Origin of the sequence: Burkholderia sp. Bp9140 (assembly GCF_003853425.1) — a bacterium.
GTDB lineage: Bacteria > Pseudomonadota > Gammaproteobacteria > Burkholderiales > Burkholderiaceae > Burkholderia.
In genome coordinates, this window is record NZ_QTPQ01000045.1 from 1 (window position 1) to 56496 (window position 56496).

The following is a 56496-nucleotide window of genomic DNA, read 5'->3' on the forward strand; positions in this document are numbered from 1 at the left end:
GCGCTCACGGGCCTGCTCGTGACGACGTTCGCGTTCCTCGGCGTCAACATGTTCCTGTCCGGGCTGCACAGCTACGGCAAGCTGTAAGATTTCCGACGCTGGTCCGACAAAAGACCGCCGGCGCACTGCGTGCCCGGCGGTTTTCTTTTGTAACGGGCGGGCGGTCCGGGCGTCGAACGGCGCATGGTGGGCCGGGTCGAACGCTCATGAAGCGTGCGCGCCGCGCATGCAGGAGGAGCAGCACGATGTGGATCAAACCCCCTTTGCGCACCGTACTGACCGGCGGTGATATCGCGCAGAGCCAGATTACGCCGCGCGCGGTGTTCGAGAACCGGCGGCGCGCATTGCAGGCGGCCGGCCTCGCGGCGGCGGGCGGCTTGTTCGGCGGCAGCGGCGCGGCGTTCGCCGCGTATGCGTCGCCCGACGCGCGGGCCGCGAAGCTCGCGGCGAAAACCAACCCGAAGTTCGTCGCGGCCGACAAGGTGACGCCGTTCAAGGACATCACGTCCTACAACAACTTCTACGAATTCGGCACGGACAAGGGCGACCCGGCGCAGAACGCGGGCACGTTGCGGCCGCACCCGTGGCGCGTGAGCGTCGAGGGCGAGGTGCTGCACCCGAAGGTGTTCGATCTCGACGAGCTGCTGAAGCTCGCGCCGCTCGAGGAGCGCGTGTACCGGCTGCGCTGCGTCGAGGGCTGGTCGATGGTGATTCCATGGATCGGCGTGCCGCTTTCCGAGCTGATCAGGCGCGTACAGCCGACCGGTAACGCGAAATACGTGCAGTTCGTCACGCTGGCCGATCCGTCGCAGATGCCGGGGCTGTCGACGCCGGTGCTCGACTGGCCATACTCGGAAGGGCTGCGGATGGACGAGGCGATGAATCCGCTGACGCTGCTGACGATGGGCGTCTACGGCCAGGTGCTGCCGAACCAGAACGGCGCGCCGGTGCGGATCGTCGTGCCGTGGAAGTACGGCTTCAAGAGCGCGAAGTCGCTCGTGAAGATCCGCTTCGTCGACAAGCAGCCGAAGACGAGCTGGAACATGTATGCGTCGAACGAATACGGTTTCTATTCGAACGTGAACCCGAACGTCGATCACCCGCGCTGGAGCCAGGCGACCGAGCGCCGGATCGGCGAGGACGGCTTCTTCACGCCGAAGCGCAAGACGCTGATGTTCAACGGCTACGGCGATCTCGTCGCGTCGATGTATCAGGGCATGGACCTGAAAAAGAACTTCTGAGTGCGACGGTGAGAAACGACATGCCTCCTTCGACGCTGACGCCGATGCGCGCGTCCGGCGCACGCACGGCCGCCGCCGCGGGCACTTCCCGGACCAGTGCGGTGCGTACCGCGTCGCCGCGCTGGCTTGCGCCCGCCAAGGTGCTGGTTTTCGCGGCCGGCCTCTATCCGCTCGCGCGTCTCGTGCTGTTCGGGCTGACCGACCGGCTCGGCGCGAACCCGATCGAATTCATCACGCGTTCGACGGGCCTCTGGACGCTGGTGATGCTCTGCATCACGCTCGCCATCACGCCGCTTCGGCGCGTGACGGGCGTTCCCGCGTTGCTGCGCTTTCGCCGGATGATCGGCCTGTTCGCGTTCTTTTACGCGACGCTGCATTTCACGACGTATCTGTGGTTCGACAAGTGGTTCGACGTGCTCGCGATCCTGAAGGACGTCGGCAAGCGCCCGTTCATCACGGTCGGCTTCGCCGCGTTCGTGCTGCTGATTCCGCTGGCCGCGACATCGCCGCGTGCGATGGTGCGCCGGCTCGGCCGTCACTGGGCGGCGCTGCATCGCGCGATCTATGTGATCGCGCTGTTCGGCGTGCTGCATTTCTGGTGGATGCGGGCCGGCAAGCACGATCTCGCGCAGCCGACGCTCTACGCGACGGTCGTCGCGGTGCTGCTCGGCTGGCGGCTGCTTGGATGGGGCTGGCGGCGCATCCGTGCGTGACGTTGCGGGCCCGAAAAAACAAAGGGCGATGACGGGAAGTCATCGCCCTTGTCGCGACAGACACTGCGCGAGCGGCGGCGCGCGATTACTGCGCGGAGGCCGGGCCTGATGCCGGTGTGGCGGCCTTCGATGCGCCGCTCGACAGCTCGGGCGACAGCGTGAGCGGCGTGCCGGAAGAGTCGGGAATGCTGTCGGACGACGCATTTTCATCGGTCGGCGCGACGTCCGACGGCGGCGTGTCCTGCTGCTGGATGGGCTTCGCCGGCAACGGGGGCACGGTAGGCAGATAGAGCGGACCGCGTTGGCCGCAGCCGGCAAGAATCGCCAAAGCCGCTACAATCGCGCTCATCCGGAAAACGACTCGCATGATCGTCCCTGAACAATTTAACCGATAGAGTTTAGCATGTCCGATACTGAATACCTGGCCCGTGCCGAGGCCGTGCTGGCGGCCGTCGAGCGTACCGTGGATGCCGCGAACGACGGTGATCACGACATCGATCTGGAGCGCAACGGCAGCGTGCTGACGCTGACGTTCGAGAACGGCTCGAAGATCATCATCAACCTCCAGCCGCCGATGAAGGAACTGTGGATCGCCGCGAAGGCGGGTGGATTCCATTACCGCTTCGTGGACGGCGAATGGCGCGATACACGCACCGGCACCGAGTTCTTCTCGGCGCTCACCGGCTACGCGACGCAGCAGGCCGGCCTGCCGATCACGTTCGGCGCGTAACGACGGGCGCTCGCCGGGCCGGGTGCCGATACGTCGGATCAACGCACAAGGAAAAAGCGCCCCGCGGGGCGCTTTTTTCATGCATGGGCCGTTCGTCAGTGGCCGCGGAACAGGTTCATGATGTCCTGCTTTTCCTGCTCGTCGACGTGCGGCGCCGCTTCTTCGGTGTTCTCGACCGCCGGCGCCTGCGGCACGCCGACCGTCGACACGAAGCCGTGCCCCGGCGTGAACTCGGTGAAGTACAGTTCGCCGCCGAGCGACTGGACGTCGTCCGGCATTGCCGGCTTGAACTCCGGCACGCCCTTCAGCGCCGCGCCCATGTATTCGATCCAGACCGGCAGCGACAGGCCGCCGCCGGTTTCGCGATCGCCGAGGCTGCGCGGGTTGTCGTAGCCGATCCACGCGATCGCCGCGAGCGTGTGCTGGTAGCCTGCGAACCACGCATCGTGCGAGTCGTTCGTCGTGCCGGTCTTGCCCGCGAGGTCGGTGCGCTTCAGTACATTGGTCCGTGCGCCCGTGCCGCGCTGCGCGACGCTCTGCAGCAGGCTGTTCGTCACGTACGCGTTGCGTGCGTCGATCGCGCGCGGCGCGTTCTGCTCGGCGATGAGCGGCTGCGCGCGGGCGACGATCGCGCCGTTCGGATCGGTCACTTCGGCGATCAGGTACGGATTCACGCGGAAGCCGCCGTTCGCGAAGACCGAGTACGCGCCGGCCATCTGCAGCGGCGTGACCTGGCCCGCGCCGAGCGCCATCGGCAGGTAGGCCGGATGGCGGTCGGCGTCGAAGCCGAAGCGCGTGATGTACTGCTGCGTGTACTTCGTGCCGATGTGGTTCAGGATCCGGATCGACACGAGGTTGCGCGAACGCTGCAGCGCGGTGCGCATCGACATCGGGCCTTCGAAGCCGCCGCCGTAGTTCTTCGGTTCCCACGGCTGGCCGCCGGTTTCCGCGGCGCTGAAATACAGCGGGCCGTCGTTGATCACCGTGGCCGGCCCGAGGCCCTTGTCGAGCGACGCCGAGTAGATGAACGGCTTGAACGACGAACCCGGTTGCCGCCACGCCTGCGTGACGTGGTTGAACTTGTTCTTGTTGTAGTCGAAGCCGCCGACGAGCGAGCGGATCGCGCCGTCCTGCGGGATGATCGAGATGAACGCGCCTTCGACCTGCGGCAACTGCGTGATCGACCATTTGCCGGCGTCGTTCTTCACGACCCGGACGATCGCGCCCGGGCGGATGCGGCGGTTCGGCTGCGCGCTGGCCGACAGCGCGCCCGACGCGAAGCGCAGGTTGTCGCCTTCGATCGTCGCGCTGCTGCCGTCGATGAAGGCGACCGTGATCTGGCGCGGGGTTGCCGCGGTGACCACCGCCGCGACCAGTTCGCCGTTGTCGGGGTGCTCGAGCAGCGCGTCGTCGATCGCCTGCTCGCGGTCGTCCGCGCCGGCCGGCAGCTCGATGAAGCCTTCCGGCCCGCGATAGCCGTGGCGGCGCTCGTAATCCATGATGCCCTTGCGCAGCGCGGTGTACGCGACCTGCTGGTCGGCGGAGTCGATCGTCGTGACGACGTTGAAGCCGCGCGTGTAGGTTTCCTCGCGATACTGCGCGTACATCATCTGCCGGACCATTTCCGCGACGTACTCGGCGTGCACGCTGAACTCGCGGCCCGCGCCCTTGACGACGAGCGGCTGCGCGACGGCTTCGTCGTACTGCTCGCGGGTGATGAAGTTCAGCTCGAGCATCCGCTGCAGGATGTATTCCTGGCGGACCTTCGCGCGCTTCGGATTGACCACCGGGTTATACGCGGACGGCGCCTTCGGCAGCCCCGCGAGCATCGCCGCTTCGGCGAGCGTGATGTCCTTCAGATCCTTGCCGAAATACACGCGCGCGGCGCTCGCGAAGCCGTACGCACGCTGGCCGAGATAGATCTGATTCATGTAGACCTCGAGAATCTGATCCTTCGTCAGTGCGCGCTCGATCCGGTACGCGAGCAGAATCTCGTAGATCTTGCGCGTGTAGGTCTTTTCGCTCGACAGGAAGAAGTTGCGCGCGACCTGCATCGTGATCGTGCTCGCGCCCTGCGACGCATGGCCGTTCGTCAGCGCGACGAAGCCGGCGCGGGCGATGCCGGTGAGGTCGACGCCGCCGTGATCGTAGAAGCGCGCGTCCTCGATCGCGAGGATCGCCTTCTTGAGCGAGTCCGGCACGTCCTTGAAATGGACGATGTCGCGGCGTTCCTCGCCGAATTCGCCGATCAGCACGTGATCGGACGTATAGATGCGCAGCGGAACCTTCGGACGATAGTCGGTCAGCGCGTCGAGCGACGGCATGTTCGGCCACGCGACGACGAGCGCGTAGCCGAGCACGAGGCCGCCGGCCACGACGAGGGCCACGCACATCGCGGCGACGCCGATCAGGGCTTTCTGCCACCAGGGCCGTTTCTTCGGCTCGGGCGCGGGAGGCGGGGACGTAGGAGACGTGGATTGCATAGGCATACCGGAAAACAGTCCCGCGATTATAGCTGCCCGGTAAGACCGGTCCTGACGCGGGGGCGTCCGCCGGAAATCCGGCGGATCGCGGTGCCGCCAGCATAGCGTCCGCGCGGCTGTTCCGTGCCGTGGCTGGCCGTCCGGCCGACTGTCGCGCGCACGCGCCGCTTTGCAGAATCAGGCCTCGGAAACGCGGCGTGGGCCGCAACGATCGCGGGAGGCTGGGATGACAGGACGATGGGCGGCGCGGTTCGCGCCGGGCAGGCACCGTTCGACGGGCGTCGACGTCGGTGCGGACGAGGTGAGGGTGGCCGTGCTGAGCCGGCGCGGCCGCGTCGCGGATGTGCGGGTCGAAGGGCTCGAGCGGGAGCCGGTGGGACTGGCGGGCGGGCCGGAGGACGCGCGCTGGGCCGCGGTCGCGCGCGCGTTGGCGGCAGCCGTGTCGCGGTTGTCGGCCGCGGGCGTGCGCTGCGACGCGCGCGGCGTGATGGCGCTGCGCGACGACGAGATGCGGACCGCGACGCTCGATCTGGCCGGGCGCGACGACGTCGCCCACGCCGCCCGCCAGGCGGCCGAACGCATCTCGGGGCTGGCGCCGGACAGCCTCGCATTCGACTGGCGGCAGGACGACGGCGCGTGTCCGGGCGAGATTGCGGTCGCCGTGGCACCGCAGGCATTGCTCGAACGGCGGATCGACGTGGCCGCGCAGGCCGGCATCGACCTGACGGCCGTAGACGGCGAGTCGGCCGCCGCGTTGCGCGCGTTGCGCTATGCCGCGCAGTTCGAACCCGACGCGCACGGTCCGTACGCCGCATTCTGGTTCTGCGACACGGGCGTGCGCGGCTGGCGGGTCGACGGCGCGGTCGCCGCGCCGGTGTTCGCGGTGTCCGGCGACGTGCCGGCGGCGCTGCCCGACGCATTGCGCCAGTGCGTATTCGAGCCGGTGCGCTGCGTGCTCGTGGCTGGCGACGCGCGCTGCATCGCCCGCTGCGGCACGTCGGTCGCCGATATCGGCGATGCGCTCGGCGTGGCCGCGGTGCCGTTCGACTGCACGGGATGGAACGGGTTGCCGGGCGAGCCCTCCGGTGTGCCGGGAGGTCCGGCATTTGCCCTCGCGGTCGGACTGGCGCTGCGCGGGGTGTGGGAATGATGGCCGATACGGGGTTCGGGCGGCCTGTCGTCGGCCACGCCGCGCTCGGTGGCTTCAATCTGCTGCCATACCGTGAGCGGCTGGCGCAGGCGTTGCGGCGGCGTCGTGCCATGCAGTGCGGGGCAGCGATCGTGCTCGGCATATTCGGGGCCTGCGTCTGGACGGGGGCGCAGACAGTGTGGAGATGGCGCGTGGATGCCGAGCGTACGCGTGTGGAGGCGCAACTGCGGCAATTGCAGCCACAGGTCGATGCCGCACGGCGTGCCGCCGGTGCGGCCGCCGACCTCGCGCAGCGCGATGCGCGGTCGGTCGTGCTTGCCGCGCCTTACCGGCGCGCCACCGGGCTGCTCGCAACGCTGGCGCAGGTGCGCGACGACACCGTCCGGCTCGACGCATTGCGCACGACTTCGTCCGGCGCCGTGCTCGACGCGCGCGCGACGAGCTATCGGGCGGCCGCGCGGTGGCTCGCGCGGATCGCAGCCGAGCGGCGCGACTGGCGCTTCGATATCGGTGCGCTGACACCGGCTTCGGCCACGCCGGTCACGGGGGCAGCCGTGCCGTTCCGGTTTTCCGTACAGGTGCGCTGGCACGACGCGTCGCCGCGGCAGGGCGCAGCAGGAGGTGGCGCATGACGGCGATCGTGCCTCTGTCCATGCGAGGCGTTGCCGGGTCGCTCGGCCACGCGACGCGGGTGTCGCCGGCCGCGGCACACGCCGTCGGCTGCGTGGCGGCATTCGCGTCCGTGATGGTGGGCGCCATTCATCTGACGGATGCCGTCGACTGGAGCGGACTTGCACGCAGTCGCGCGTTGCTGGCAATGGCACAGGTGCGTGCCGCCGACACACAGCGGATGCTCGCGGCCGCCGCGCAGCAGCGGCGCGACACGGTCCCGGCTGCCGGGCGCAATGTCAGCTCGCCGCGTGCGCCGGCGTGGCCCGCGCTGTTGCTGGAGCTGGCCGACCTGGCCGGAGCGAGCGGTTTGCGGATCGTGTCGATCGAGCCGCGGCGCGCGGACGATGCGGCGCCGGACGGCCGGCGCACGGTGCGGATCGTTGCCGACGGCGGCTTTCCGGCGCTGCTGCGGCTGATGGGAGGGTTGGCGGGCTTCCCCGCGCTGGTGGTGCCCTCGGTGCTGCATATCGAGCGAAAACCGCCCGCGTCGCGGGTCGACATGACGATCGACGTGTTTCCGTCGCTGTCGGCAGCCCGTTTTCCGGGTGGCGCGGTGCCCGCGCTTGCCGGTGCACCGGGCGGCGATCCATTCGGCGGCGCGGGTTCGCCCATGGTGGCCGAAGATGCGGCGCCGCGTCTGGCCGGCACGATCCGCGATGCGCACGCCGGACTTGCGTTGTTCGATGCAGGTGACGGCGTGTTCGCGGCCGTCGCGCCGGGCGAAGCACTCGGGGCCTCGCGCGTGATGCGCGTCGATGCCGGTGCCGTGACGCTTGCGACGGCCGATGGCGCGCGCCGGTTCGTCATGGACGAAGGAGATCGTCCATGACGATATACGGATGGTGGGCGATCGCATTCTGGGCCGGATCATGCGTGGCCACGGCGCGCGCGGCGCTGCCGCCCCTGCCTCCCTTGCCGCCGGCCGGCTGGCCGATCGCATCGATGCAGGTGCCCGCTTCGGACACACCGCTGCCGCAGGGCGCGCCCGGTGGCGCGGTCGGCATGAACGGTGCAGCCTCGGCGCAGGACGACCCACTGCCGTTCGATCAGGCCGCACGTGCAGCGCATCAGGCGGGCACAACCGCACCCGTGCCGCTGCTGGAAGGGCCGCCGATCCCATTGCCGCCGCCGACGCGCATGAGCGACGCCGCGGCGCGGCACCCCGGCGATCCGGACGACGCGCGGCAGATCTCGCTGAATCTGCAAGGCGCCGGGCTCGCGGCCGCGTTCGACGCGCTCGCGCGCTTCACCGGGCTCAACATCATCGTCGGCGAGCAGGTGCGCGGCACCGTGACGTTACGTCTGAACAATGTCCGCTGGCGCGATGCGTTCGATACGTTGCTCGACACGCACGGGCTGGCGATGTCCCGGCGCGGCAACGTGATCTGGGTCACGCCCGCGGCAGAACTCGCCGCGCGGGAGCGAGCGCGCTTCGAAACGCACGCACGCGCGGCCGAACTGGAGCCGCTCGCGAGCCGGACCTTCGCGCTGCACTATCCGCGCGCGCTGGACGTGCAGCGGCTGCTGGCCGGTGCGACCGGCCAGCGCCTGCTGTCGAAACGCGGCGCGGCGGCGGCCGATCCGCGCACGAACCTGCTGTTCGTCACCGATCTTGCGCCGCGCATCGCGCAGATCGCGGGCCTGATCGGCGCGATCGACCGGCCGTCGCGGCAGGTCCGGATCGAGGCGCGCATCGTCGAAGGCGAACAGGGCTTCTCGCGCAACCTCGGTGCACGCGTCGCGCTGCGCGCGCAGGGACGGGCGCCCGCGGCCGACGGCGCGGCATTCGCGGCGGACACGCGCAACGCGCTCGACCTGGCCGCGCGACCGCTCGGCGGGTTCGAGGCGGCGACGGCCGGCTTCACGCTGTTCGCCGCGCCGCTCAGCCGCGTGCTCGACGTCGAGTTGAGCGCGCTCGAGGCACAGGGGCGGGGCCAGATCGTCTCCAGCCCGCGCGTGGTGACGGCCGACCGCGTGAAGGCAATCGTCGAACAGGGCTCGGAGCTGCCGTACCAGGCCAAGGTCGGCAACGGCGTGAGCGGCGTGCAGTTCCGCCGTGCGACACTGAAGCTCGAGGTCGAGCCGCAGATCACGCCTGACGGGCGCGTCGTGCTCGACCTGGACGTGACGAAGGACAGCATCGGCGAGCCGACCGCGGCCGGCCCGGCGATTCATACGAAGCACGTCCAGACGCGCGTGGAGGTCGAGGACGGCGGGACGGTCGCGATCGGCGGGATTTACGAGCAGTTGAACCGGGACGATGTGACGCGGGTGCCGCTCTTGGGCAAAATACCGGTTCTGGGCGCGCTTTTCCGGCACCGCGCGCGGCGCGATCAGCGCAACGAACTGGTCGTCTTCATCACGCCGACGGTCGTCGGCGCGCGTTGCGAGACGGCCGGCGCGGGCGACGCGGATGCGGGAGAAACGGGGCCGGAAGCCGGTGGCGCAGGCTCGACAAGGCAGCCGCTTTGCCAGTAAGCTGCGCCACACACCAGCAAGATTCAAGCAGAGGAAGCCGTTGCAAGCGCGGGACCCACACGCAAACGTATTTTTCGTCGGCCTTATGGGAGCGGGTAAGACCACCGTGGGCCGTGCGGTCGCGCGCCGGCTCGACAGGACGTTCTTCGACTCCGACCACGAAATCGAGGCCCGCACGGGGGCGCGCATTCCGGTGATCTTCGAGATGGAGGGCGAGGCCGGGTTTCGCGACCGCGAATCGCAGGTGATCGCCGATCTCACGCAGCGCGAGAACATCGTGCTCGCGACGGGCGGCGGCGCGGTGCTGCGCCCCGAAAATCGCGATTGCCTGAAAGGCAACGGCATCGTCATCTATCTGCGCGCCAACCCGCACGATCTGTGGCTGCGCACCCGCAAGGACAAGAACCGCCCGCTGTTGCAGACCGACGATCCGAAGGCGCGTCTCGAAGCGCTCTACGAAGTGCGCGACCCGCTGTACCGCGAATGCGCGGACTTCATCATCGAGACCGGCCGTCCGTCGGTCAACGGCCTCGTCAACATGGTGCTGATGCAACTCGAACTGGCAGGCGTCATCGCCAAGCCGCTACAAGCATGATTACCGTCAACGTCGACCTGGGCGACCGCGCCTACCCGATTCACATTGGTGCCGCCTTGATCGGCCGCACCGAGCTGTTCGCTCCTCATATCACCGGTTCCTCGGTCACGATCGTCACGAACACGACGGTCGATCCGCTCTACGGCGACGCGCTGCGCGCCGCGCTCGCGCCGCTCGGCAAGCGCGTATCGACGGTCGTGCTGCCGGACGGCGAGGCCTACAAGAACTGGGAAACGCTGAACCTGATCTTCGACGGCCTGCTGACCGAGCGTGCCGACCGCAAGACGACGCTCGTCGCACTCGGCGGCGGCGTGATCGGCGACATGACCGGCTTTGCCGCCGCGTGCTACATGCGCGGCGTGCCGTTCATCCAGGTACCGACGACGCTGCTGTCGCAGGTCGATTCGTCGGTTGGCGGCAAGACCGGCATCAACCACCCGCTCGGCAAGAACATGATCGGCGCGTTCTACCAGCCGCAGGCCGTGATCGCCGATATCGGCGCGCTGACCACGCTGCCCGATCGCGAGCTGGCGGCCGGCATGGCCGAGGTCATCAAGACGGGCGCGATCGCCGATGCGGAATTCTTCGACTGGATCGAGGCGAACGTCGATGCGCTGAACCGCCGCGAGCCGGCCGCGCTCGCGCACGCGGTGAAGCGCTCGTGCGAGATCAAGGCGAGCGTGGTCGCGGCCGACGAACGCGAAGGCGGCCTGCGTGCGATCCTGAACTTCGGCCATACGTTCGGCCATGCGATCGAGGCCGGGCTCGGCTACGGCGAGTGGCTGCACGGCGAAGCGGTCGGCTGCGGGATGGTGATGGCGGGCGACCTGTCGGTGCGGCTCGGCCTCTTCGACGAAGCTTCGCGGCGGCGGCTGGATGCGGTGATCGCCGCCGCGCACCTGCCGGTCCGCGGGCCGGCACTCGGCGATGCGCGCTACATGGACCTGATGCGCGTCGACAAGAAGGCCGAAGCCGGTGCGATCAAGTTCATCCTGCTGAAGCGATTCGGCGATACGCTGATCACCCAGGCGCCCGACGAAGCCGTGTTCGCTACACTGGCGCAGACAACCCGGTAACGGCGCCCCGGATGCCCCGGCGCCCCTGACGTGGAGGAGACGTGAGCGAGACATCCAGCAGCACACTGCCCGAGGCCGGCCGCGCATCCGTCGCGGCGCCGGTCGAGCCGCCGACGCTGGCGGCGCTGGAAGCCCATCTCGCTCCGTATGCCGCTCACGCGTCGCAGTCGCGCGGCCGCCGTCATCAGGAAACGCCGCCGGCGGCGCGTACCGAATTCCAGCGCGACCGCGACCGCATCGTTCATTCGACCGCGTTCCGCCGGCTCGAATACAAGACGCAGGTCTTCGTCAATCACGAAGGCGACCTGTTCCGCACCCGCCTCACGCACAGCCTCGAAGTCGCGCAGATCGCGCGCTCGGTCGCGCGCAACCTGCGCCTGAACGAGGATCTCGTCGAAGCGATCTCGCTTGCGCACGATCTCGGTCATACGCCGTTCGGCCATGCCGGGCAGGACGCGCTGAACGCGTGCATGCGCGAGCACGGCGGCTTCGAGCACAACCTGCAGAGCCTGGCCGTCGTCGACGAGCTCGAGGAGCACTACGGCGCGTTCAACGGCCTGAACCTGTGCTTCGAGACGCGCGAAGGCATCCTCAAGCACTGCTCGCGCGAGAACGCCCGCAAGCTCGGCGCGCTCGGCGAGCGCTTCCTGCAAGGGCGCCAGCCGTCGCTGGAAGCGCAGCTCGCGAACATCGCGGACGAGATCGCATACAACAACCATGACGTCGACGACGGCCTGCGCTCCGGCCTGATCACGATCGAGCAGCTCGCCGAAGTCGAGCTGTGGCAGCGCCACTACGACGCGGCGCTCGCCGAATTTCCGCATCTCGAAGGCCGCCGCCTTGTGCACGAGACGGTGCGCCGCATCATCAACACGCTGATCGTCGACCTGATCGACGAGACCACGCGCAATCTCGCACGTGTCGTGCCCGCGTCGCTCGACGACGTGCGCGCGGCGCCGCCGCTCGTCGCGCACAGCGAAGCGATCGCCGCGCAGGCGGCCGCCCTCAAGCGTTTCCTGTTCAAGAACCTGTACCGCCACTACAAGGTGATGCGCATGGCGAACAAGGCGCAGCGGGTCGTCACCGGGCTGTTCGACGCGTTCATCGACGATCCGCGGCTGCTGCCGCCGCCTTACCAGTCGGACGACGACGCGCAGCAGCCGCGCCTTGTCGCGCACTACATCGCCGGCATGACCGACCGCTTCGCGCTGAAGGAATACCAGCGCCTGTTCGTCGTCAACGACAACTGACTGTCACAAACGATCACTAGACTTCGCCGGTTCAATGGCGACGGGAATGTTGCACACGCTGTTGGTAACGTTTTCATAGGAGAGAGGTCGATGAAGAAGAAGCCTGCGGGGACCATGGTTCGCTCGATCGCGCTGGGCGGCGCGCTGATGTTCGGTGTGCAGCATGCGGCGTTCGCCGTGACGGAGATCCAGTTCTGGCATGCGATGGAGTCGGCGCTCGGCGAGCGCGTAAACGAGCTCGCCGCGCAGTTCAACGCATCGCAAAGCGACTACAGGATCGTGCCGGTCTTCAAGGGCACCTACGACCAGGCGCTCGCGGCGGGCATCGCCGCCTATCGCAGCGGCAACGCGCCGGCGATCCTCCAGGTCTATGAAGTCGGCACCGCGACGATGATGCAGGCGAAGAAGGCCGTCGTGCCGGTCTACGACGTGTTCAAGCAGGCCGGCGTGCCGCTCGACGAAAAGGCCTTCGTGCCGACCATCGCGAGCTACTACAGCGACGCGAAGACGGGCCATCTCGTGTCGATGCCGTTCAACAGCTCGACGCCGGTGCTGTACTACAACAAGGACGCGTTCAAGAAGGCCGGGCTCGATCCGAACCAGCCGCCGAAGACGTGGGCCGACGTGCAGGCGGACGCCGAGAAGCTGCGCAAGTCCGGGATGACCTGTGGCTTCACGACCGGCTGGCAGGGCTGGATCCAGCTAGAGAACTACAGTGCGTGGCATGCGCTGCCGTTCGCGAGCCGCAACAACGGCTTCGACGGCGCCGACGCGGTGCTCGAATTCAACAAGCCGCAGCAGGTCGCGCACATCGCGTTCCTGCAGCAGATGCAGAAGGACGGCACGTTCTCGTACGCGGGCCGCAAGGACGAAGCGTCGGCGAAGTTCTACAGCGGCGACTGCGGGATCCTGACGACGTCGTCGGGCGCGCTCGCGAACGTGCAGAAGTTCGCGAAGTTCAGCTACGGCACCGGCATGATGCCGTACGACGCGAACGTGAAGGGCGCGCCGCAGAACGCGATCATCGGCGGCGCGAGCCTGTGGGTGCTGGCCGGCAAGGATCCGGCGACCTACAAGGGCGTCGCGAATTTCCTCGCGTTCCTGGCCTCGCCGCCGATCGCCGCGAAGTGGCACCAGGAAACGGGCTACCTGCCGGTCACGACGGCCGCGTACGATCTCACGCGCCAGCAGGGCTTCTACGCGAAGAACCCGAGCGCGGAAACCGCGATCAAGCAGATGATGAACAAGCCGCCGCTGCCCTACACGAAGGGGCTGCGTCTCGGCAACATGCCGCAGATCCGCACGGTCGTCGACGAAGAGCTGGAGCAGGTCTGGGCGCAGAAGAAGTCGCCGAAGGACGCGCTCGATTCGGCGGCGTCGCGCGGCGACGAGCTGCTGCGCCGCTTCGAGAAGTCGGGCGGCTGAGCCCGCATCGCGTTCGTGCCGCCGGCCGCCGCGTCGCGCATGCGCGCGTGCGGGCCGGCGGCGCGGTTCCCTTTCCGTTTCGCCTGACCGGATGCCCGCGATGCAATCCCGTTCCCGCTTCGGCGCGAGCCTGCTGCCGTACCTGCTGATCGCGCCGCAGCTCGCGATCACCGCCGTGTTCTTCCTGTGGCCGGCCGGCGTCGCGCTGTGGCAGTCGACGCAAATGCAGGATGCGTTCGGCACGTCGAGCGAGTTCGTCGGCCTCGCGAACTTCACGCACCTGTTCGCCGATCCGCTGTACCTCGACTCGCTCCGCACGACGCTGGTGTTCAGCTCGCTCGTCACGGTGAGCGGGCTCGTCGTGTCGCTGCTGCTCGCCGCGTGCGCCGACCGCGTGATCCGCGGCGCGCGCGTGTACCGCACGCTGCTGATCTGGCCGTACGCGGTCGCGCCGACGATCGCGGCCGTGCTGTGGGCGTTCCTGTTCAACCCGAGCATCGGCCTCGTCACCTATGCGCTCGCGAAGGGCGGCATCGTGTGGAATCACGCGCTGAACGGCGGCCAGGCGATGTTCCTCGTCGTGCTCGCGTCGGTATGGAAGCAGGTGAGCTACAACTTCCTGTTCTTCTACGCGGGGCTGCAGGCGATTCCGCGCTCGCTGATCGAGGCGGCGGCGATCGACGGTGCCGGGCCGGTGCGGCGCTTCTTCAACATCGTGCTGCCGCTGCTGTCGCCGACGAGCTTCTTCCTGCTCGTCGTGAACCTGGTCTATGCGTTCTTCGACACGTTCCCGGTGATCGACGCGGCCACCGCGGGCGGCCCCGCACAAAGCACGAAGACGCTGATCTACAAGATCTTCACGGAAGGCTTCCAGGGGCTCGACATCGGCAGTTCGGGCGCGCAGTCGGTCGTGCTGATGATCATCGTCGTCGGGCTCACGGTGATCCAGTTCCGCTTCGTCGAACGCAGGGTGCAATACGCATGATCGAAAATCGCAAGGGCTTCGACCTGTTCTGCCACGCGGTGCTGATCGCGGGCATCGTGCTGATCGTGTTCCCCGTCTACGTCGCGTTCTGCGCGGCGACGATGAACGCGCGGGAGGTATTCACGATCCCGCTGTCGCTGGTGCCGAGCACGCACCTGCTGGAGAACATCGCGTACATCTGGGGGCACGGCAGCGGTGGCACGACGGCGCCGTTCGGCCGGCTGCTCGTCAACAGCTTCGTGATGGCGCTCGGGATCGCGGTCGGCAAGATCGCGGTGTCGATCCTGTCCGCGTACGCGATCGTCTATTTCCGCTTCCCGTTCCGCAACACGGCGTTCTGGCTGATCTTCGTCACGCTGATGCTGCCGGTCGAGGTGCGGATCTTCCCGACCGTGCAGGTCGTGTCGACGCTGCACCTGACGAACACCTACGCCGGGCTCTCGCTGCCGCTGATCGCATCGGCGACCGCGACGTTCCTGTTCCGCCAGTTCTTCATGACGCTGCCCGACGAGCTGATGGACGCCGCGCGCATCGACGGCGCGGGGCCGCTGCGCTTTTTCCGGGACGTCGTGCTGCCGCTGTCGAAGACGAGCATCGCGGCGCTGTTCGTGATCACGTTCATCTACGGCTGGAACCAGTATCTGTGGCCGATCCTGATCACGACGGAGGCGTCGCTGTCGACGGCGGTGGTGGGCATCAAGACGATGATCGCGAGCGGCGACGCCGCGACCGAATGGCAATACGTGATGGCGGCGACGCTGCTGGCGATGATTCCGCCGCTCGTCGTCGTGCTGGCGATGCAGCGCTGGTTCGTGCGCGGCCTCGTCGATTCCGAGAAATAAACGACGGACGGCAACCGGGAGAAGGACCAAGTATGGCTGCGCTGAGCTTGAAGGGCGTCAGGAAATCCTACGACGGCAAGCAGCACGTGCTGCACGGCATCGACGTGGAGATCGCCGACGGCGAATTCATCGTGCTGGTCGGCCCGTCGGGCTGCGGCAAGTCGACGCTGCTGCGGATGATCGCGGGGCTCGAGACGGTGACGGACGGCGAGATCGCGATCGGCGAGCGCATGGTCAACGCGCTGGAGCCGAAGGATCGCGACATCGCGATGGTGTTCCAGAACTACGCGCTGTATCCGCACATGACGGTCGCGCAGAACATGGGCTACGGGCTGAAGATCCGCGGCATCGAGCGCGCGACGATCGACGCGCGGGTGGCCGCGGCCGCGAAGATCCTCGAACTCGAGCCGCTGCTCGCGCGGCGGCCGCGCGAACTGTCGGGCGGCCAGCGGCAGCGCGTCGCGATGGGGCGTGCGATCGTGCGTGAGCCGTCGGTGTTCCTGTTCGACGAGCCGCTGTCGAACCTCGACGCGAAGCTGCGCGTGCAAATGCGGCTCGAGATCCAGCGGCTGCATGCGCGGCTCGCGACGACGAGCGTGTACGTGACGCATGACCAGATCGAGGCGATGACGCTCGCGCAGCGCGTGATCGTGATGAACCGCGGCTATGCGGAGCAGATCGGCGCGCCGGTCGACGTGTACGAGAAGCCGGCGACGGTGTTCGTCGCGGGCTTCATCGGCTCGCCGGCGATGAACCTGATGCACGGCCGGCTGTCGGAGGACGGCGCGACATTTACGGTCGCGGGCGGCGGTCCGGCGCTGCCGGTTGCCGGCGCGCCCGGCATCGGTACCGCGATCGCCACCGGGCGCGACTGGGTGCTCGGCGTGCGGCCGGAGCACATGACGCCGCAGCCGGGTGTCGCGCAGGCGACGCTGCCGGTCGACTCGTGCGAGCTGCTCGGCGCGGACAACCTCGCGCACGGCCGCTGGGGCAACCACGACGTCGCGGTGCGCTTGCCGCACGCGGATCGTCCCGCGCGCGGCACGGCGCTGGGCGCCTCGCTGCCCGCGCACCGGCTGCATTTCTTCGATCCCGAGACCGGCAAGCGTGCCGGCTGACCCTGACGAACCTGCCGCGAGGCGCACGATGACTTCCCGTACCGACTGGCCCTATCCGCGCGTCGTCGCCCATCGCGGCGGCGGCACGCTCGCGCCGGAGAACACGCTCGCCGCGCTCGACGAGGGCGCGCGGCGCGGTCACCGGATGGTCGAGTTCGACGCGAAGCTGTCGGCCGACGACGTGACGTTCCTGCTGCATGACGACACGGTCGACCGCACGTCGAACGGCAGCGGGCCTGCGGCGGGCATGCGTTATGCCGCGCTGGCCGAACTCGACGCGGGCGCCTGGTTCGACGTGCGCTTCGCGGGCGAGCGGATGCCGACGTTCGAGGCGGCGGCGGCGCGTTGCGTCGCGCACGGGCTGGCCGCGAACGTCGAGATCAAGCCGTGCCCCGGCCGCGAGCGCGAGACCGGGTCGCGGGTGGCCGCCGATGCGGCAGCATACTGGCACGGTGCGCCCGTGGCGCCGCTCCTGTCGTCGTTCTCGTTCGACGCGCTGCAACAGGCGCGCGCGCGCGCACCGGCCCTGCCGCGCGGGATGCTGTACGAGGCGGTGCCGGACGACTGGCGTGCGCAGGTCGTCGGCGCGCTCGGCTGCGTATCGTTGCATGCAGACCACAGCAGGCTGAACGAACCGCTCGTGCGCGCGATCAGGGCGGCCGGGCTGCGCATCCTGGCTTACACGGTCAACGACCTCGCCCGGGCGCGCGAACTCGTGCGCTGGGGTGTCGATGCGGTCTGCACGGACCGCATCGACCTGATCGGCCCGACGGCACTCGACGACATCGTGTAACGCCGCGCCCATCCGGCAAAACCCTGCACGGGAACGTGCCTGACGCGAAAAAACGACGCCCCGGCGGGATTCCGACCGGGGCGTTTCGCATCTCGGGCCCGTTACTCAAGGAAAATTCCGCTACAAATTGCAGCGGGATTAACCATTCCCCAAATATTCGACTACGCTTAGAAGCGGTAGCCGACGTTCAGGTACGTGACGATCGGATTGAGCGCGATGTGGGCCTTCGACGTCTCGGTCAGCGTGCCGACCGGCGTGCGGCGGGCCGTCGTGAAGGTCGCGGTGACGCTTACCGGCACGTAGGAGATCGACAGGCCGGCGAACCAGTGCTTCGTGAAGTTGTACGTGAAGCCGGCGTTGAAGACGGGCGCCCACTGGTTGCTCGTGGTCGCGCTGGTCGGGCCGCCGAGCACGCCGTTCTCGAACGCGCTGTTCGTGATCTTCGCGCCCGTGAACCAGACGTACGACGCACCGATGCCGACATACGGGCGGAACTTCGCGTTGGCGTCGTTGAAGTGGTAGCGAAGCAACACGGCGGGGCTCCACTGGTACGCACGGCCGAGTATGCCGAACTTTTCGAACTGACCCTTGCCGGTAATGTCGAACTTTGGCGGTATCCCCATGACGAGCTCGGTGGAGATGTGGTCAGTGATGAAGTAGCCGGTTGCGAGGCCGAGGGTATCGGCGTCGTTGATGCCGGCGCCGGTGTTGGCAATGGACTTGTTGATGGGCGTGCCGCCTACGCCGTACACGTAGAGCGGGTCGCTGCTGTCCTGCGGGGACAGGTGGAACCAGCCCGTGCTGACATAGAAGTCGCCTGCAGATTGTGCGTGTGCCGTACCGCCCGCAAATGCGAAAGCGAGCGCTGCGGCCCCCGTAATGGCCAGTTTTCGATTCATTGTGTCTCCTCCGATCAAAGGCGTGCTCATTATGACGACTGCGTTTAAAACCAAACAAGCTCGCAAGTTAGAGCTTTCTCCCTAGCATTCGCACGACCGTACGCTTCCGCGCCCCGCAGGGACAGGCATTCTACGCAGGTGCGCAATTTCGGACCTCCGGGTATTTCCTAACGCGTTCAAACGGACATTCAGCATGGCACGGTTAGCACGACTCTACGTTCCCGACCAGCCGCAGCACGTGATACTGCGCGGCCTGGATCAGCAACCCGCGTTCGTCGACGACCAGGACTACGAACTCTTCATCGATTGTCTGAAGGCCGCGGCACGCGATCACCATCTTTCGGTGCATGCCTACGTGCTGCTCCCGCGTCAGGTGCAGCTCCTCGTGACGCCGAGCGACGAGGCGAGCCTGCCGAAGGCGATGCAGGCGGTCGGCCGCCGCTACGTCGCGCATTTCAACCGGCGCTATTCGCGCCGCGGCACCCTGTGGGAAGGCCGCTATCGCGCGACCGTGATCGAAGGCGAGCGCTATTTCCTGCTCGCGAGCCGCGTGGTCGAGATGAGCCCGGTGCGCTCGCAGCTGGTCGCGACGCCCGACGCCTATCGCTGGTCGAGCTACCGGCACCACGTCGGGCTCACCGTCGACAGCCTGATCACCGACCATCCGCTCTACTGGGCGCTCGGCAACACGCCGTTCGACCGCCAGCGCGCGTACAAGGAGCTGTGCGAGCAGCCGCTCGACGAGCGGCAGGCCGACCAGCTCCAGCAGGCGACGCTGAAGGGCTGGGTGCTCGGCGGCGAGAACTACCGCGAGTGGGCGGCGCGCACCGCGAACCGCCGTGTGTCGCCGCTGCCGCGCGGACGCCCCAGAAAGGTGCGTGAAAACACGCCGCCGATCCAGCAGTAACGCGGGGAAGGCGGATCACGAGGCGGCGCTGCGGGCGCCGTCTCTTTTTGCACCAAATCGATACAGCCCCAATAAAATAGCACCAGATCCGAGCATGCCTTTAATTGGGGTTCGATCAAGCGGTTTTTGTTGCTATTCCTTTGATTCGTCGCGTATATTCCGAATTCCGGTGGCCCGGGCGAAGCTTGCCCAACCACTGTCGGCCGTGCCGTCTCCCGTCGGGAGCGGGATCGACGGCAACAAAAAAATGGTTCAACGGCCCTCGAGGCCCCTTTACGACGGTGTCCCCATGAACGACCACCAGCAGCCGCTCGCCGCGGTGCCCGCCGCACAAGGTCTGTACGACCCGCAAAACGAACACGACGCCTGCGGCGTCGGCTTCGTCGCTCACATCAAGGGCAAGAAGAGCCACGAGATCATTCAGCAGGGTCTGAAGATCCTCGAGAACCTCGACCACCGCGGCGCGGTCGGTGCCGATCCGCTGATGGGCGACGGTGCCGGCATCCTGATCCAGGTTCCGGACGCGTTCTATCGCGAGGAAATGTCGAAGCAGGGCGTGACGCTGCCGCCGGCCGGCGAATATGGGGTCGGGATGATCTTCCTGCCGAAGGAAAACGCGTCGCGTCTCGCGTGCGAGCAGGAACTCGAGCGGACGGTGCGGGCGGAAGGGCAGGTCGTGCTCGGCTGGCGCGACGTGCCGGTCGACCATGCGATGCCGATCTCGCCGACCGTGAAGGCGAGCGAGCCGCTGATCCGCCAGATCTTCATCGGCCGCGGCAAGGACATCATGGTGACGGACGCGCTCGAGCGGAAGCTGTACGTGATCCGCAAGACCGCGAGCCACCGCATCCAGGCGCTGAAGCTCAAGCACGGCAAGGAATACTTCGTGCCGTCGATGTCGGCGCGCACGGTGGTCTACAAGGGGCTGCTGCTGGCGGGCCAGGTCGGCGTGTACTACCGCGACCTGCAGGACGAGCGCGTGGTGTCGGCGCTCGCGCTCGTGCACCAGCGCTTCTCGACCAACACGTTCCCGGCATGGGAACTGGCTCACCCGTACCGGATGATCGCGCACAACGGCGAGATCAACACCGTGAAGGGCAACGTGAACTGGCTGAACGCGCGTACCGGCGCGATCGCGTCGCACGTGCTCGCCGACGACCTGCCGAAGCTGTGGCCGCTGATCTACCCGGGCCAGTCCGACACGGCATCGTTCGACAACTGTCTCGAACTGCTGGTGATGGCCGGCTACCCGCTCGTGCACGCGGTGATGATGATGATCCCGGAAGCCTGGGAGCAGCACACGCTGATGGACGAGAACCGCCGCGCGTTCTACGAGTACCACGCTGCCATGATGGAGCCGTGGGACGGCCCCGCCGCGATCGCGTTCACCGACGGCCGCCAGATCGGCGCGACGCTCGACCGTAACGGCCTGCGCCCGGCGCGCTACATCGTCACCGACGACGACCTCGTCATCATGGCGTCGGAAGCCGGCACGCTGCCGATCCCCGAATCGAAGATCGTCAAGAAGTGGCGCCTGCAGCCGGGCAAGATGTTCCTGATCGACATGGAACACGGCCGCATCATCGACGACAAGGAGCTCAAGGACAACCTCGCGAACGCGAAGCCGTACAAGAGCTGGATCGACGCCGTGCGCATCAAGCTCGACGAAATCGAGCCGAAGGCCGAGGACGTCGCTGCCGGCCGCACGCAGGGCGCCGCGCTGCTCGACCGCCAGCAGGCGTTCGGCTACACGCAGGAAGACCTGAAGTTCCTGATGGCGCCGATGGCGCAGCAGGGTGAGGAGGCCGTCGGTTCGATGGGCAACGACTCGCCGCTCGCGGTGATGTCGAACAAGAACAAGACGCTCTATCACTACTTCAAGCAACTGTTCGCCCAGGTCACGAACCCGCCGATCGACCCGATCCGCGAGAACATGGTCATGTCGCTCGTGTCGTTCATCGGCCCGAAGCCGAACCTGCTCGACACGAACAACATCAACCCGCCGATGCGTCTCGAAGTGTCGCAGCCGGTGCTCGACTTCAAGGACATCGCGAAGATCCGCGCGATCGACCAGTACACGGGCGGCAAGTTCAGCGCATACGAACTGAACATCTGCTACCCGGTCGCCTGGGGCAAGGAAGGCATCGAGGCACGCCTCGCGTCGCTGTGCGCGGAAGCCGTCGACGCGGTGAAGTCGGGCTACAACATGCTGATCGTGTCGGACCGCAAGACGGACGCCGAGCACGTCGCGATTCCGGCGCTGCTCGCCACGTCGGCGATCCACACGCACCTCGTCCAGCAAGGGCTGCGCACGAGCACGGGCCTCGTCGTCGAGACGGGCTCGGCGCGTGAAACGCACCACTTCGCGCTGCTCGCGGGCTACGGCGCGGAAGCCGTGCACCCGTACCTCGCGATGGAAACGCTCGCGAAGATGGCCGAGGGCCTGCCGGGCGACCTGTCGCCGGAGAAGGCCGTCTACAACTTCACGAAGGCGGTCGGCAAGGGCCTGCAGAAGGTGATGTCGAAGATGGGCATCTCGACGTACATGTCGTACACGGGCGCGCAGATCTTCGAAGCGCTCGGCCTGTCGAGCGACCTCGTCGAGAAGTACTTCAAGGGCACGGCTTCGAAGGTCGGCGGCATCGGCCTGTTCGAAGTCGCGGAAGAAGCGATCCGCCTGCACCGCGATGCATTCGGCGACAGCCCGGTCCTGCGCGACATGCTCGACGCGGGCGGCGAGTACGCGTACCGCGTGCGCGGCGAAGACCACATGTGGACACCGGATTCGATCGCGAAGCTCCAGCACGCGACGCGCAGCAACTCGTACCAGACGTACAAGGAATACGCGCACCTGATCAACGACCAGACCAAGCGTCACATGACGTTCCGCGGCCTGTTCGAGTTCAAGGTCGAGCCGACCAAGGCCATCCCGATCGACGACGTCGAGCCGGCGAAGGACATCGTCAAGCGCTTCGCGACGGGCGCGATGTCGCTTGGTTCGATCAGCACCGAAGCCCACGCGACGCTCGCGATCGCGATGAACCGGATCGGCGGCAAGTCGAACACCGGTGAGGGCGGCGAGGACGAGAAGCGCTATCGCAACGAGCTGCGCGGCATTCCGATCAAGTCGGGCGAGACGCTGAAGTCGGTGATCGGCGACGAGATCGTCAGCGACATTCCGCTGAAGGACGGCGATTCGCTGCGCTCGAAGATCAAGCAGGTCGCGTCGGGCCGCTTCGGCGTCACCGCCGAGTACCTCGCGTCGGCCGACCAGATCCAGATCAAGATGGCGCAGGGCGCGAAGCCGGGCGAAGGCGGCCAGCTGCCGGGCCACAAGGTGTCGGAATACATCGGCAAGCTGCGTTACTCGGTGCCGGGCGTCGGCCTGATCTCGCCGCCGCCGCACCACGACATCTACTCGATCGAGGATCTGGCGCAGCTGATCCACGACCTGAAGAACGTGAACCCGAGCTCGAGCATCTCGGTGAAGCTGGTGTCGGAAGTCGGCGTCGGCACGGTCGCGGCCGGTGTCGCGAAGGCGAAGGCCGATCACGTCGTGATCGCGGGCCATGACGGCGGCACGGGCGCATCGCCGCTGTCGTCGGTCAAGCATGCGGGCACGCCGTGGGAGCTCGGCCTTGCCGAAACGCAACAGACGCTGGTGCTGAACCGCCTGCGCGGCCGGATCCGCGTGCAGGCCGACGGCCAGATGAAGACGGGCCGCGACGTCGTGATCGGCGCGCTGCTCGGCGCGGACGAATTCGGCTTCGCGACGGCACCGCTCGTCGTCGAAGGCTGCATCATGATGCGCAAGTGCCACCTGAATACGTGCCCGGTCGGTGTCGCGACGCAGGATCCGGTGCTGCGTGCGAAGTTCAAGGGCCAGCCCGAGCACGTCGTGAACTACTTCTTCTTCGTCGCCGAGGAAGTGCGCGAGATCATGGCGCAGCTCGGCGTCGCGAAGTTCGACGACCTGATCGGCCGCGCCGACCTGCTCGATACGCGCAAGGGCATCGAGCACTGGAAGGCGAAGGGCCTCGACTTCTCGCGCGTGTTCTACCAGCCGGAAGAGTGCGAGGACGTCGCGCCGCGTCACGTCGACGTGCAGGATCACGGCCTCGAGCGTGCGCTCGACCACGTGCTGATCGAGAAGGCGAAGGCCGCGATCGAGAACGGCGAGCATGTGTCGTTCATCCAGCCGGTGCGCAACGTGAACCGTACCGTCGGCGCGATGCTGTCGGGCGTGATCGCGAAGAAGCACGGCCACGACGGCCTGGCCGACGACGCGGTGCACATCCAGCTGAAGGGCACGGCCGGCCAGAGCTTCGGCGCGTTCCTCGCGAAGGGCGTGACGCTCGACCTCGTCGGCGACGGCAACGACTACGTCGGCAAGGGTCTGTCGGGCGGCCGGATCATTATCCGTCCGACCAACGACTTCCGCGGCAAGTCCGAGGAAAACATCATCTGCGGCAACACGGTGATGTACGGCGCGATCGAAGGCGAATCGTTCTTCCGCGGCGTCGCGGGCGAGCGCTTCTGCGTGCGCAACTCGGGCGCGACGGCGGTCGTCGAAGGCACGGGCGACCATGGTTGCGAATACATGACGGGCGGCACGGTGGTCGTGCTCGGCGAAACCGGGCGCAACTTCGCGGCCGGCATGTCGGGCGGTCTCGCGTACATCTACGATCCGGAAGGCACGTTCGCGGCGAAGTGCAACAAGTCGATGGTCGCGCTCGAGCCGGTGCTGCAGCAGGCCGAGCAGGAGCGCACGGTCGACCGCGCACTCTGGCACGCGGGCACGACGGACGAAGCGCTGCTCAAGGGGCTCGTCGAGCGTCATTTCCAGTTCACGGGTTCGCCGCGCGCGAAGTCGCTGCTGGAAAACTGGGACGCGGCGCGCCGCCAGTTCGTGAAGGTGTTCCCGCACGAATACAAGCGCGCGCTGGGCGAGATCGGTGCGAAGAAGGCGGCGAAGGAAGTGCTGGCCGCCTGAGCGACGAACGACATAGCGAATGCCGCGCGCGCATGATTGCCGCGCGCGGCTCCCCCACTCGATACACCGAACAGAAGAGCACCTTATGGGCAAGGCAACCGGTTTTCTGGAGTTCGAACGCCGCCACGAGGCGTACGAAGCACCGCTCACGCGCGTGAAGCACTACAAGGAATTCGTCGCGGCGCTGACCGACGCGGACGCGAAGGTCCAGGGCGCGCGCTGCATGGACTGCGGCATCCCGTTCTGCAACAACGGCTGCCCGGTCAACAACATCATCCCGGACTTCAACGATCTCGTTTACCGCCAGGACTGGCAGCAGGCGATCGAAGTCCTGCATTCGACCAACAACTTCCCCGAGTTCACGGGCCGCATCTGCCCGGCGCCGTGCGAGGCAGCCTGCACGCTCGGGATCAACGACGATCCGGTCGGCATCAAGTCGCTCGAGCACGCGATCATCGACAAGGCCTGGGCGGAAGGCTGGGTGAAGCCGCTTCCGGCCGAGCACAAGACGGGCAAGAAGGTCGCGGTCGTCGGTTCGGGCCCCGCGGGCCTCGCCGTCGCGCAGCAGCTCGCACGCGCCGGCCACGACGTGACGGTGTTCGAGAAGAACGATCGCATCGGCGGCCTGCTGCGTTACGGGATCCCCGACTTCAAGCTCGAGAAGTGGCTGATCGATCGCCGCATGCGCCAGATGGAAGCGGAAGGCGTGACGTTCCGCACCAGCGTGTTCATCGGCAAGGATCCGCTGCCCGAGTCGATCGGCAGCCTCGCGAAGGAAACCATTTCGCCGGAGAAGCTGAAGGAAGAATTCGACGCGGTCGTGATCGCGGGCGGTTCGGAAACGCCGCGCGACCTGCCGGTGCCGGGCCGCGAGCTCGCCGGCGTCCATTTCGCGATGGACTTCCTGCCGCAGCAGAACCGCGTGAATGCGGGCGACAAGCTCGTCGACCAGTTGCTCGCGAAGGGCAAGCACGTGATCGTGATCGGCGGCGGCGATACGGGTTCGGACTGCGTCGGCACGTCGAACCGTCACGGCGCGAAGCAGGTCACGCAGTTCGAGCTGCTGCCGCAGCCGCCGGAAGAGGAAAACAAGCCGCTCGTGTGGCCGTACTGGCCGATCAAGCTGCGCACGTCGTCGTCGCACGAAGAGGGCTGCGAGCGTGACTGGGCGGTCGCGACGAAACGTCTCGAAGGCAAGAACGGCAAGGTCGAGAAGCTGATCGCGGTGCGCGTCGAGTGGAAGGACGGCAAGATGCAGGAAGTGCCGGGCTCCGAGTTCGAGATGAAGGCCGACCTCGTGCTGCTCGCGATGGGCTTCACGCAGCCGGCCGCCACCGTGCTCGAGGCGTTCGGCGTCGCGAAGGATGCCCGCGGCAACGCGCGTGCGGCAACCGAAGGCGACCGCTCGTACTACACGTCGGTCGACAAGGTGTTCGCGGCAGGCGACATGCGTCGCGGCCAGTCGCTCGTCGTCTGGGCGATCCGCGAAGGCCGCCAGTGCGCACGTTCGGTCGACGCGTATCTGATGGGGCATTCGGAACTGCCGCGCTGAGCTGAATCGCTCGAGCGGGTTTCGATGAAAACCGGGCGTCCGAGAGGGCGTCCGGTTTTTTTATCGACGCCTGATGACAAGGTGGCCGCCTGGAGGAATTTCCCCCGGCATAGCCAATAATTCAATTCGGCATCAATTAAATCGACAATTTATAAAAATAAAAATATAGATAGGGATATTAAGGTGGAGGTTGAATCGAGGTCTGTCGCCGCCTATAGTAATTTTCGCCTGGTTAATTCGGGCAACTGAGAAAGGTCTGGTTTTCATAATTTTTGGAGAAAATCATGGCGTATATGTCGATATCGATTCAGTTTACGCAGGATCCCACCCGTGTCCTCGGCGTTGCCCAGAACAATACCAACGGCAGCGTGATCGGCCCCAACGCTCCGCTGCAACTGCGCTATCTCACCGACCCGAATGTGCAGACCCTGTGGGACTATGATCCGACCCACGGTGCCATCATTCTGGATTTCAGCGAATACAATGGCGGCGGCAAACTGGCGGTCGACTTCAATGACGGCAAGGTCGCCCCCGAAACCCCGCTGGTCCTGCGACCGTTCACCGGAGCGCCTTCGCAGCGGTGGAGCATATCGATTCGCCCCGGATATATCACATCCCTCGCGAATACGAGCCTCGTGTTCGACGATCACTACGATAGCCTGCAAGCCGACAACCTCGTCTGGGCGTACCCCTACAACGGAACGTTCGCGCAACAATGGACTGTGGTTCCTGCCTTCCAGGCAGTAGCCGAGAGAGCGCCGCAATCGCTACGAGCATAAGGATTGTTTGTTGTGGCCGCCATGGGTAGAGGATGCCCGGGGCGGCCAGCGCCGCCTGACTCCCGCGTGTCGCCACCCTTGCCGACGTGCGAATGCTGCAACGGCAATAAACCGGAATCATGGGGGCGCTTCCGGTTTGCCAGATGCATTTCGTCTTTACCGTGCCCGGTTTTTCGAGACACCTGTCATGATTAACGGGTAACAAGAAAAGCACGCTTAATGCCGGACCTCATTTTCCCCCGGAATTCCTGTTTGGCGACCCGCTATTGTTAATGTTTCCGGGTGTCGGAGGTCGCGAATTCCCGTCGCGGTATTTCCGCTGCGGATCGCTGCTTGGCCGCTGAGCCAGGCCCCGTGCGCAATACCGCGTATGGGCCGGGCGGGACGTCGGTCCCCGCGTGCATCAGCCGCCGTTCCCTTGCCGCTGCATGCCGCATTTTCACGAAGCGTCGCCTAACCTGATCACATCGGGCGTCGATTTTCGGCAATTCCGCTTCCTTTCATTTTGTAATAATCCTTGGAAACTGTCATATCATGTCGCCCCGTCGGCCGCATTCGCGCGGCCGACGCATATGACTGACCCCATTTACAAGGACTCTGGATGGAAGCATTCGTGCAAGGGCTGATCGACGCCGTCAACGGCGTGCTGTGGAACTACGTGTTGATTGCGCTGCTGCTCGGCGTGGGCGCGTGGTTCACGCTGCGGTTCCGGATGATCCAGCTGAAGGCGCTGCTCCTCAGCATGAAGCTGGTCGGCAGCAAGGGCGAGCCGGGCAGCATCTCGTCGTTCCAGGCGTTCGCGACCGGGCTCGCGAGCCGCGTGGGCACCGGCAACATCGCCGGCGTCGCGGTCGCGCTGACGGTCGGCGGGCCGGGCGCGATCTTCTGGATGTGGATGACGGCGCTCGTCGGGATGTCGTCCGCGTTCGTCGAGGCGACCCTCGCACAGATCTTCAAGGTGTCGCACCCGGACGGCAGCTATCGCGGCGGCCCCGCGTACTACATCCAGACGGGCTTGCGTTCGCGCGGCTTCGGCGTGCTGTTCTCGCTGTCGCTGATTCTCGCGTTCGGCTTCGTGTTCAACGCGGTGCAGGCCAATGCGATCGCCGATGCATTTCATACGTCGTTCGGGTGGAGCCGCGAGACGGTCGGCCTCGGCCTCGTGCTGCTCACCGCGCCGCTCATCTTCGGCGGGATTCGCCGCATCGCATCGGTCGCGCAGGTGATCGTGCCGGTGATGGCGATCGGCTACCTCGCGCTGGCGATCTACGCGGTCGCGACGCACGTTGCGCTGGTGCCGGGCGTGATCGCGCTGATCGTGAAGAGCGCGTTCGGGCTCGAGCAGGCGGCGGGTGGCCTGACCGGCTATGCGGTCAGCCAGGCAGTCGCGATGGGCGTGAAGCGCGGGCTGTTCTCGAACGAGGCCGGCATGGGCAGCGCGCCGAACGCGGCCGCGACCGCCAGCGTGCGGCATCCGGTCGTGCAGGGGTTGATCCAGATGCTCGGCGTGTTCGTCGACACCATCGTGATCTGCAGCGCGACCGCGTTCGTGATCCTGCTGTCGGGCCAGTACGAACTCGGTACCGGCATGGCAGGCGCGGCGCTCACGCAGCGCGCGATCGCGAGCCACGTCGGCGACTGGGGCGGTATCTACATGGCCGTCGCGATCTTCTTCTTCGCGTACTCGTCGGTGATCGGCAACTACGCGTATGCGGAAGGCAACGTCGAATTCATCACGAAGCGGCGCGGCGTGCTGCCGCTGTTCCGTATCGCGGTGCTCGGCATGGTGATGTTCGGCAGCGTCGGGCAACTGCCGCTCGTGTGGGCGATGGCCGATACGAGCATGGGGCTGATGGCGATCATCAACCTGGTCGCGATCCTCGCGCTCGGCAAGTATGCGCACGCCGCGTGGCGCGACTATCGCCAGCAGCGCGCGCAGGGTATCGCCGAACCGGTGTTCACCCGCAACACGATTCCCGAGCTCGCCCGCGTGCTGCCGGCCGACGTGTGGGGCGAGCACGGCCCGCTGCCGCAGCGTCCGGCTTCGGCCGAGGCGACCGCCGAAGTGCGCGTGGCGGTGCGCGAGTCATGAACGGCGACCGGCTCCGTGCGTTCGTCGCGCTGATGCCTGACACGGCATCGCGCGACGCGCTGCACGCGTTGCCGGTCACGCGTGGCGCGCGCCGCACATCGCCTGCGCAACTGCACGTGACGCTCGCGTTCATCGGCGCGATCGAACGTGCGCGTTGCGACGCGCTGGCCGCGCGCCTGCCGGCGCTCGCGGCCGCGCATGCGCTGCCGTTGCAGCCGGTCGAGCGGATTGCGTGGTGGCCGAGCCTGCCGCGTGCGCGGCTGATCGTCGCGGAACTCGCGGTCGAGCCCGCGTGTGCGGCGCTGAATGCCGACTTGTCCGCGCTGCTGCGCGAACTGGGCGTGCCGGCCGACCGCCGGCCGTTCCGGCCGCACGTCACGCTCGCGCGGCTGCCGCGCAATGCGGATGGGCAGCCCGCACACGGCGGCGCGACCGGGCGGCCGGTCGCGGTGCGTTTCGGCGCGCTGACGCTATTTGAAAGCCGGCTGTCGCACGACGGCGTGTCGCATGTGCCGATCGTGTCGGTGCCGGTCGCGCCGGCGTAGCAGGACGGCGGGCAGGACGAGGACGAGAAGGCCGGCGCCGCATGCGCCGGCATTTTGTTTTGCGGTTACGCGGCGACCTTGTCGCTGTCGTGCACGCGCTCGACGTTGATCGTGCCGACGTGGAACGCGGCCAGCGACTCGCGATGCGCAATGCTGACGATCGCGGCCTTCGGCAGCCGTTCGGCGAACAGGTGATAGAGCCGCGCTTCGTTGTCGGCGTCGAGCGCGCTCGTCGCTTCGTCGAGGAACAGGAAGTCCGGCTTGTGCAGCAGCACGCGCGCGCCGGCGAGGCGCTGCTGTTCGCCCGGCGACAGCACGCGCGTCCAGTGCGCGGTCTCGTCGAGGCGCCCGACGTAGTCTTCGAGGCGGCACGCGCGCAGCGCGTCGCGGCAGGCATCGTCGGTGAACGCGTCGGGCGTGGCCGGGTAGGTGAGCGCGGCCTTCAGCGTGCCGATCGGCAAGTAGCTCGTCTGCGGCACGAACATCATCCGCGCGCCGACCGGCGCGTCGATCGCGCCGTCGCCGAACGGCCACAGGCCCGCGAGCGCGCGCATGAACGTGCTCTTGCCGGAGCCCGACTTGCCGATCACGAGCCAGCGCGAGCCGGGTTCGATCGTCACGTTGCCGATGTTGGCGAGTGCATTGCCGTTCGGCAGCGCGAGCTTCAGCGACGACGTCGACAGCTTCGCGGCATCGACGTAGTGCAGGTTGATGCCGCCGTGCTCGGTCGCGGGAGACAGGCTTTCCTTCAGGTGCGACGTACCCATCACGCGCTTGAATTCGCGCAGACGGTTGACGGTGGCGCGCCATTCGACGAGGGTCGAGTAACTGTTGATGAACCACGAGAACGAATCGCTGACGGTGCCGAACGCGGACGAGATCTGCATCAGCACGCCGAACGAGAACGCGCCCGCGAAATAGCGCGGCGCCGCGACGACGAGCGGGAAGATGATCGCGATCTGGCCGTAGAAGCTCAGCACGAACGTGAGGCGCTTCGTGTACTTCATCACGCGCCACCAGTTGTCGCGAATGCGCATGAACAGGCTCTGCGCGTTGCCGGTCTCGGTTTGCTCGCCGTCGTAGAACGCGATCTGCTCGGCGTTCTCCCGCACGCGAATCAGCCCGAAGCGGAAATCGGCCTCGACGCGCTGCTGCTGGTAGTTGATCGACACGAGCGGGTGCCCGACCTTCTGGATGATCAGCGAGCCGACCACCGCGTACAGCGCGGCGGCCCACACCATGTAGCCGGGAATCGTGATCGGCGTCGCGCCGAGCGAGAACGTCAGCGCGCCGGCGAGCGACCACAGGATCGTGATGAACGACACGAGCGTGACGACCGTCGACAGCAGGTCGAGCGACAGCGCGAGCGTCGTCGTCGCGAACGACTGGAGGTCGTCGGTGATCCGCTGGTCGGGGTTGTCGGCGAGGCGGTCGCGTTCGATCCGGTAGAACGCGCGATCGCCGAGCCACTGGGCGAGAAAGCGGTCGGTGAGCCACTGGCGCCAGCGGAACCCGAGCATCTGCCGCAGGTAGCGGCCGTACACCGCGAGGATGATGAAGCCGAACGCGAGCGCGGAGAACTGCATCAGCAGGTTCGGGAAGTCGTGGACGTCCTTCGACTGCAGCGCGTTGTAGAACTGCGCGTTCCACTTGTTGAGCTTGACGTTGATCCAGACCACACAGAGGTTGATCACGATGATCGTGAGCAACAGCCCCCATGCGGTTTTCCATTCGGACGACACCCAGTAGGGCTTGATGAGGCTCCATGCGGATACCGGGCGCTCGTCCTGCGGCGCGTCGGAGACGGAGCGGACGGGATCGATCGATTGGGTCATGTGCTTCCTGATGAGTAGCCGGCGCGCGGGCCGGGCGAAGCCGGGCGCGCGCCGCGATACGGCATGCCGGGACGAGGTGCCGACTGACGGCGGGCGCACGGATGGTGGCCCGCGCGTCTTAAACGGCACTTAAGGCCGGCGGTGACGCGGCAACCGGCCGCTCGCGCGGCCGGCCTGCGGGCATTGTGCCAGAGCGGCGCGACGCGACGGCGAATTTGCCGCATGGGGGACAGTTTGCGGCGCTTTCCGCTTTTATGGTCTAATGGCCGACGACGAAACAGGGGTGCTTCGAGCGTGGCCGACGGGTCATTCCGGGCGACGCGGCGAGGCTGAGAAAGACCCTTCGCACCCGATCCGGGTAATACCGGCGAGGGAAGTTTCTGATCCCGCCGGGCCGCGCTGGCTGCCATCCCACATGGTCAGCGCCCGAGTCCCGCCCGGCCGGCCTTTGCTGCCGGTTTCGTCCTTTTGGGTACGCGCATTGCGCGTTACGGAAGGAATGATGACCGCTCAATCTTCAGTCTTTTGCGCTGTTCCCGAACCGCTGTCGCGTGCGTTGGCACGGGACGGCGCGTGCGCGTCGATGTCTGTCGCACGGGCCCGCGCGGTTCGCGGGGAGGGCACGCGATGAACGTCCACGTTTCCCGGCCGGATTTCGCGGTACTCGGCGGCGGCCTCGTCGGCCGCCTGATCGCGTGGCGGCTCGCGGGCGACGGGCATCGCGTCGCGCTGTACGAGCGCGGCGGCCCCGACGGCGAGCAGTCGGCCGCGTGGATCGCTGCGGCGATGCTCGCGCCGCTCGCCGAGGCGGCGAGCGCCGAGTTGCTGATCACCGAGCTCGGCGTCGCATCGCTCGCGCGCTGGCCGCAATGGCTCGCGGAACTGCCCGAACCGGTGTTTTTCCAGCATCACGGCACGCTCGTCGTCTGGCATCACGCGGATCGCGCGGAGGCGCCGCTGTTCGAGCGGCGCGTGCGCGCGAACGCGCCGGCCGAGCTGTTCGACGGCGGCTTCGTCGCGCTGGCCGGCGCGCAGGTCGACGCGGCCGAGCCCGCGCTCGCGGGGCGCTTCGCGCGCGGCCTGATGCTGCCGCGCGAAGGGCAGCTCGACAACCGTCAGGCGCTGCGCGCGCTCGCGGCGGGCCTCGCGCAGCGCGGCGTCGAATTGCACTGGCACGCGACGATCGACGACGCGAACCGGCCCGACGCGCATTTCACGATCGATTGCCGCGGGCTCGGCGCGAAACCCGCGCTGCCCGCGCTGCGCGGGATCCGCGGTGAAGTCGCACGCGTGCGCGCGCCCGGCATCGGGCTCACGCGGCCCGTGCGGCTGCTGCATCCGCGCTATCCGCTGTACATCGCGCCGAAACAGGACGACCTGTACGTAATCGGCGCGACCGAGGTGGAGGGCGAGGACATGTCGCCCGTCAGCGTGCGTTCCGCGCTCGAACTGCTGAGCGCGGCGTTCTCCGTGCATCCGGCGTTCGGCGAGGCACGCATCCTCGAACTCAATGCGCAGTGCCGCCCGACGCTGCCCGACCACCGCCCGGCAGTGATCTGGGACGGTGCGACGACGCTCGCCGTCAACGGCCTGTACCGGCACGGCTTCATGATCGCGCCGGAAGTCGCGCACGCGGCGGTCGCGTTTGCCGAAGCCGCGCTCGGCGGCGCGTTCGGTGACGCCGACGCATTCGCCGCGTGGCGCGATGCCGCGCGCTGGCCGGCGCTCCTCCATCACCGCGACGACGCGCGCCAGCCGGCCTGACGCGCGCCGCCGACCGAATTCGATCAAGCCTCATGGATATCCAGATCAACCAACTGACCCTGACGCTGCCCGACGGCGCGACGGTGGCCGACGCGCTGGCCGCATACGGCGCGCGTCCGCCATACGCGGTCGCGCTGAACGGCAATTTCGTCGCGCGCACGCAGCATGCGGCGCGCGCGCTTGCGACGGGCGACAAGCTCGACGTGGTGCACCCCGTCGCGGGCGGCTGAGCGCCGCCGGTTCGCCCCCGCTCTTCCAGGAAAACGACATGACGTCCCTCACTTCCGCCGACGCGCTGACGCTGTACGGCGAAACCTTCGCAAGCCGCGTGCTGCTCGGCACGTCGCGCTATCCGTCGCTGCAGTCGCTGTCCGATTCGATCGCCGCGTCGCGACCCGGGATGGTGACGGTCGCGCTGCGCCGCCAGATGACCGGCGGCACCGCCGAGGCCGGCTTCTTCGACCTGCTCAAGCACCACGCGGTGCCGCTGCTGCCGAACACGGCCGGCTGCCAGACCGTCGCCGAGGCGGTGACGACCGCGCACATGGCGCGCGAGGTTTTCGACACCGACTGGATCAAGCTCGAGCTGATCGGCGACGACTACACGCTGCAGCCCGACCCGGTCGGGCTGATCGAGGCGGCCGCGCAACTGGTCAAGGACGGCTTCAAGGTGCTGCCGTACTGCACCGAGGATCTCGTGATCGGCCGGCGCCTGCTCGACGCCGGCTGCGAGGCGCTGATGCCGTGGGGCGCGCCGATCGGCACCGGCAAGGGCGTCGTGAACCCGTACGGGCTGCGCGTGCTGCGCGAGCGGCTGCCGGACGTGCCGCTGATCGTCGACGCCGGGCTCGGCGTGCCGTCGCATGCGTGCCAGGTCATGGAATGGGGCTTCGACGGCGTGCTGCTGAACACGGCCGTGTCGCAGGCCACGCACCCGGAGATCATGGCGCGCGCGTTCGCGCAGGGCGTCGAGGCCGGCCGTGCGGCCTATCTCGCCGGGCCGATGGATGCGCGCGATACCGCGCACGCGAGCACGCCGGTGGTCGGGATGCCGTTCTGGCACCAGGACGGGGGCGGTGCATGAGCGCGCGCTTCGCCGATGCCTTCTGGCCGCCGGCCGACGAGCTGGCCGAAGCGGCCGAGCGGATTCGTGCCCGCCTCGGCGACTGGCCGAGCGGCACGACGCCGTGGCGACTGTGCGTCGCGGCGCCCGACGTGCCGGCCGGCGGCGACGTGCTGATCGTGTCGGCCGGCGACCGTGCCGCGCAGGCGCGCGCGTCGGCCGCATCGCGCCCCGCGTCGCCGGACGCGGTCGCGATCGAGTTCGACGAGCACGGCGCGGCGCTGCATGCCGCGGGCGTGCGCTACGCGCTGGAAGCCGCGCATCCGCTCGCCGACGACTGGATCGCGGCGCTCGCCGCGTTCCTCGATTGCGGTTTCGCGCCGATCGACGCGCTGGTGCTCGCGCTGGCGTGGCGTGACGGCGACGAAACGCGCGGCGCGGATGCGTGGCCGGTCGACGCCGCGCGGTTCCCGCGCGTCGCCGATCTGGCCGCCGCGCCCGAGCCCGCATTTCCGCCGTGCCCCGCGCAACTCGGCCTCTATCCGGTCGTCCCGGATGCCGAATGGGTCGAGCGGGTGCTTGATTGCGGCGCGCGGACCGTGCAGCTGCGCGTGAAAGGCACGAACCCCGACGCGTTGCGCCGCGAAGTCGCGCGTGCGGTCGCGGCCGGGCGCCGCTATCCCGATGCGCGTGTGTTCATCAACGATCACTGGCAGATCGCGGTAGAAGAGGGTGCGTACGGCGTCCATCTGGGGCAGGAAGACCTCGAGACGGCCGATCTGGCCGCGATCGCGCGCGCCGGCCTGCGGCTCGGGCTGTCGAGCCACGGCTATTACGAAATGTTGCGCGCCTTGCACGAGCGCCCGAGCTACCTGGCGCTCGGTCCCGTGTATGCGACCGCGACCAAGGCGGTCGCGGCGCCGCCGCAGGGCCTCGCGCGGATCGCCCGCTATGCACGCTTCGCCGGGGCGCGGGCGCCGCTCGTCGCGATCGGCGGCGTGGGGCTCGACGCATTGCCGGACGTGCTGGCGACGGGCGTCGGCAGCGTCGCGGTCGTCAGTGCGGTCACGGGCGCCAGCGATTATCGGGCGGCAATTGTTGCATCGCAGCAATGTTTTGCCCGACAATTTGACAATCATTGACCGCAGGGCCCGGAACGGCGTCACGACATCATTCCAATGCAGGCCCTATAATTCGGCGTTCTGCGTAAAAGGACTGTCAGCTCCGTGAGCCCCACTCCTACCGAGACACTGCTGCAACTTCGCGACGTCGACTTTGGCTACGGCGACCGCCTCGTCCTGTCGAACCTGAACCTGCGTTTCGGGCGCGGCCAGGTCGTCGCTGTCATGGGCGGGTCGGGTTGCGGCAAGACGACCGTGCTGCGCCTGATCGGCGGCCTCGTGCGCGCACGCCGCGGCCAGGTGCTGTTCGACGGCGCCGACGTCGGCGCGCAGACGCGCGACGGCCTGTACGCGCTGCGCCGCAAGATGGGCATGCTGTTCCAGTTCGGCGCGCTGTTCACCGACATGTCGGTGTTCGAGAACGTCGCGTTCGCGCTGCGCGAACACACCGACCTGCCCGAAGAGCTGATCCGCGACCTCGTGCTGATGAAGCTCAACGCGGTCGGGCTGCGGGGCGCGCGCGACCTGATGCCGTCCGAGGTGTCGGGCGGGATGGCGCGCCGTATCGCGCTCGCGCGCGCGATCGCGCTCGATCCGCAACTCATCATGTACGACGAGCCGTTCGCGGGCCTCGATCCGATCTCGCTCGGCATCACCGCGAACCTGATCCGCACGCTGAACCAGGCGCTCGGCGCCACGTCGATCCTCGTCACGCACGACGTGCCGGAATCGTTCGCGATCGCCGACTACGTGTATTTTCTGGCCAACGGCGGCGTGCTCGCGCAGGGTACGCCTGACGAGCTGCGCGCGTCGACCGATCCGAGCGTGCGGCAGTTCATCGACGGCGCGCCGGACGGCCCGTTCAAATTTCATTACACGAGCCCGCCGCTGGCAGCGGATTTCGGGCTCGGCGGAGGACGCGCATGATCAGCGCGATCGGACGTTACGTCATGGGCGGCCTCGTGCGCGCGGGCTACGGCACGCGGCTGTTCGTGCGCCTCGTGCTGGAATTCTTCCCGCTGCTGCGCCGGCCGCGGCTGGTCACGAAGCAGATCCACTTCCTCGGCAACTATTCGTTCGTGATCATCGCCGTGTCGGGCCTGTTCGTCGGCTTCGTGCTCGGCCTGCAGGGCTACTACACGCTGAACCGCTATGGGTCCGAGCAGGCGCTCGGCCTGCTGGTCGCGCTGTCGCTCGTGCGCGAGCTCGGCCCGGTCGTGACCGCGCTGCTGTTCGCGGGCCGCGCGGGCACGTCGCTCACGGCCGAGATCGGCCTGATGAAGGCCGGCGAGCAGCTCACCGCGCTCGAGATGATGGCCGTCGACCCGATCAAGACGGTGATCGCGCCGCGCCTGTGGGCCGGCATCATCGCGATGCCGCTGCTCGCCGCGATCTTCAACGCGGTCGGCGTGCTCGGTGGTTATTTCGTCGGGGTCGTGCTGATCGGCGTCGATCCGGGCGCGTTCTGGTCGCAGATGCAGGGCGGGGTCCAGGTGTGGGCCGACGTCGGCAACGGCGTGATCAAGAGCATCGTGTTCGGGTTCGCCGTGACCTTCATTGCGCTGTTTCAAGGGTATGAAGCGAAGCCCACGCCCGAGGGCGTGTCGCGCGCGACGACCAAGACGGTCGTATTCGCGTCGCTCGCCGTACTCGGCCTCGATTTCCTGCTGACCGCGCTGATGTTCAGCTAAGCCTCAGCCAAGCCAAATTTTGGGATGACGATGAAAAAGACTGCTCTCGACTTCTGGGTCGGCCTGTTCGTGGTGGTGGGCTTCCTTGCGGTGCTGTTCCTGGCGCTCAAGGTCGGCAACATGAGCTCGCTGTCGTTTCAGCCGACCTACTCGGTGAGGATGAAATTCGACAACATCGGCGGGCTGAAGCCGCGCGCGGCCGTGAAGAGCGCGGGCGTCGTGGTTGGCCGCGTGAAGGCGATCGGCTTCGACACCAATACGTATCAGGCGCTCGTGACGATCGACGTCGACGGCCAATACCCGTTCCCGAAGGATTCTTCGGCGAAGATCCTGACGTCCGGCCTGCTCGGCGAGCAGTACATCGGCCTCGATCCGGGCGGCGACACCGAAATGCTGAAGGCGGGCGACACGATCACGATGACGCAGTCGGCAATCGTGCTCGAGAACCTGATCGGCCAGTTCCTGTACAGCAAGGCGGCCGACGCGGGCGGCGCGAAGCCGGCAGCCGGCGCATCGGCCGCGCCGGCCGCGCCCGCACCGGTCGCGGTGCCGGCGTCCGCGGTGTCCGCGTCGCCCGCCCAATAACCACACGAGAGCAAGACAAGAGGGTAATGACCATGCAGACGATCCGCATCAGGCACGCCGCGCTCGCCGTGGCAGCAGTCGCCGCGTTGAGCGGTTGCGCGACCGTGCAGACGCCGACCAAGGGCGATCCGCTCGAAGGCTTCAACCGGTCGATGTACAAGTTCAACGACACGGTCGACACGTATGCGCTGAAGCCGGTTGCGAAGGGCTACCAGTACGTGGTGCCGCAGCCGGTGCGCGACAGCGTGACGAACTTCTTCTCGAACATCGGCGACGTTTACATCGCGGCGAACAACATCGTGCAGCTGCGGATCGCGGACGGCGTCGGCGACATCATGCGCGTCGTGATCAACACGGTGTTCGGCGTCGGCGGCCTGTTCGACGTCGCGACGATCGCGAAACTGCCGAAGCATACCGCCGACTTCGGGATCACGATGGGCCGCTACGGCATGCCGTCGGGCCCATACCTCGTGCTGCCGCTGCTCGGCCCGAGCACGCTGCGCGACACGGCAGGCCTCGGCGTCGACTACGTCGGCAACCCGCTCACCTACGTGAAGCCGGACGGCCTGAGCTGGGGCCTGTTCGGCGTGAACCTCGTCAACACGCGCGCGAACCTGCTCGGCGCGGGTGACGTGCTGGATGCCGCGGCGCTCGACAAGTATTCGTTCGTGCGCAACGCGTACCTGCAGCGCCGCCAGATGCTGATCGACAACGCGCGCGGCGAGGCCTCGACGACGTCGAGCAACGATGCGCTGCCGAAGTACGACCTGCCGGACGACGGCGCGGCACCAGCGGCAGCCGGCGCGGCCGGTACGGCGGGCGCGGCGGCAGTCGGCGGGGCGACGGCACCGGCCGGCGCATCGGGCGCGGCCGTTGCCGTACCGGCGTCGGGCAGTGCCGAATCGCCGAACCCGGCGAGTGCAACGAACGTGCCGGCCATGCAGATGACGCCGCCCGCACCGGGCGGGTTCCGCTTCCCGAGCATCAAGCTGCACTGACCCGCTTACATTCGTTACAGCCGGAAACGATTCAGTCGGTAGCGCGCGCGAACTTGCGCGTAAGCTACCGGCTCCAACCTTCGCATCGACTCTTCATGCAGGTCTCCATGATGAAAAAACTGTTCCTGATCCCTGTTTTCGCGGCGCTGTTCTCGTTCGGCAGCGCAGCTCACGCGCAAGTCGACCAGTCGAACCCGCAGGTGCTGATCAAGACGGCGACGCAGCAGGTGCTCGACGAGGTCAAGCAGCAGACGATCAAGCAGGGCGACACCAACCGCATCATCACGATCGTCAACAAGGACATCCTGCCGTACACCGATTTCCGCCGCACGACGCAGCTCGCGATGGGCCGCAACTGGCGCGCGGCGTCGGCCGAGCAGCAGCAGCAGGTTCAGGAGCAGTTCAAGCTGCTGCTGATCCGCACGTATTCGGGCGCGCTCGCGCAGCTGAAGCCGGACCAGCAGATCCAGTACCCGCCGTTCCGCGCCGATCCGGCCGACACCGACGTCGTCGTGAAGACGGTCGCGATGAACAACGGCCAGCCGGTCCAGATCGACTACCGCCTGTACAAGACGGCCAACGGCTGGAAGGTGTATGACCTGAACGTGCTCGGCGCGTGGCTGATCCAGACGTACCAGCAGCAGTTCAACGAGAAGATCCAGCAAAGCGGCGTGGACGGCCTGATCAAGTTCCTGACGCAACGCAACCAGGAACTTGCCGCCGGCAAGCAGGCGTCGTGAGCGGCTTCGCAGCCAGCTCCTCGCTGACCGTCGCGAGCGCGAAGTCCGCGCTCGCGGACGGTCTCACGCGCATCGACGCGGGTGCCACCGCCGTCGATTGCGCGGCGCTGACGCAGTTCGATTCGTCCGCGCTCGCCGTGCTGCTCGCATGGCAACGTGCCGCGAAAGCGCGCGGTGCGGCGCTCGACATCCTCAATCTTCCCCCGAAGCTCGCCAGCCTCGCGAGCGCCTACGGCGTCGACGCGCTCATCGAAGGCACCGGGCGACATTGACCCTGTCCGACCGAAGCCCGCCGCGCCAGCCGGCGCGCGCACGCTTCAGGCCGCGCGCCTCCGGCGCCGGCCCCACCAGCCGGTTTGCCCTATAATCAAGCGTTTTGCGGGGCAGCCAATCGGCGTCCGGCCCCCATTTTCATTCGCAGCAAGCACAGAATAGGCGTCGCGGCCCTTGCGCCGCGCACAGTCATGTCAGCCATAGAAATCCGTCACGTCAGGAAGCGCTACAAATCGCTTCAGGCGCTCAAGGGCGTCAGCCTGTCGGTCGAGGAAGGCGAGTTTTTCGGTCTGCTCGGCCCGAACGGCGCAGGCAAGACCACGCTCATCAGTATTCTCGCCGGGCTCGCCCGGGCCGATGAAGGCAGCATCTCGGTGCTCGGCCACGACGTCGTCAAGGACTTCCGGGGTGCGCGCCGCGCGCTCGGCGTCGTGCCCCAGGAACTCGTGTTCGACCCGTTCTTCACCGTTCGCGAGACGCTGCGGATCCAGTCCGGCTACTTCGGGCTGCGTCGTAACGACGACTGGATCGACGAAGTGATGGCCAATCTCGACCTCACCGAGAAGGCCGACGCGAACATGCGTGCGCTGTCGGGCGGGATGAAGCGCCGCGTGCTGGTCGCGCAGGCGCTCGTGCACCGGCCGCCCGTGATCGTGCTCGACGAGCCGACCGCCGGCGTCGACGTCGAACTGCGCCAGACGCTGTGGAAATTCATCTCGCGGCTGAACCGCGAGGGCCACACGATCGTCCTGACCACCCATTACCTCGAGGAAGCCGAGTCGCTGTGCGACCGCATCGCGATGCTGCGTCGCGGTGAAGTCGTCGCGCTCGATCGCACCGACGCGCTGCTGCGCCGTTTCGCGGGGCTGCAGCTGTACCTGCGGCTCGCAACGGGCGCGCTGCCCGCCGAGCTGCGCGGGCTGGAGACCGATCCGGCCGCGCGCGCGCCGGGCGAGCACCTGCTGCGCCTGTCGAACTACGACGATGTCGAGCGTATCCTCGCGCAGTGCCGCGCGGCGGGTTGCACGTTCGACGAGATCGAGGTCCGCAAGGCCGACCTCGAAGATGTGTTCGTCCAGGTGATGAACGGGGCAGAAGTCGTCGAGGGGCTGGCATGAATAAACAACCCCCACGCGAACTGCGTTCGCTCGGGGGGGCGCAGCCCCCCCGTTCCCGCCAAACTCCTGAACCCGGCGCTGTCGGGCGAGTGACGGGAAGCGGTTTTCAAACGCTGTTCTACAAGGAACTCCTGCGCTTCTGGAAGGTGTCGTTCCAGACGGTATGCGCGCCGATCGTGACGGCGCTGCTGTATCTGACGATCTTCGGCCACGCGCTGTCGGGCCGCGTCGAGGTGTATCCGGGCGTCGAGTACGTGAGCTTTCTCGTGCCCGGCCTCGTGATGATGAGCGTGCTGCAGAATGCGTTCGCGAACAGCTCGTCGTCGCTGATCCAGTCGAAGATCACCGGCAACCTCGTCTTCATGCTGCTGCCGCCGCTGTCGTACCGCGACATCTTCGGCGCGTACATGCTCGCATCGGTCGTGCGCGGGCTCGCGGTCGGCACGGGCGTGTTCGTCGTGACGATCTGGTTTATCCCGATGCATTTCGCGGCGCCGTTGTTCATCATCGCGTTCGCGCTGCTCGGCTCGGCGATCCTCGGCACGCTCGGGCTGATCGCCGGGATCTGGGCCGAGAAGTTCGACCAGCTCGCCGCGTTCCAGAACTTCCTGATCATGCCGCTGACGTTCCTGTCCGGCGTGTTCTATTCGACGCACTCGCTGCCGCCCGTGTGGCGCGAGATCTCGCGTCTCAACCCGTTTTTCTACATGATCGACGGCTTCCGTTACGGGTTCTTCGGCGCGTCCGACATCAACCCGCTCGCGAGCCTCGCGATCGTCACCGGTTTCTTCGTGCTGCTCGCGGTGTTCGCGATGCGGCTGCTCGCGACCGGCTACAAACTGCGTCATTGATATCGACGGCGGCGGCCGCCACGGGCGGCGCGCGCCGACAGGAGCCCCTCATGTTGCCGACTCCCGAACAGGTCAAGCAATACATCGCCGGCGGTCTCGCCTGCACTCATCTGGAAGTCGAAGGCGACGGCCAGCATTTCTTCGCGACGATCGTGTCGGCGGCCTTCGAAGGCAAGCGGCCGATCCAGCGGCACCAGCTCGTCTATGCGGCGCTCGGCGATCGCATGAAGCAGGAAATCCACGCGCTCAGCATGAAGACGCTGACGCCCGCCGAATGGCAGAACGCATAACCGGAACCACTGAGTGCAAGTCACCGTCAACGAGCGCGATGCCGTCCAGAGCGTCGCCACGGCACACCCGGCCGTCAACGGGGAATCGCAAGGACATGGGATGGACAAGCTGGTGATCGAAGGCGGTCGCCGGCTGTCGGGCGAGATCGTCGTGTCGGGCGCGAAGAACGCCGCGCTGCCGATCCTGTGCGCGGGGCTGCTCAGCGCCGAGCCGGTCGAGCTCGACAACGTGCCGAACCTGAAGGACGTGCGCACCACGCTGAAGGTACTGAACCAGATGGGCGTGAAGAGCGAAACGGACGGCTGCCGCGTGCAGCTCGACGCGTCGCGCGTCGACAACCTCGTCGCGCCGTACGAGCTCGTCAAGACGATGCGCGCGTCGATCCTCGTGCTCGGGCCGCTGCTCGCGCGCTTCGGCGAGGCGAAGGTGTCGCTGCCGGGCGGCTGCGCGATCGGCGCGCGTCCGGTCGACCAGCACATCAAGGGCCTGCAGGCGATGGGCGCCGAGATCAGCATCGAGCACGGCTTCATCGAGGCCCGCGCGAAGCGCCTGAAGGGCGCGCGCATCGTGACCGACATGATCACGGTGACGGGGACGGAAAACCTGCTGATGGCCGCGACGCTGGCCGACGGCGAGACGGTGATCGAGAACGCGGCGCGCGAGCCGGAAGTGAGCGATCTCGCGCACTTGCTGGTCGCGATGGGCGCGAAAATCGACGGGATCGGCACCGACCGCCTCGTGATCCAGGGCGTCGAGCGGCTGCACGGCGCGCGCCATTCGGTGATTCCCGACCGCATCGAGGCCGGCACGTTCCTGTGCGCGGTCGCGGCGGCGGGCGGCGACGTGATGCTGACGGGCGTGCGTCCGCACATCCTCGACGCGGTGATCGACAAGCTGCGCGAGGCCGGCGTGTCGATCGAGGAAGGCGACAGCTGGCTGCGCGTGAAGATGGACCGCCGGCCGTCGGCGGTGACGATCCGCACGTCGGAATACCCGGCGTTCCCGACCGACATGCAGGCGCAGTTCATGGCCCTCAATTCGGTCGCGACGGGCACCGCGCAGGTCGTCGAGACGATCTTCGAGAACCGCTTCATGCACGTGCAGGAACTGAACCGGCTCGGCGCGAACATCACGATCGACGGCAACACGGCACGCGTGACCGGCGTCGACAAGCTGTCCGGCGCGACCGTGATGGCGACCGACCTGCGTGCGTCGGCGAGCCTCGTGATCGCCGGGCTGCGCGCCGAAGGCGAAACGCTCGTCGACCGCATCTATCACCTGGACCGCGGCTACGACCGCATGGAAACCAAACTGACCGCCGTCGGCGCGAACGTGCGCCGCCTCTCCGGGAGCCAAGCATGACCGCGCCGCTGACCCTCGCCCTGTCGAAGGGCCGGATTTTCGAGGAAACCCTGCCGCTGCTGGCGGCCGCCGGCGTGCAGGTGGCCGAGGATCCGGAAACGTCGCGCAAGCTGATCCTGCCGACGACCGATCCGAACCTGCGCGTGATCATCGTGCGCGCGAGCGACGTGCCGACCTATGTCGAATACGGCGCGGCCGATTTCGGCGTGGCCGGCAAGGACGTGCTGGTCGAGCACGGCGGCTCGGGCCTGTACCAGCCGATCGATCTGAACATTGCGCGCTGCCGGATGTCGGTGGCCGTGCCGGCCGGCTTCGACTACGCGAACGCGGTGCGCCAGGGCGCGCGCCTGCGGGTCGCGACCAAGTACGTCGAAACGGCACGCGAACACTTCGCCGCGAAGGGCGTGCACGTCGACCTGATCAAGCTGTACGGCTCGATGGAGCTGGCGCCGCTGGTCGGGCTGGCCGACGCGATCGTCGACCTCGTCAGCTCGGGCGGCACGCTGAAGGCGAACAATCTGGTCGAGGTCGAGGAGATCATGGCGATCTCGTCGCGCCTCGTCGTGAACCAGGCTGCGCTGAAGTTGAAGCGCGCGGCGCTCAAGCCGATTCTCGACGCGTTCGAACGCGCGTCGCAGAATGGCAACTGAGCGCATCACCGTAACGGAACTCCCATGGCCATCACCATCCGCAAACTCGATTCGACGAGCGACGGCTTCGACGCCGCGCTGCGTGCGGTGCTCGCGTTCGAGGCGAGCGAGGACGGCGCGATCGAGCAATCGGTCGCGAAGATTCTCGCCGACGTGAAGTCGCGCGGCGACGCCGCGGTGCTCGAGTACACGAACCGCTTCGACCGGCTGGACGCGAGCAGCATCGCGGCGCTCGAACTCCCGCAGGACGCGCTGCAGACGGCGCTCGACGGCCTCGCGCCGAAGGCGCGCGCGGCGCTGGAAGCCGCCGCCGCACGCGTGCGTGCGTACCACGAGAAGCAGAAGATCGAGTGCGGCACCCATAGCTGGCAGTACACGGAAAGCGACGGCACGGTGCTCGGCCAGAAGGTCACGCCGCTCGACCGCGTCGGCCTTTACGTGCCGGGCGGCAAGGCCGCCTATCCGTCGTCCGTGCTGATGAACGCGATTCCCGCGCGTGTGGCGGGCGTCGGCGAGATCGTGATGGTGGTCCCGACCCCGGACGGCGTGAGGAACGACCTCGTGCTCGCCGCGGCGCTGCTCGGCGGCGTCGATCGCGTGTTCACGATCGGCGGCGCGCAGGCAGTCGGTGCGCTCGCGTACGGCACCGAAACCGTGCCGGCCGTCGACAAGATCTGCGGGCCCGGCAATGCGTACGTCGCATCGGCGAAGCGCCGCGTGTTCGGCACGGTCGGCATCGACATGATCGCCGGCCCGTCGGAAATCCTCGTGCTGTGCGACGGCACGACCGATCCGAGCTGGGTGGCGATGGACCTGTTCTCGCAGGCCGAACACGACGAGCTCGCGCAATCGATCCTGCTGTGCCCGGATGCCGCGTTCCTCGCGCGCGTCGAGAAGGCGATCGACGAACTGCTGCCGACGATGCCGCGCCAGGACGTGATCCGCGCGTCGCTCGAAGGCCGCGGCGCGTTGATCAAGGTGCGCGACATGGCCGAAGCGTGCCGGATCGCGAACGACATCGCGCCCGAGCACCTCGAGATTTCCGCGCTGGAGCCGCAGCAATGGGGCCAGCAGATCCGTCATGCCGGCGCGATCTTCCTCGGCCGCTACACGAGCGAAAGCCTCGGCGACTACTGCGCGGGCCCGAACCACGTGCTGCCGACGTCGCGCACCGCGCGCTTCTCGTCGCCGCTCGGCGTGTACGACTTCATCAAGCGCTCGAGCCTGATCGAGGTCAGCGCCGAAGGTGCGCAGACGCTCGGCGAGATCGCCTCCGAGCTCGCGTACGGCGAAGGGCTGCAGGCGCACGCGCGCAGCGCCGAACTCCGGATGAAGGGGTGACACGCGCCGGAGCCGATGCCGACGCATCGGTCTCCGTCGACGAGGAGACCCCGCGCGGGGCGGCAGCCGCCGCCTTGCCGAGACCATTTGACGCCGGCGCGAAGCACGCCGGCTTGAGACCATGACGACGCCACAAGACATCATCCGCCGCGACGTGCTCGCGATGACGAGCTACCCGGTGCCCGACGCGAGCGGGTTCGTGAAGCTCGACGCGATGGAGAACCCGTATTCGCTGCCCGCGCCGCTCGCGGCGGCGCTCGGCGAGCGCCTCGCGCAGGTCGCGCTGAACCGCTATCCGGCGCCGCGCCCGGGCGCGCTGCTCGACAAGCTGCGCCGCGCGATGGGCGTGCCGGCCGCGTGCGACGTGCTGCTCGGCAACGGCTCGGACGAAATCATCAGCATGATGTCGGTGGCGTGCGCAAAGCCGGGCGCGAAGGTGCTCGCGCCGGTGCCGGGCTTCGTGATGTACGAACTGTCCGCGAAGTTCGCGCAGCTCGAATTCGTCGGCGTGCCGCTCAAGGCCGACCTGACGCTCGACGCCGACGCGATGATCGCGGCGATCGCCGAGCACCGGCCCGCGATCGTCTACCTCGCGTACCCGAACAACCCGACCGGCACGCTGTACGACGAAGCCGACGTCGAGCGGATCATCGCGGCCGCACGGCACAGCCTGATCGTGATCGACGAGGCGTACCAGCCGTTCGCGGAGCGCTCGTGGCTGCCGCGCGCCGCCGAGTTCGACAACGTCGTCGTGATGCGCACGGTGTCGAAGCTCGGCCTCGCGGGGATCCGCCTCGGCTATCTTGCCGGGCTGCCCGCGTGGCTGACCGAGTTTGACAAGGTGCGCCCGCCGTACAACATCAACGTGCTGACCCAGGCAACCGCCGATTTCCTGCTCGACCACCTCGACGTGCTCGATGCGCAGGCGGCCGAGTTGCGTGCGGAACGCACGCGCCTCGCGCAGGCCGTGGCCGCGCTGCCGGGCGCGACGGTGTTCCCGAGCGCCGGCAATTTCCTGCTGGTGCGCGTGCCGGACGCGGCGGCCGTGTTCGATGCGCTGCTCACCGAGCGGGTGCTGGTCAAAAACGTGAGTAAAATGCATCCATTGCTGGCCGAATGCGTGCGGCTGACCGTCGGTTCTCCCGACGAAAACGCGCGCCTGCTGGCTGCCTTGAAACTCGCGCTGCCCGGTTGAGCCCAGGGCGCGGCGGCGCGCGACGATCAATCCCCATTTACATCAGACTCATTCAAGGAATTGCCATGCGTGTGGCGGAAGTCGTTCGCAATACCAGCGAAACGCAGATCCGTGTGAAGCTCGATCTCGACGGTACGGGCCGGCAGAAGCTGGCCACCGGCGTGCCGTTTCTCGACCATATGCTCGACCAGATCGCGCGACATGGTCTGGTCGATCTCGAGGTCGAGGCGCATGGCGACACGCATATCGACGACCACCATACGGTCGAGGACGTCGGCATCACGCTCGGTCAGGCCGTCGCGAAGGCGATCGGCGACAGGAAGGGCATCCGCCGCTACGGCCATTCGTACGTGCCGCTCGACGAGGCGCTGTCGCGCGTCGTGATCGACTTCTCGGGCCGGCCGGGTCTCGAATTCCACGTGCCGTTCACGCGCGCGCGGATCGGCACGTTCGACGTCGACCTGTCGATCGAATTCTTCCGCGGGTTCGTGAACCACGCGGGCGTCACGCTGCACATCGATAACCTGCGCGGGATCAACGCGCACCATCAGCTCGAAACGGTGTTCAAGGCTTTCGGCCGCGCACTGCGCGCGGCGGTGGAGCTCGACGAGCGCGCGGCGGGGCAGATTCCGTCGACCAAGGGCAGTCTCTAACTTTCGAACGGACAGGACGTCAAGGACAACCTCACGGCTTCGGCGCGGCGCGCCGGCTTGCGATGGATCTGCTCAAATCGTTCATTTCGCTGCTGGCGCTGATCAACCCGGTCGGCGCGGTGCCGTTCTTCCTGAGCCTGACGGCGCAGCAGACGGACGACGAGCGGCGCCGCACGATCCGGATCGCGTCGGTGTCGGTGTTCTGCGTGATGACGGTGACGACGCTGCTCGGGCAGCAGATCATCAACTTCTTCGGCATTTCGGTCGGCTCCCTTGAAGTGGGCGGCGGGATCATCATGTTGCTGATGGCGATCAACATGCTGAACGCGCAGATCGGCAACACGCGATCGACGCCGGAGGAGCGCCACGAGGCCGAGCTGAAGGACAACATCGCGGTCGTGCCGCTGGCGATTCCGCTGCTCACGGGCCCCGGCTCGATCAGCACGGTGATCATCTATGCGGCGAACTCGCATCACTGGTATGAGCGGGCCGGGCTGGTCGCGATCGGCGGGGTCCTGGCTGTGCTGTGTTTCTTCGCGATGCGGCTCGCCGAGCCGATCGCGAACTGGATCGGCCGCACGGGCATCAACATCGCCACGCGGCTGATGGGTCTGATGCTGTCGGCGCTGGCGGTGGAATTCATCGTCAATGGACTGAGGGCGCTACTGCCTGCACTGAGATGAAAACTTCGATTGCGATTGTGGATTATGGGATGGGCAACCTGCGCTCGGTCGCGCAGGCGCTCAAGAAGGCCGAACCGGCCGCCGACGTGGCGATCGTCGACACGCCGGCCGCGATTCGCGCGGCCGACCGCGTCGTGCTGCCCGGCCAGGGCGCGATGCCGGACTGCATGCGCTGCCTCGGCGAATCGGGGCTGCAGGAAGCGGTGATCGAGGCGTCGCGCACGAAGCCGCTGCTCGGCGTGTGCGTCGGCGAGCAGATGCTGTTCGACTGGAGCGCGGAAGGCGACACGAAGGGCCTGGGCCTGTTGCCCGGCAAGGTCGTGCGCTTCGAGCTCGACGGCCAGCTGCAGGACGACGGCTCGCGCTTCAAGGTCCCGCAGATGGGCTGGAACCGCGTGCGCCAGTCGCAGCCGCACCCGCTGTGGGACGGCGTGCCCGACGACGCGTATTTCTACTTCGTACACAGCTATTACGTGAAGCCGGACAACCCGGCGCACACGGTCGGCGAAACGGCATACGGCGCGCCGTTTACGTCCGCGGTCGCGCGGGACAATCTCTTCGCGACCCAATTCCACCCCGAGAAAAGCGCGGAGGTCGGGTTGCGTCTGTATCGCAACTTCGTACACTGGAAGCCGTAAACGTCGCGTGCGTGCCACAGTGGGCGGGCCGGAGAGGCCCGCGTTGCAGGGCTCGCGCGCTTATGCGCCGAAAGAGTTGTACTAAACTAGCGAGACGGCGCGACACCGGTTTGGCCGGTACGCGCCGGATTCTTTTCTTTTTCCACGACGACACCCGATTGCTATGTTGCTGATTCCGGCCATCGATCTCAAAGACGGTCAGTGTGTGCGCCTCAAACAAGGCGATATGGACCAGGCCACGATTTTCTCCGAGGACCCGGCGGCGATGGCCCGCAAGTGGGTCGATCTCGGCGCCCGGCGACTGCATCTGGTCGACCTGAACGGCGCGTTCGCCGGCAAGCCGAAGAATCTCGAGGCGATCGAAGCGATCCTCGACGAAGTCGGCGACGAAATCCCCGTGCAGCTCGGCGGCGGCATCCGCAGCCTCGAGACGATCGAGAAGTATCTCGACGCCGGCCTTTCCTACGTGATCATCGGCACGGCGGCCGTGAAGGATCCGGGCTTCCTGCAGGACGCGTGCACCGCGTTCGCGGGCAACATCATCGTCGGCCTCGATGCGAAGGACGGCAAGGTTGCGACCGACGGCTGGAGCAAGCTGACGGGCCACGAGGTGATCGATCTCGCGCGGAAGTTCGAGGACTACGGCGTCGAATCGATCGTCTATACGGACATCGGCCGCGACGGGATGCTGCAGGGCATCAACATCGAGGCGACCGTGAAGCTCGCGCAGGCGGTCGGCATTCCGGTGATTGCCAGCGGCGGGCTGTCGAACCTCACCGACATCGAGAACCTCTGCGAAGTGGAGGAACATGGCGTCGAAGGCGTGATCTGCGGCCGTGCGATCTACTCCGGCGATCTCGATTTCGCGGCCGCGCAAAAGCGCGCGGACGAACTGAACGGCGAACTCGACAACGCGTAAGCGCGGTCGTTCCGTTCGCCGGGGCTGCCAGCAGGCGGCCCCGACCGGAAGCCTCGCGCGAGGCTTCCGTAACCGGCCGTCCCATCGCGGCATTTGGCGCAACATCATGGCTCTAGCTAAACGCATCATCCCCTGCCTGGACGTGACTGCCGGGCGTGTCGTCAAGGGCGTCAACTTCGTCGAACTGCGCGATGCCGGCGACCCCGTCGAAATCGCCCGCCGCTACGACGACCAGGGCGCCGACGAACTGACGTTCCTCGACATCACCGCGACCTCCGACCAGCGCGACCTGATCCTGCCGATCATCGAAGCCGTCGCGTCGCAGGTCTTCATTCCGCTGACCGTCGGCGGCGGCGTGCGCGCCGTCGAGGACGTGCGGCGCCTGTTGAATGCCGGCGCGGACAAGGTCAGCATGAATTCGTCGGCGGTCGCCAACCCGCAGCTCGTGCGTGACGCGGCCGACAAGTACGGCTCGCAGTGCATCGTCGTCGCGATCGACGCGAAGCGCGTGTCGGCTGACGGCGAGACGCCGCGCTGGGAAGTCTTCACGCACGGCGGCCGCAAGAACACGGGCCTCGACGCGATCGAATGGGCGCGCAAGATGGCCGAGCTCGGCGCGGGCGAGATCCTGCTCACGAGCATGGACCGCGACGGCACGAAGTCGGGCTTCGACCTCGCGCTCACGCGCGGCGTGTCGGACGCGGTGCCGGTGCCGGTGATCGCGTCGGGCGGCGTCGGTTCGCTGCAGCACCTCGCGGACGGCATCAAGGACGGCCGCGCCGATGCGGTGCTGGCCGCGAGCATCTTCCACTACGGCGAGCACACGGTCGGCGAGGCGAAGCGCTTCATGGCCGACCAGGGCATCCCGGTGAGGCTGTGATGAATACCGAAACGAAATCCCTGCCCGCGTGGCTCGACAAGGTCCGCTGGGACGACAACGGCCTCGTGCCGGTGATCGCGCAGGAAGCGTCGACGAACGACGTGCTGATGTTCGCGTGGATGAACCGCGAGGCACTGGCGAAGACGATCGAGACGCGGCGCGCGGTCTACTATTCACGTTCGCGCAAGCGCCTGTGGTTCAAGGGCGAGGAGTCGGGCCACGTGCAGCACGTGCACGAGGTGCGGCTCGACTGCGACGAGGACGTCGTGCTGCTGAAGGTCGAGCAGGTGTCGGGCATCGCGTGCCACACCGGCCGGCATTCGTGCTTCTTCCAGAAATTCGAAGGCCCCGTGGACACCGGCGACTGGGTCGCGGTCGAGCCGGTGCTGAAAGATCCCGAACACATCTACAAATGACGCAATCGACCGAAGACACGCTGCTGCGCCTCGCGGCCGTGATCGATAGCCGCAAGGGCGGCGACCCTGAACAATCGTACGTGTCGCGCCTGTTCCACAAGGGCGACGACGCGGTGCTGAAGAAGATCGGCGAAGAGGCGACCGAAGTCGTGCTGGCCGCGAAGGACGTGCGCCAGGGCGGCGCGCCGACGGCGCTGGTCGGCGAGGTGGCCGATCTGTGGTTCCACTGCCTGGTGATGCTGTCGCATTTCGACCTGAGCCCGGCCGACGTGATCGCCGAACTCGAGCGCCGCGAAGGGCTGTCGGGCATCGAGGAAAAGGCGCTGCGCAAGCGCCGCGAGCGCGAGGAAAACGGCGGGTGACGGCAGACGGCCTGCCGCGCCGGCAACAGTGCGGTAAGCTGTAAGAATTGTCATCTAACGGGGGTAGCATCATGACCGATACGCCGAGCCAGTTTCCGACGCCGTCGGTGCCGGACGCAGCGGACGCCGAGCGGCTGAACGGTTTGCGCACGCTGACGCACGTGCTGTACGGCCTCTACGCGATTCATTGGCTGACGGGCGGCGTCACCGGCATCATCGCGATCATCATCAACTACGTGAAGCGCGGCGATGTGGCCGGCACGCCGTATGCCGATCATTTCGAGTGGCAGATTCGCACGTTCTGGCGCGCGCTGATTGCGTATGTGATCGGCTTCGCGCTGATGTTCGTGGTGGTGGGATTCGTCATCATGTTTGTCACATGGATCTGGACGCTGTACCGTATCATCAAGGGTTGGCTGTACCTGAACGACAACAAGACGCTCGATCCGCAGGCCTGGTTCTGACCGGCGCGCGGGCGTTTCGCAGGAGCAACATGAGTCACGATCCGAATTGCCTGTTCTGCAAGATCGCGGCGGGCGAGATCCCGAGCACGAAGGTGCACGAGGACGACGAATTCGTCGCGTTCCGCGACATCCGCCCGGCGGCCGAGACGCACGTGCTCGTGATTCCGCGCCGGCACCTGCCGACGCTGTCGGCGGCGAGCGAGGACGATGTGCCGATGCTCGGCCGGCTGATGCTGCTCGTCGCGCGTCTGGCCGACCAGCTCGGCGTCGCCTACACGGACGGCGAAACCGGTTTTCGCACGGTGATCAACACGGGCCCCGGCGGCGGGCAGGAGGTCTACCACCTGCACGCGCATATCCTGGCCGGCCCGCGCCCGTGGCTGCGGATGGGTTGACGCGGCGGGGCGTTTCCCCGCATCGATAGTCGAAGCCGGCGTGCCGCCGGCGATTTGCGCCGCGACGCGGCGTGGTTGAGGAGAGGTTTCATCATGGGTGGATTGAGCATTTGGCACTGGCTGATCGTGCTGCTGATCGTCGCGCTGGTTTTCGGTACGAAGAAGCTGCGCAACATCGGCAACGACCTCGGCAGCGCCGTGAAGGGTTTCAAGGACGGCATGAAGGAAGGCGAGACGCCGGCGGACGCGCAGCAACTGCCGCGCTCGGGCTCGGTCGACGTCAACGCGAAGGAAACGACGCGTTCCGACTCGAACAAGGCGTAACGCCGGCACGCTGACAGGCATTCGCGATGCTGGATCTTGGTCTTTCGAAGATGGCGCTGATCGGCGTCGTCGCGCTCGTGGTGCTCGGCCCCGAGCGCCTGCCGCGCGTCGCGCGCACGGCGGGCGCATTGTTCGGCCGCGCGCAGCGGTACATCAACGACGTGAAGGCCGAGGTCTCGCGCGAAATCGAACTCGACGCGTTGCGGACGATGAAGACCGATTTCGAGTCGGCCGCGCGCAATGTCGAGACGACGATTCACGACAACCTGCGCGAGCATGAGAAGGAACTGAACGACACGTGGAATTCCGCGGTCGGCGGCCTTAACGAAGGCTCGGTCGATGCCGGCACGTACGGCTCCGACACGCCCGCGGCGCCGTCGTGGCGCGGCAGCACGGCCGCGCTCGCGTCGAAGCGTCGCAACTGGCGTGTGAAGCAGGCGGCGACGCCTGTCTGGTACAAGCGCGCGACGACCCGCCGCACGCACGTGCAGTCGGGCGCCGCACGTGTCGCGCGCCATCAGCCGGCCAGCCTGCGCCGGCCGACGCGCTTCTTCTGAGCCGAGCGCATGCTCGCTCGTCAATCCTACCGAGGGCCGGTGTGAGCGACCCCCAGCAGAATCCGGGCGACGCCCCGGAAGAAACCTTCATTTCCCATCTCGTCGAGCTTCGCGATCGCATCATTCGCGCGGGGCTGGCCGTGATCGTCGTGTTCCTCGGGCTCGTGTACTGGGCGCCCGACATCTTCCGGCTGCTCGCGCGGCCGCTGATGGAAAACCTGCCGAAGGGCGGCAGGATGATCGTGACCGACGTCACCGGTTCGTTCTTCGTGCCGATGAAGGTCACGATGCTCGTCGCGCTCGTGATCGCGTTGCCGGTCGTGCTGTACCAGATCTGGGCGTTCGTCGCACCGGGCCTGTACCAGCACGAGAAGAAGCTCGTCGTGCCGCTCGTCGGCAGCAGCTACGTCCTGTTCCTGGGCGGGATGGCATTCGCGTACTTCCTCGTGTTCCCGACGATCTTCCGCGTGATGGCGCACTATAACGCGCCGCTCGGCGCGGAGATGTCGACCGACATCGACAACTACCTGAGCTTCGTACTCGGGATGTTCATCGCATTCGGGGTGACGTTCGAGGTGCCGATCGTCGTCGTGCTGCTCGTCCGGATGGGCGTGCTGACGCTGAAGAAGCTGAAGGAGATGCGGCCGTACGTGATCGTCGGCGCGTTCGTCATCGCGGCGGTCGTCACGCCGCCGGACGTCTTCTCGCAGCTGATGCTCGCGCTGCCGCTCATCGTGCTGTTCGAGATCGGGCTGCTGGCCGCGCGGTTCTTCGTGCCGAAGCCGGCGGCAGAACCCGAGGCGGAGAACGGCGCCGCGAGTTGACGAAGGCGCGGCGCGCGTTGGCCGGCAGGATGGCCACCGTCGATGCCCCCTCCGCATCGTTGAAGCACGACAGGTGACGGGAACGAGCAGCCGGTGAGGGCGAACGCGGCGTCACCGCGGTGAAAGCGCTTCGATGCAAAGCAAAAGGGCAGCTCAAAACGGGCTGCCCTTTTCATTTCCGTCTGCCTGCAAGCGGTGCATAGGCACCGCCTGCCGGACGTCACTCGCTGTCGCTGTCCTGTTCGTCGAGCGTCTGCTTCGGCGGCGGCGGGCGCTTGCCGATCACGACGTTCACGTCGAACTCCTTGCCCTTGCGCACGACGTGCACCTTGGTCGCTGTGCCCGGCTTGATCTGCGCGACGGTGTTCAGCAGCTTCGTCGTATCGGTGATTTCGTCGCCGTTCACGCTCACGAGGATGTCGCCCGGCTTGATGCCGGCCTTGTCGGCCGGGCCGCCCTGCAGCACGCCCGCGACGATCGCGCCCGACTTCTGCTGGAGCCCGAACGACTCGGCGATCTCCGGCGTGACGTCCTGCGGCTCGACGCCGATCCAGCCGCGCGTGACCGAGCCCGTCGTGATGATGCTTTCGAGCACGGTGCGCGCGGTCGACACGGGGATCGCGAAGCCGATGCCGAGCGAGCCGCCCGAGCGCGAGTAGATCGCCGTGTTGATGCCGAGCAGGTTGCCGTTCACGTCGACCAGCGCGCCGCCCGAGTTGCCGGGGTTGATCGGCGCGTCGGTCTGGATGAAGTTCTCGAACGTGTTGATGCCGAGGTGATTGCGGCCGAGCGCGCTGATGATCCCCATCGTGACCGTCTGGCCGACGCCGAACGGGTTGCCGATCGCGAGCACGACGTCGCCGACCCGCGACTGGTCCGAGCGGCCGAGCGTGATCGTCGGCAGGTTCGTCATGTTGATCTTCAGCACGGCGAGGTCGGTTTCGGGGTCGATGCCGATCACCTTCGCGGTGGCCGTGCGGCCGTCGGCGAGCGCAACCTCGATCTGATCGGCGCCGTCCACGACGTGCTGGTTCGTTAGAATGTAACCTTCCGGGCTCACGATAACGCCGGAGCCGAGGTTGGCGGCGGGTTCGTCCTGCTGCTTGCGGGCGTTGCGGTCGCCGAAGAAGTAGCGGAACAGCGGATCCTTCGCGCGCGGATCGGGCGGCAGCGAGCCGTCCTTGCTGGAGAAGACGTTGACGACGGCGGGCATCGCCTTTTGCGCGGCCTCGGCATACGAGGTGGTCGCCGGGGCACCGCCGATGCCCGGCGCGACTTCCCGCAGCGCGACGATCGGCGTGGCGAGCTGCTTGCCGAGCTGTCCTTGCCGTTGCAGCCATTGCGGCTTGAGCGTCACGACGATGAACATCAGCGCGAGCAGTACGGTCACCGCCTGCGCGAAGAACAGCCAGAAGCGTCTAAGCATCTGAATGGATTAGAGGTTTATATGGATCGGATCGAACTCGAATTGTACTTGAACAATACCCTTGAAATCGCGCGCTTCAAGGACTATTGCCCGAACGGCCTGCAGGTCGAGGGGCGCCGCAAGATCGAGAAGATCGCCACCGGCGTGACGGCGTCGGTAGCCTTCCTCGAAGCCGCGCTCGAATGGGGGGCGGATGCGGTACTCGTCCACCACGGCTATTTCTGGCGCAACGAGGCGCCGCAGATCACGGGCCGCAAGTACCGGCGCCTGAAGCTGCTGCTCGCGAACGACCTGAACCTGTTCGCGTTCCACCTGCCGCTCGACGCGCATCCCGAGTTCGGCAACAACGCGCAGCTCGGCGAGAAGCTCGGACTGATCGGCGAACAGCGTTTCGGCGACGGCGACCTCGGCTGGATGGCCACGCTGCCGATGCCCGTCACGCTCGAGCACTTCGTCGCGAAGGTGGAGAACACCCTTGGCCGCACGCCGCTCGTGCTCGGCGATCCGGAGATGCAGCTGCGCCGCATCGCGTGGTGCACGGGCGCCGCGCAGAGCTATTTCGATGCGGCGATCGAGGCCGGCGCCGACGTGTTCCTGACCGGCGAGGTGTCGGAACCGGTCACGCACGCGTCGGCCGAGAGCGGCGTCGCGTTCGTTGCGGCAGGGCACCATGCGACCGAACGCTACGGAATCCAGGCGCTTGGGCACCACTTGTCCGAAGAATTCGATATCGAACACCTTTTTATCGATATTCATAATCCGGTCTGAACGACGGATTTGCGGCAGCGCACCGAAACTTCGCAATGTAGCGAACGCTTAAAAGTGAAATGATTTAATTGCTCCGATAGTGGGGGAAAACCCTTGACTATCAATTACTTCGAAGGGATTTTCATCTCCGGGCCTTGTAAATGGCGACTCCATTCGAGCAAACTAGCGGCGGAATGGAAAGTCGTGACGGAAAATCCAACTCAGAAGTGGGGCGTGTGATGCGAGACAAGGAAGAGAAACGCGTCGACAGCGGCCGCCGTACCTGGCTGATTGCGACATCCGTAGCAGGTGGCGTGGGAGGCGTAGCCACCGTCATACCTTTCGCGGCGTCGCTTGCGCCGTCCGCGAAAGCGAAAGCGGCCGGTGCACCGGTCGAGGTCGACATCAGCGGCCTGAAGCCGGGCGAAATGGTCACGGTGCCGTGGCGCGGCAAGCCCGTCTGGATCCTGAATCGTACCGATTCGATGCTGGCCGATGTGGTCAAGGCCGACAAGGAAGTGGCCGATCCGACCACGAAATCCCCGTATTCGATGCCGTTGCCCGCGTATTGCGCGAACGAATATCGCGCGCGGGCCGATCGCAAGAACATTCTCGTCGTGATGGCCGTGTGTACGCACCTCGGCTGCACGCCTAGCCAACGCTTCACGCCGGGGCCGCAGCCGAACCTGCCGGACGACTGGCCGGGCGGCTTCCTGTGCCCGTGCCACGGTTCGACCTACGACCTCGCCGGCCGCGTGTTCAAGAACAAGCCGGCGCCTCAGAATCTCGACATCCCGCCCTACATGTTCACGTCGGCGACGACCCTCGTGATCGGCAAGGACGAGAAAGGAGAAGCGTGATGGCCGACAACAAGGAAGTCTCCACGACAGGTCTCACCGGCTGGATCGACCAGCGCTTCCCGCTCACGTCCACCTGGAAGAAGCACGTTTCCGAGTACTACGCGCCGAAGAACTTCAACTTCTGGTACTTCTTCGGCTCGCTCGCGCTGCTG

At 67.0% G+C, this 56496-nt stretch carries 58 protein-coding genes and 1 riboswitch (1 of these 59 only partly in view); of the genes, 53 read left to right on the forward strand and 5 right to left on the reverse strand.

What is annotated here, in order from left to right:
• Window positions 1–245 precede the first annotated feature (245 nt).
• Window positions 246–1241, forward strand: coding sequence for a protein-methionine-sulfoxide reductase catalytic subunit MsrP (gene msrP / locus DIE21_RS30360; RefSeq protein ID WP_124501143.1), 996 nt, complete (start codon window positions 246–248; stop codon window positions 1239–1241).
• Between the two features lie 20 nt (window positions 1242–1261).
• Window positions 1262–1954: a protein-methionine-sulfoxide reductase heme-binding subunit MsrQ gene (gene msrQ / locus DIE21_RS30365; RefSeq protein WP_124501144.1), complete on the forward strand. Its 693-nt coding sequence runs from the start codon at window positions 1262–1264 to the stop codon at window positions 1952–1954.
• 85 nt (window positions 1955–2039) lie between these two features.
• Here the strand turns inward: msrQ and lptM are convergent, their stop codons facing one another.
• Complete coding sequence (lptM, locus tag DIE21_RS30370; RefSeq protein WP_124501145.1) at window positions 2040–2321, reverse strand: LPS translocon maturation chaperone LptM; 282 nt, start codon at window positions 2319–2321, stop codon at window positions 2040–2042.
• 36 nt (window positions 2322–2357) lie between these two features.
• On the opposite strand from lptM, the gene cyaY reads away from it, so the two are divergent.
• Window positions 2358–2684, forward strand: coding sequence for an iron donor protein CyaY (gene cyaY / locus DIE21_RS30375; RefSeq protein WP_124501146.1), 327 nt, complete (start codon window positions 2358–2360; stop codon window positions 2682–2684).
• A 95-nt stretch (window positions 2685–2779) separates the two neighbouring features.
• Here the strand turns inward: cyaY and DIE21_RS30380 are convergent, their stop codons facing one another.
• Window positions 2780–5167 carry a penicillin-binding protein 1A gene (locus DIE21_RS30380; RefSeq protein ID WP_124501147.1) on the reverse strand — a complete coding sequence of 796 codons (2388 nt, stop codon included), beginning with the start codon at window positions 5165–5167 and terminating at the stop codon, window positions 2780–2782.
• A gap of 226 nt (window positions 5168–5393) precedes the next feature.
• On the opposite strand from DIE21_RS30380, the gene DIE21_RS30385 reads away from it, so the two are divergent.
• The 12 genes from DIE21_RS30385 to ugpQ all read left to right on the forward strand — a co-directional run bounded on the left by DIE21_RS30385 (window position 5394) and on the right by ugpQ (window position 17551).
• Window positions 5394–6317 carry a competence protein ComA gene (locus DIE21_RS30385; protein ID WP_124501148.1) on the forward strand — a complete coding sequence of 308 codons (924 nt, stop codon included), beginning with the start codon at window positions 5394–5396 and terminating at the stop codon, window positions 6315–6317.
• Entirely contained in the window at window positions 6314–6949 is a 636-nt protein-coding gene (locus tag DIE21_RS30390; protein WP_124501149.1) for a fimbrial protein, read from the forward strand. Before DIE21_RS30385 ends, DIE21_RS30390 begins: the two co-directional genes overlap by 4 nt.
• Window positions 6946–7818: a pilus assembly protein gene (locus tag DIE21_RS30395; RefSeq protein ID WP_124501150.1), complete on the forward strand. Its 873-nt coding sequence runs from the start codon at window positions 6946–6948 to the stop codon at window positions 7816–7818. Before DIE21_RS30390 ends, DIE21_RS30395 begins: the two co-directional genes overlap by 4 nt.
• Window positions 7815–9467, forward strand: a complete 1653-nt coding sequence (locus tag DIE21_RS30400; protein ID WP_124501151.1) for a type IV pilus secretin PilQ — start codon at window positions 7815–7817, stop codon at window positions 9465–9467. The genes DIE21_RS30395 and DIE21_RS30400 overlap by 4 nt, the downstream gene beginning before the upstream one ends.
• A 40-nt stretch (window positions 9468–9507) precedes the next feature.
• Entirely contained in the window at window positions 9508–10062 is a 555-nt protein-coding gene (locus DIE21_RS30405) for a shikimate kinase (protein ID WP_124501196.1), read from the forward strand.
• On the forward strand, window positions 10059–11138 hold the full coding sequence (gene aroB, locus DIE21_RS30410) for a 3-dehydroquinate synthase (protein WP_124501152.1): 1080 nt from the start codon (window positions 10059–10061) through the stop codon (window positions 11136–11138). The genes DIE21_RS30405 and aroB overlap by 4 nt, the downstream gene beginning before the upstream one ends.
• 41 nt (window positions 11139–11179) lie before the next feature.
• A complete protein-coding gene (locus tag DIE21_RS30415; protein WP_124501153.1) occupies window positions 11180–12388 on the forward strand; it encodes a deoxyguanosinetriphosphate triphosphohydrolase in 1209 nt (402 codons plus the stop codon).
• A gap of 90 nt (window positions 12389–12478) precedes the next feature.
• Window positions 12479–13813: a sn-glycerol-3-phosphate ABC transporter substrate-binding protein UgpB gene (ugpB, locus tag DIE21_RS30420; RefSeq protein WP_124501154.1), complete on the forward strand. Its 1335-nt coding sequence runs from the start codon at window positions 12479–12481 to the stop codon at window positions 13811–13813.
• Between the two features lie 100 nt (window positions 13814–13913).
• Window positions 13914–14798, forward strand: coding sequence for a sn-glycerol-3-phosphate ABC transporter permease UgpA (ugpA, locus tag DIE21_RS30425; RefSeq protein WP_124501155.1), 885 nt, complete (start codon window positions 13914–13916; stop codon window positions 14796–14798).
• A complete protein-coding gene (gene ugpE, locus DIE21_RS30430) occupies window positions 14795–15640 on the forward strand; it encodes a sn-glycerol-3-phosphate ABC transporter permease UgpE (RefSeq protein ID WP_124501156.1) in 846 nt (281 codons plus the stop codon). The genes ugpA and ugpE overlap by 4 nt, the downstream gene beginning before the upstream one ends.
• A 32-nt stretch (window positions 15641–15672) precedes the next feature.
• Entirely contained in the window at window positions 15673–16758 is a 1086-nt protein-coding gene (locus tag DIE21_RS30435; protein WP_124501157.1) for a sn-glycerol-3-phosphate import ATP-binding protein UgpC, read from the forward strand.
• A gap of 28 nt (window positions 16759–16786) precedes the next feature.
• A complete protein-coding gene (gene ugpQ / locus DIE21_RS30440; protein ID WP_124501158.1) occupies window positions 16787–17551 on the forward strand; it encodes a glycerophosphodiester phosphodiesterase in 765 nt (254 codons plus the stop codon).
• 167 nt (window positions 17552–17718) lie between these two features.
• Here ugpQ and DIE21_RS30445 read toward each other — a convergent pair whose 3' ends face one another.
• Window positions 17719–18450 (reverse strand): OmpW family protein, encoded by a 732-nt coding sequence (locus DIE21_RS30445; protein WP_124501159.1) that lies wholly within the window; start codon window positions 18448–18450, stop codon window positions 17719–17721.
• 193 nt (window positions 18451–18643) lie between these two features.
• On the opposite strand from DIE21_RS30445, the gene DIE21_RS30450 reads away from it, so the two are divergent.
• The 6 genes from DIE21_RS30450 (at window position 18644) to thpR (ending at window position 29318) form a co-directional block, all read left to right on the forward strand.
• Entirely contained in the window at window positions 18644–19357 is a 714-nt protein-coding gene (locus DIE21_RS30450) for a transposase (RefSeq protein WP_040143092.1), read from the forward strand.
• A gap of 289 nt (window positions 19358–19646) precedes the next feature.
• Complete coding sequence (locus tag DIE21_RS30460) at window positions 19647–24350, forward strand: glutamate synthase-related protein (protein ID WP_124501161.1); 4704 nt, start codon at window positions 19647–19649, stop codon at window positions 24348–24350.
• A gap of 85 nt (window positions 24351–24435) precedes the next feature.
• Window positions 24436–25902, forward strand: coding sequence for a glutamate synthase subunit beta (locus tag DIE21_RS30465; RefSeq protein ID WP_124501162.1), 1467 nt, complete (start codon window positions 24436–24438; stop codon window positions 25900–25902).
• Window positions 25903–26186: 284 nt separating this feature from the next.
• Entirely contained in the window at window positions 26187–26681 is a 495-nt protein-coding gene (locus DIE21_RS30470) for an RICIN domain-containing protein (protein WP_124501163.1), read from the forward strand.
• A gap of 601 nt (window positions 26682–27282) precedes the next feature.
• Window positions 27283–28773, forward strand: a complete 1491-nt coding sequence (locus DIE21_RS30475; RefSeq protein ID WP_124501164.1) for a sodium:alanine symporter family protein — start codon at window positions 27283–27285, stop codon at window positions 28771–28773.
• Window positions 28770–29318 (forward strand): RNA 2',3'-cyclic phosphodiesterase, encoded by a 549-nt coding sequence (gene thpR / locus DIE21_RS30480; RefSeq protein ID WP_124501165.1) that lies wholly within the window; start codon window positions 28770–28772, stop codon window positions 29316–29318. The genes DIE21_RS30475 and thpR overlap by 4 nt, the downstream gene beginning before the upstream one ends.
• 65 nt (window positions 29319–29383) lie before the next feature.
• On the opposite strand, the gene DIE21_RS30485 is transcribed toward thpR, so the two are convergent.
• A complete protein-coding gene (locus tag DIE21_RS30485; RefSeq protein ID WP_124501166.1) occupies window positions 29384–31153 on the reverse strand; it encodes an ABC transporter ATP-binding protein/permease in 1770 nt (589 codons plus the stop codon).
• A gap of 269 nt (window positions 31154–31422) precedes the next feature.
• Window positions 31423–31546, forward strand: a riboswitch (TPP riboswitch).
• 234 nt (window positions 31547–31780) lie between these two features.
• Here DIE21_RS30485 and DIE21_RS30490 point away from each other — a divergent pair.
• The 29 genes from DIE21_RS30490 (at window position 31781) to tatC (ending at window position 53311) form a co-directional block, all read left to right on the forward strand.
• Window positions 31781–32917 carry an FAD-dependent oxidoreductase gene (locus tag DIE21_RS30490; protein ID WP_124501167.1) on the forward strand — a complete coding sequence of 379 codons (1137 nt, stop codon included), beginning with the start codon at window positions 31781–31783 and terminating at the stop codon, window positions 32915–32917.
• 32 nt (window positions 32918–32949) lie between these two features.
• A complete protein-coding gene (gene thiS / locus DIE21_RS30495) occupies window positions 32950–33147 on the forward strand; it encodes a sulfur carrier protein ThiS (protein WP_124501168.1) in 198 nt (65 codons plus the stop codon).
• Between the two features lie 38 nt (window positions 33148–33185).
• A complete protein-coding gene (locus DIE21_RS30500; protein ID WP_124501169.1) occupies window positions 33186–34001 on the forward strand; it encodes a thiazole synthase in 816 nt (271 codons plus the stop codon).
• Window positions 33998–35122 (forward strand): thiamine phosphate synthase, encoded by a 1125-nt coding sequence (gene thiE / locus DIE21_RS30505; RefSeq protein WP_124501170.1) that lies wholly within the window; start codon window positions 33998–34000, stop codon window positions 35120–35122. Before DIE21_RS30500 ends, thiE begins: the two co-directional genes overlap by 4 nt.
• A gap of 84 nt (window positions 35123–35206) precedes the next feature.
• Window positions 35207–36028: an ABC transporter ATP-binding protein gene (locus DIE21_RS30510; protein WP_124501171.1), complete on the forward strand. Its 822-nt coding sequence runs from the start codon at window positions 35207–35209 to the stop codon at window positions 36026–36028.
• Window positions 36025–36792 carry a lipid asymmetry maintenance ABC transporter permease subunit MlaE gene (mlaE, locus tag DIE21_RS30515; RefSeq protein WP_124501172.1) on the forward strand — a complete coding sequence of 256 codons (768 nt, stop codon included), beginning with the start codon at window positions 36025–36027 and terminating at the stop codon, window positions 36790–36792. The genes DIE21_RS30510 and mlaE overlap by 4 nt, the downstream gene beginning before the upstream one ends.
• A gap of 24 nt (window positions 36793–36816) precedes the next feature.
• Entirely contained in the window at window positions 36817–37377 is a 561-nt protein-coding gene (gene mlaD / locus DIE21_RS30520) for an outer membrane lipid asymmetry maintenance protein MlaD (RefSeq protein ID WP_124501173.1), read from the forward strand.
• Window positions 37378–37409: 32 nt separating this feature from the next.
• Complete coding sequence (locus tag DIE21_RS30525; protein WP_124501197.1) at window positions 37410–38375, forward strand: VacJ family lipoprotein; 966 nt, start codon at window positions 37410–37412, stop codon at window positions 38373–38375.
• A gap of 110 nt (window positions 38376–38485) precedes the next feature.
• Window positions 38486–39115 (forward strand): phospholipid-binding protein MlaC, encoded by a 630-nt coding sequence (locus DIE21_RS30530; RefSeq protein ID WP_124501198.1) that lies wholly within the window; start codon window positions 38486–38488, stop codon window positions 39113–39115.
• Window positions 39112–39387 (forward strand): lipid asymmetry maintenance protein MlaB, encoded by a 276-nt coding sequence (locus DIE21_RS30535; RefSeq protein ID WP_124501174.1) that lies wholly within the window; start codon window positions 39112–39114, stop codon window positions 39385–39387. Before DIE21_RS30530 ends, DIE21_RS30535 begins: the two co-directional genes overlap by 4 nt.
• A 192-nt stretch (window positions 39388–39579) precedes the next feature.
• A complete protein-coding gene (locus tag DIE21_RS30540) occupies window positions 39580–40506 on the forward strand; it encodes an ABC transporter ATP-binding protein (protein WP_124501175.1) in 927 nt (308 codons plus the stop codon).
• Window positions 40503–41357, forward strand: coding sequence for an ABC transporter permease (locus DIE21_RS30545; RefSeq protein ID WP_260432563.1), 855 nt, complete (start codon window positions 40503–40505; stop codon window positions 41355–41357). The genes DIE21_RS30540 and DIE21_RS30545 overlap by 4 nt, the downstream gene beginning before the upstream one ends.
• Window positions 41358–41407: 50 nt before the next feature.
• A complete protein-coding gene (locus tag DIE21_RS30550; protein ID WP_006477131.1) occupies window positions 41408–41647 on the forward strand; it encodes a BolA family protein in 240 nt (79 codons plus the stop codon).
• A 13-nt stretch (window positions 41648–41660) separates the two neighbouring features.
• Window positions 41661–43010 (forward strand): UDP-N-acetylglucosamine 1-carboxyvinyltransferase, encoded by a 1350-nt coding sequence (gene murA / locus DIE21_RS30555; RefSeq protein WP_124501177.1) that lies wholly within the window; start codon window positions 41661–41663, stop codon window positions 43008–43010.
• On the forward strand, window positions 43007–43660 hold the full coding sequence (hisG, locus tag DIE21_RS30560; protein WP_006751807.1) for an ATP phosphoribosyltransferase: 654 nt from the start codon (window positions 43007–43009) through the stop codon (window positions 43658–43660). The genes murA and hisG overlap by 4 nt, the downstream gene beginning before the upstream one ends.
• Window positions 43661–43684: 24 nt before the next feature.
• On the forward strand, window positions 43685–45001 hold the full coding sequence (gene hisD, locus DIE21_RS30565) for a histidinol dehydrogenase (protein ID WP_124501178.1): 1317 nt from the start codon (window positions 43685–43687) through the stop codon (window positions 44999–45001).
• A 121-nt stretch (window positions 45002–45122) separates the two neighbouring features.
• Entirely contained in the window at window positions 45123–46196 is a 1074-nt protein-coding gene (hisC, locus tag DIE21_RS30570) for a histidinol-phosphate transaminase (protein ID WP_124501179.1), read from the forward strand.
• A 65-nt stretch (window positions 46197–46261) separates the two neighbouring features.
• Window positions 46262–46849 (forward strand): imidazoleglycerol-phosphate dehydratase HisB, encoded by a 588-nt coding sequence (gene hisB / locus DIE21_RS30575; RefSeq protein WP_011546606.1) that lies wholly within the window; start codon window positions 46262–46264, stop codon window positions 46847–46849.
• 62 nt (window positions 46850–46911) lie between these two features.
• Window positions 46912–47532 carry a MarC family protein gene (locus DIE21_RS30580; protein ID WP_124501180.1) on the forward strand — a complete coding sequence of 207 codons (621 nt, stop codon included), beginning with the start codon at window positions 46912–46914 and terminating at the stop codon, window positions 47530–47532.
• Window positions 47529–48170: an imidazole glycerol phosphate synthase subunit HisH gene (gene hisH / locus DIE21_RS30585; protein WP_057924765.1), complete on the forward strand. Its 642-nt coding sequence runs from the start codon at window positions 47529–47531 to the stop codon at window positions 48168–48170. The genes DIE21_RS30580 and hisH overlap by 4 nt, the downstream gene beginning before the upstream one ends.
• A gap of 163 nt (window positions 48171–48333) precedes the next feature.
• Window positions 48334–49089, forward strand: coding sequence for a 1-(5-phosphoribosyl)-5-[(5-phosphoribosylamino)methylideneamino]imidazole-4-carboxamide isomerase (gene hisA, locus DIE21_RS30590; RefSeq protein ID WP_124501181.1), 756 nt, complete (start codon window positions 48334–48336; stop codon window positions 49087–49089).
• Between the two features lie 106 nt (window positions 49090–49195).
• Entirely contained in the window at window positions 49196–49969 is a 774-nt protein-coding gene (gene hisF, locus DIE21_RS30595; protein ID WP_011350732.1) for an imidazole glycerol phosphate synthase subunit HisF, read from the forward strand.
• A complete protein-coding gene (gene hisI, locus DIE21_RS30600; RefSeq protein ID WP_124501182.1) occupies window positions 49969–50385 on the forward strand; it encodes a phosphoribosyl-AMP cyclohydrolase in 417 nt (138 codons plus the stop codon). The genes hisF and hisI overlap by 1 nt, the downstream gene beginning before the upstream one ends.
• The gene (locus DIE21_RS30605; protein WP_044845953.1) at window positions 50382–50747 is read left to right on the forward strand and encodes a phosphoribosyl-ATP diphosphatase; all 366 of its coding nucleotides are present in this window, start codon (window positions 50382–50384) and stop codon (window positions 50745–50747) included. Before hisI ends, DIE21_RS30605 begins: the two co-directional genes overlap by 4 nt.
• Window positions 50748–50818: 71 nt before the next feature.
• Window positions 50819–51211: a hypothetical protein gene (locus DIE21_RS30610; RefSeq protein ID WP_124501183.1), complete on the forward strand. Its 393-nt coding sequence runs from the start codon at window positions 50819–50821 to the stop codon at window positions 51209–51211.
• Between the two features lie 29 nt (window positions 51212–51240).
• The gene (locus tag DIE21_RS30615; RefSeq protein WP_124501184.1) at window positions 51241–51606 is read left to right on the forward strand and encodes a histidine triad nucleotide-binding protein; all 366 of its coding nucleotides are present in this window, start codon (window positions 51241–51243) and stop codon (window positions 51604–51606) included.
• A gap of 93 nt (window positions 51607–51699) precedes the next feature.
• Window positions 51700–51930 carry a Sec-independent protein translocase subunit TatA gene (gene tatA, locus DIE21_RS30620; protein ID WP_034183658.1) on the forward strand — a complete coding sequence of 77 codons (231 nt, stop codon included), beginning with the start codon at window positions 51700–51702 and terminating at the stop codon, window positions 51928–51930.
• Between the two features lie 26 nt (window positions 51931–51956).
• Window positions 51957–52487, forward strand: a complete 531-nt coding sequence (tatB, locus tag DIE21_RS30625) for a Sec-independent protein translocase protein TatB (protein WP_124501185.1) — start codon at window positions 51957–51959, stop codon at window positions 52485–52487.
• Between the two features lie 41 nt (window positions 52488–52528).
• A complete protein-coding gene (gene tatC / locus DIE21_RS30630; protein WP_124501186.1) occupies window positions 52529–53311 on the forward strand; it encodes a twin-arginine translocase subunit TatC in 783 nt (260 codons plus the stop codon).
• Between the two features lie 220 nt (window positions 53312–53531).
• On the opposite strand, the gene DIE21_RS30635 is transcribed toward tatC, so the two are convergent.
• Complete coding sequence (locus tag DIE21_RS30635) at window positions 53532–54737, reverse strand: Do family serine endopeptidase (protein ID WP_124501187.1); 1206 nt, start codon at window positions 54735–54737, stop codon at window positions 53532–53534.
• A gap of 21 nt (window positions 54738–54758) precedes the next feature.
• On the opposite strand from DIE21_RS30635, the gene DIE21_RS30640 reads away from it, so the two are divergent.
• The 3 genes from DIE21_RS30640 to DIE21_RS30650 form a co-directional block, all read left to right on the forward strand.
• Complete coding sequence (locus DIE21_RS30640; RefSeq protein ID WP_124501188.1) at window positions 54759–55505, forward strand: Nif3-like dinuclear metal center hexameric protein; 747 nt, start codon at window positions 54759–54761, stop codon at window positions 55503–55505.
• Between the two features lie 218 nt (window positions 55506–55723).
• Window positions 55724–56344, forward strand: a complete 621-nt coding sequence (gene petA, locus DIE21_RS30645; RefSeq protein ID WP_034209785.1) for a ubiquinol-cytochrome c reductase iron-sulfur subunit — start codon at window positions 55724–55726, stop codon at window positions 56342–56344.
• Window positions 56341–56496, forward strand: partial view of a cytochrome bc complex cytochrome b subunit gene (locus DIE21_RS30650; protein ID WP_124501189.1) — the 5' end (the start) only. 1227 nt of this gene lie beyond the right edge of the window; the window shows 156 of its 1383 coding nt (coding positions 1–156); it begins with the start codon at window positions 56341–56343; the stop codon falls past the right edge of the window. The genes petA and DIE21_RS30650 overlap by 4 nt, the downstream gene beginning before the upstream one ends.

Coding starts and splice junctions, on each gene's coding strand:
- DIE21_RS30610 (WP_124501183.1), top strand. CDS start 50,819: ATGACCGATACGCCGAGCCAGTTTCCGACGCCGTCGGTGCCGGACGCA.
- ugpA (WP_124501155.1), top strand. CDS start 13,914: ATGCAATCCCGTTCCCGCTTCGGCGCGAGCCTGCTGCCGTACCTGCTG.
- ugpQ (WP_124501158.1), top strand. CDS start 16,787: ATGACTTCCCGTACCGACTGGCCCTATCCGCGCGTCGTCGCCCATCGC.
- hisH (WP_057924765.1), top strand. CDS start 47,529: ATGAAAACTTCGATTGCGATTGTGGATTATGGGATGGGCAACCTGCGC.
- DIE21_RS30545 (WP_260432563.1), top strand. CDS start 40,503: ATGAATAAACAACCCCCACGCGAACTGCGTTCGCTCGGGGGGGCGCAG.
- hisA (WP_124501181.1), top strand. CDS start 48,334: ATGTTGCTGATTCCGGCCATCGATCTCAAAGACGGTCAGTGTGTGCGC.
- DIE21_RS30435 (WP_124501157.1), top strand. CDS start 15,673: ATGGCTGCGCTGAGCTTGAAGGGCGTCAGGAAATCCTACGACGGCAAG.
- DIE21_RS30615 (WP_124501184.1), top strand. CDS start 51,241: ATGAGTCACGATCCGAATTGCCTGTTCTGCAAGATCGCGGCGGGCGAG.
- DIE21_RS30390 (WP_124501149.1), top strand. CDS start 6,314: ATGATGGCCGATACGGGGTTCGGGCGGCCTGTCGTCGGCCACGCCGCG.
- DIE21_RS30400 (WP_124501151.1), top strand. CDS start 7,815: ATGACGATATACGGATGGTGGGCGATCGCATTCTGGGCCGGATCATGC.
- DIE21_RS30605 (WP_044845953.1), top strand. CDS start 50,382: ATGACGCAATCGACCGAAGACACGCTGCTGCGCCTCGCGGCCGTGATC.
- msrQ (WP_124501144.1), top strand. CDS start 1,262: ATGCCTCCTTCGACGCTGACGCCGATGCGCGCGTCCGGCGCACGCACG.
- mlaD (WP_124501173.1), top strand. CDS start 36,817: ATGACGATGAAAAAGACTGCTCTCGACTTCTGGGTCGGCCTGTTCGTG.
- DIE21_RS30475 (WP_124501164.1), top strand. CDS start 27,283: ATGGAAGCATTCGTGCAAGGGCTGATCGACGCCGTCAACGGCGTGCTG.
- DIE21_RS30485 (WP_124501166.1), bottom strand. CDS start 31,153: ATGACCCAATCGATCGATCCCGTCCGCTCCGTCTCCGACGCGCCGCAG.
- hisC (WP_124501179.1), top strand. CDS start 45,123: ATGACGACGCCACAAGACATCATCCGCCGCGACGTGCTCGCGATGACG.
- DIE21_RS30380 (WP_124501147.1), bottom strand. CDS start 5,167: ATGCAATCCACGTCTCCTACGTCCCCGCCTCCCGCGCCCGAGCCGAAG.
- hisD (WP_124501178.1), top strand. CDS start 43,685: ATGGCCATCACCATCCGCAAACTCGATTCGACGAGCGACGGCTTCGAC.
- ugpE (WP_124501156.1), top strand. CDS start 14,795: ATGATCGAAAATCGCAAGGGCTTCGACCTGTTCTGCCACGCGGTGCTG.
- DIE21_RS30465 (WP_124501162.1), top strand. CDS start 24,436: ATGGGCAAGGCAACCGGTTTTCTGGAGTTCGAACGCCGCCACGAGGCG.
- DIE21_RS30540 (WP_124501175.1), top strand. CDS start 39,580: ATGTCAGCCATAGAAATCCGTCACGTCAGGAAGCGCTACAAATCGCTT.
- DIE21_RS30640 (WP_124501188.1), top strand. CDS start 54,759: ATGGATCGGATCGAACTCGAATTGTACTTGAACAATACCCTTGAAATC.
- DIE21_RS30525 (WP_124501197.1), top strand. CDS start 37,410: ATGCAGACGATCCGCATCAGGCACGCCGCGCTCGCCGTGGCAGCAGTC.
- DIE21_RS30445 (WP_124501159.1), bottom strand. CDS start 18,450: ATGAATCGAAAACTGGCCATTACGGGGGCCGCAGCGCTCGCTTTCGCA.
- thpR (WP_124501165.1), top strand. CDS start 28,770: ATGAACGGCGACCGGCTCCGTGCGTTCGTCGCGCTGATGCCTGACACG.
- mlaE (WP_124501172.1), top strand. CDS start 36,025: ATGATCAGCGCGATCGGACGTTACGTCATGGGCGGCCTCGTGCGCGCG.
- hisI (WP_124501182.1), top strand. CDS start 49,969: ATGAATACCGAAACGAAATCCCTGCCCGCGTGGCTCGACAAGGTCCGC.
- thiE (WP_124501170.1), top strand. CDS start 33,998: ATGAGCGCGCGCTTCGCCGATGCCTTCTGGCCGCCGGCCGACGAGCTG.
- DIE21_RS30460 (WP_124501161.1), top strand. CDS start 19,647: ATGAACGACCACCAGCAGCCGCTCGCCGCGGTGCCCGCCGCACAAGGT.
- hisF (WP_011350732.1), top strand. CDS start 49,196: ATGGCTCTAGCTAAACGCATCATCCCCTGCCTGGACGTGACTGCCGGG.
- DIE21_RS30490 (WP_124501167.1), top strand. CDS start 31,781: ATGAACGTCCACGTTTCCCGGCCGGATTTCGCGGTACTCGGCGGCGGC.
- DIE21_RS30470 (WP_124501163.1), top strand. CDS start 26,187: ATGGCGTATATGTCGATATCGATTCAGTTTACGCAGGATCCCACCCGT.
- DIE21_RS30450 (WP_040143092.1), top strand. CDS start 18,644: ATGGCACGGTTAGCACGACTCTACGTTCCCGACCAGCCGCAGCACGTG.
- ugpB (WP_124501154.1), top strand. CDS start 12,479: ATGAAGAAGAAGCCTGCGGGGACCATGGTTCGCTCGATCGCGCTGGGC.
- petA (WP_034209785.1), top strand. CDS start 55,724: ATGCGAGACAAGGAAGAGAAACGCGTCGACAGCGGCCGCCGTACCTGG.
- DIE21_RS30635 (WP_124501187.1), bottom strand. CDS start 54,737: ATGCTTAGACGCTTCTGGCTGTTCTTCGCGCAGGCGGTGACCGTACTG.
- hisB (WP_011546606.1), top strand. CDS start 46,262: ATGCGTGTGGCGGAAGTCGTTCGCAATACCAGCGAAACGCAGATCCGT.
- DIE21_RS30385 (WP_124501148.1), top strand. CDS start 5,394: ATGACAGGACGATGGGCGGCGCGGTTCGCGCCGGGCAGGCACCGTTCG.
- lptM (WP_124501145.1), bottom strand. CDS start 2,321: ATGCGAGTCGTTTTCCGGATGAGCGCGATTGTAGCGGCTTTGGCGATT.
- hisG (WP_006751807.1), top strand. CDS start 43,007: ATGACCGCGCCGCTGACCCTCGCCCTGTCGAAGGGCCGGATTTTCGAG.
- DIE21_RS30550 (WP_006477131.1), top strand. CDS start 41,408: ATGTTGCCGACTCCCGAACAGGTCAAGCAATACATCGCCGGCGGTCTC.
- DIE21_RS30395 (WP_124501150.1), top strand. CDS start 6,946: ATGACGGCGATCGTGCCTCTGTCCATGCGAGGCGTTGCCGGGTCGCTC.
- DIE21_RS30500 (WP_124501169.1), top strand. CDS start 33,186: ATGACGTCCCTCACTTCCGCCGACGCGCTGACGCTGTACGGCGAAACC.
- thiS (WP_124501168.1), top strand. CDS start 32,950: ATGGATATCCAGATCAACCAACTGACCCTGACGCTGCCCGACGGCGCG.
- DIE21_RS30530 (WP_124501198.1), top strand. CDS start 38,486: ATGAAAAAACTGTTCCTGATCCCTGTTTTCGCGGCGCTGTTCTCGTTC.
- aroB (WP_124501152.1), top strand. CDS start 10,059: ATGATTACCGTCAACGTCGACCTGGGCGACCGCGCCTACCCGATTCAC.
- msrP (WP_124501143.1), top strand. CDS start 246: ATGTGGATCAAACCCCCTTTGCGCACCGTACTGACCGGCGGTGATATC.
- cyaY (WP_124501146.1), top strand. CDS start 2,358: ATGTCCGATACTGAATACCTGGCCCGTGCCGAGGCCGTGCTGGCGGCC.
- tatA (WP_034183658.1), top strand. CDS start 51,700: ATGGGTGGATTGAGCATTTGGCACTGGCTGATCGTGCTGCTGATCGTC.
- tatB (WP_124501185.1), top strand. CDS start 51,957: ATGCTGGATCTTGGTCTTTCGAAGATGGCGCTGATCGGCGTCGTCGCG.
- DIE21_RS30580 (WP_124501180.1), top strand. CDS start 46,912: ATGGATCTGCTCAAATCGTTCATTTCGCTGCTGGCGCTGATCAACCCG.